At 67.3% G+C, this 57,671-nt stretch carries 47 protein-coding genes (2 of these 47 only partly in view); 17 read left to right on the forward strand and 30 right to left on the reverse strand.

The features are described 5' to 3' along the window. A protein-coding gene (locus H7A85_RS03115; RefSeq protein WP_182084401.1) for a tripartite tricarboxylate transporter substrate binding protein crosses the window boundary here: on the forward strand, positions 1-77 show its final stretch. It extends 937 nt beyond the left edge of the window; only the last 77 of its 1,014 coding nucleotides appear in the window; the start codon falls outside the window, past its left edge; the stop codon is at positions 75-77. A gap of 21 nt (positions 78-98) precedes the next feature. Here H7A85_RS03115 and H7A85_RS03120 read toward each other — a convergent pair whose 3' ends face one another. Continuing rightward, positions 99-1,301, reverse strand: coding sequence for a LysR family transcriptional regulator (locus tag H7A85_RS03120; RefSeq protein WP_182084402.1), 1,203 nt, complete (start codon positions 1,299-1,301; stop codon positions 99-101). Then, positions 1,298-2,200 carry an NAD(P)-dependent oxidoreductase gene (locus H7A85_RS03125; RefSeq protein WP_182084403.1) on the reverse strand — a complete coding sequence of 301 codons (903 nt, stop codon included), beginning with the start codon at positions 2,198-2,200 and terminating at the stop codon, positions 1,298-1,300. Before H7A85_RS03125 ends, H7A85_RS03120 begins: the two co-directional genes overlap by 4 nt. A gap of 167 nt (positions 2,201-2,367) precedes the next feature. On the opposite strand from H7A85_RS03125, the gene H7A85_RS03130 reads away from it, so the two are divergent. The 6 genes from H7A85_RS03130 (at position 2,368) to H7A85_RS03155 (ending at position 9,275) form a co-directional block, all read left to right on the forward strand. Then, positions 2,368-3,102, forward strand: a complete 735-nt coding sequence (locus H7A85_RS03130) for a PIG-L deacetylase family protein (RefSeq protein ID WP_182084404.1) — start codon at positions 2,368-2,370, stop codon at positions 3,100-3,102. A gap of 43 nt (positions 3,103-3,145) precedes the next feature. After that, complete coding sequence (locus tag H7A85_RS03135) at positions 3,146-4,108, forward strand: VOC family protein (protein ID WP_182084405.1); 963 nt, start codon at positions 3,146-3,148, stop codon at positions 4,106-4,108. 1 nt (position 4,109) lies between these two features. After that, a complete protein-coding gene (locus tag H7A85_RS03140; protein WP_182084406.1) occupies positions 4,110-4,781 on the forward strand; it encodes a 4-carboxy-4-hydroxy-2-oxoadipate aldolase/oxaloacetate decarboxylase in 672 nt (223 codons plus the stop codon). 419 nt (positions 4,782-5,200) lie between these two features. Further along, the gene (locus H7A85_RS03145) at positions 5,201-6,550 is read left to right on the forward strand and encodes an MFS transporter (RefSeq protein ID WP_182084407.1); all 1,350 of its coding nucleotides are present in this window, start codon (positions 5,201-5,203) and stop codon (positions 6,548-6,550) included. Between the two features lie 731 nt (positions 6,551-7,281). After that, positions 7,282-8,034: a response regulator transcription factor gene (locus H7A85_RS03150; protein WP_182084408.1), complete on the forward strand. Its 753-nt coding sequence runs from the start codon at positions 7,282-7,284 to the stop codon at positions 8,032-8,034. Continuing rightward, positions 8,031-9,275 carry an ATP-binding protein gene (locus tag H7A85_RS03155; RefSeq protein WP_182084409.1) on the forward strand — a complete coding sequence of 415 codons (1,245 nt, stop codon included), beginning with the start codon at positions 8,031-8,033 and terminating at the stop codon, positions 9,273-9,275. The genes H7A85_RS03150 and H7A85_RS03155 overlap by 4 nt, the downstream gene beginning before the upstream one ends. Positions 9,276-9,279: 4 nt before the next feature. Here H7A85_RS03155 and H7A85_RS03160 read toward each other — a convergent pair whose 3' ends face one another. Further along, positions 9,280-9,438 carry a hypothetical protein gene (locus H7A85_RS03160; RefSeq protein WP_182084410.1) on the reverse strand — a complete coding sequence of 53 codons (159 nt, stop codon included), beginning with the start codon at positions 9,436-9,438 and terminating at the stop codon, positions 9,280-9,282. Positions 9,439-9,900: 462 nt separating this feature from the next. After that, positions 9,901-10,146 carry a hypothetical protein gene (locus H7A85_RS03165; RefSeq protein ID WP_182084411.1) on the reverse strand — a complete coding sequence of 82 codons (246 nt, stop codon included), beginning with the start codon at positions 10,144-10,146 and terminating at the stop codon, positions 9,901-9,903. A 921-nt stretch (positions 10,147-11,067) separates the two neighbouring features. Between H7A85_RS03165 and H7A85_RS03170 the strand changes: the two genes are divergently transcribed. Next, on the forward strand, positions 11,068-11,454 hold the full coding sequence (locus H7A85_RS03170) for a DUF2188 domain-containing protein (RefSeq protein ID WP_182084412.1): 387 nt from the start codon (positions 11,068-11,070) through the stop codon (positions 11,452-11,454). Then, positions 11,439-12,146 (forward strand): hypothetical protein, encoded by a 708-nt coding sequence (locus tag H7A85_RS03175; protein ID WP_244630896.1) that lies wholly within the window; start codon positions 11,439-11,441, stop codon positions 12,144-12,146. Before H7A85_RS03170 ends, H7A85_RS03175 begins: the two co-directional genes overlap by 16 nt. 803 nt (positions 12,147-12,949) lie before the next feature. On the opposite strand, the gene H7A85_RS21055 is transcribed toward H7A85_RS03175, so the two are convergent. After that, a complete protein-coding gene (locus H7A85_RS21055; RefSeq protein ID WP_348519693.1) occupies positions 12,950-13,210 on the reverse strand; it encodes a hypothetical protein in 261 nt (86 codons plus the stop codon). Positions 13,211-13,409: 199 nt separating this feature from the next. Next, entirely contained in the window at positions 13,410-15,419 is a 2,010-nt protein-coding gene (gene dcm / locus H7A85_RS03185) for a DNA (cytosine-5-)-methyltransferase (protein WP_182084414.1), read from the reverse strand. A 244-nt stretch (positions 15,420-15,663) separates the two neighbouring features. On the opposite strand from dcm, the gene H7A85_RS03190 reads away from it, so the two are divergent. Continuing rightward, entirely contained in the window at positions 15,664-21,387 is a 5,724-nt protein-coding gene (locus tag H7A85_RS03190; RefSeq protein ID WP_182084415.1) for a DUF3320 domain-containing protein, read from the forward strand. A gap of 3 nt (positions 21,388-21,390) precedes the next feature. Then, positions 21,391-23,151, forward strand: a complete 1,761-nt coding sequence (locus tag H7A85_RS03195; protein ID WP_182084416.1) for an ATP-binding protein — start codon at positions 21,391-21,393, stop codon at positions 23,149-23,151. A 211-nt stretch (positions 23,152-23,362) separates the two neighbouring features. On the opposite strand, the gene H7A85_RS03200 is transcribed toward H7A85_RS03195, so the two are convergent. From H7A85_RS03200 to H7A85_RS03275, 16 genes are all read right to left on the reverse strand, one after another. Next, entirely contained in the window at positions 23,363-24,400 is a 1,038-nt protein-coding gene (locus H7A85_RS03200; RefSeq protein WP_182084417.1) for a Gfo/Idh/MocA family oxidoreductase, read from the reverse strand. Next, a complete protein-coding gene (locus tag H7A85_RS03205; protein WP_182084418.1) occupies positions 24,397-25,593 on the reverse strand; it encodes a Gfo/Idh/MocA family oxidoreductase in 1,197 nt (398 codons plus the stop codon). Before H7A85_RS03205 ends, H7A85_RS03200 begins: the two co-directional genes overlap by 4 nt. Further along, on the reverse strand, positions 25,590-26,510 hold the full coding sequence (gene iolE, locus H7A85_RS03210) for a myo-inosose-2 dehydratase (RefSeq protein ID WP_182084419.1): 921 nt from the start codon (positions 26,508-26,510) through the stop codon (positions 25,590-25,592). Before iolE (H7A85_RS03210) ends, H7A85_RS03205 begins: the two co-directional genes overlap by 4 nt. Continuing rightward, positions 26,507-27,520, reverse strand: a complete 1,014-nt coding sequence (gene iolG / locus H7A85_RS03215) for an inositol 2-dehydrogenase (protein WP_210270211.1) — start codon at positions 27,518-27,520, stop codon at positions 26,507-26,509. Before iolG ends, iolE (H7A85_RS03210) begins: the two co-directional genes overlap by 4 nt. A gap of 25 nt (positions 27,521-27,545) precedes the next feature. Then, positions 27,546-28,352: a 5-deoxy-glucuronate isomerase gene (gene iolB / locus H7A85_RS03220; RefSeq protein ID WP_182084420.1), complete on the reverse strand. Its 807-nt coding sequence runs from the start codon at positions 28,350-28,352 to the stop codon at positions 27,546-27,548. Between the two features lie 23 nt (positions 28,353-28,375). Further along, the gene (gene iolE, locus H7A85_RS03225; protein WP_182084421.1) at positions 28,376-29,281 is read right to left on the reverse strand and encodes a myo-inosose-2 dehydratase; all 906 of its coding nucleotides are present in this window, start codon (positions 29,279-29,281) and stop codon (positions 28,376-28,378) included. 73 nt (positions 29,282-29,354) lie between these two features. Continuing rightward, entirely contained in the window at positions 29,355-31,190 is a 1,836-nt protein-coding gene (gene iolD, locus H7A85_RS03230; protein WP_182084422.1) for a 3D-(3,5/4)-trihydroxycyclohexane-1,2-dione acylhydrolase (decyclizing), read from the reverse strand. Then, positions 31,187-33,100 (reverse strand): 5-dehydro-2-deoxygluconokinase, encoded by a 1,914-nt coding sequence (gene iolC, locus H7A85_RS03235; protein WP_182084423.1) that lies wholly within the window; start codon positions 33,098-33,100, stop codon positions 31,187-31,189. The genes iolD and iolC overlap by 4 nt, the downstream gene beginning before the upstream one ends. A 92-nt stretch (positions 33,101-33,192) precedes the next feature. Beyond that, complete coding sequence (locus H7A85_RS03240) at positions 33,193-33,981, reverse strand: TIM barrel protein (RefSeq protein WP_182084424.1); 789 nt, start codon at positions 33,979-33,981, stop codon at positions 33,193-33,195. A gap of 24 nt (positions 33,982-34,005) precedes the next feature. Continuing rightward, positions 34,006-35,016 (reverse strand): Gfo/Idh/MocA family oxidoreductase, encoded by a 1,011-nt coding sequence (locus H7A85_RS03245; protein ID WP_182084425.1) that lies wholly within the window; start codon positions 35,014-35,016, stop codon positions 34,006-34,008. 5 nt (positions 35,017-35,021) lie between these two features. After that, positions 35,022-35,927, reverse strand: coding sequence for a sugar phosphate isomerase/epimerase (locus H7A85_RS03250; protein WP_182084426.1), 906 nt, complete (start codon positions 35,925-35,927; stop codon positions 35,022-35,024). Between the two features lie 117 nt (positions 35,928-36,044). Next, entirely contained in the window at positions 36,045-37,082 is a 1,038-nt protein-coding gene (locus H7A85_RS03255; RefSeq protein ID WP_182084427.1) for an ABC transporter permease, read from the reverse strand. 40 nt (positions 37,083-37,122) lie between these two features. Beyond that, positions 37,123-38,664 carry a sugar ABC transporter ATP-binding protein gene (locus H7A85_RS03260; RefSeq protein ID WP_182084503.1) on the reverse strand — a complete coding sequence of 514 codons (1,542 nt, stop codon included), beginning with the start codon at positions 38,662-38,664 and terminating at the stop codon, positions 37,123-37,125. Positions 38,665-38,830: 166 nt separating this feature from the next. Continuing rightward, entirely contained in the window at positions 38,831-39,694 is an 864-nt protein-coding gene (locus H7A85_RS03265; RefSeq protein WP_182084504.1) for a sugar ABC transporter substrate-binding protein, read from the reverse strand. A 310-nt stretch (positions 39,695-40,004) separates the two neighbouring features. After that, the gene (locus H7A85_RS03270; protein ID WP_182084428.1) at positions 40,005-41,036 is read right to left on the reverse strand and encodes a LacI family DNA-binding transcriptional regulator; all 1,032 of its coding nucleotides are present in this window, start codon (positions 41,034-41,036) and stop codon (positions 40,005-40,007) included. Positions 41,037-41,197: 161 nt separating this feature from the next. Continuing rightward, a complete protein-coding gene (locus H7A85_RS03275; RefSeq protein WP_182084429.1) occupies positions 41,198-41,755 on the reverse strand; it encodes a hypothetical protein in 558 nt (185 codons plus the stop codon). A gap of 309 nt (positions 41,756-42,064) precedes the next feature. Here H7A85_RS03275 and H7A85_RS03280 point away from each other — a divergent pair, with 309 nt between their 5' ends. Both H7A85_RS03280 and H7A85_RS03285 read left to right on the forward strand, forming a co-directional pair. Continuing rightward, the gene (locus H7A85_RS03280) at positions 42,065-46,177 is read left to right on the forward strand and encodes a hypothetical protein (protein WP_182084430.1); all 4,113 of its coding nucleotides are present in this window, start codon (positions 42,065-42,067) and stop codon (positions 46,175-46,177) included. Between the two features lie 243 nt (positions 46,178-46,420). Beyond that, positions 46,421-46,882 carry a hypothetical protein gene (locus tag H7A85_RS03285; RefSeq protein ID WP_182084431.1) on the forward strand — a complete coding sequence of 154 codons (462 nt, stop codon included), beginning with the start codon at positions 46,421-46,423 and terminating at the stop codon, positions 46,880-46,882. Here the strand turns inward: H7A85_RS03285 and H7A85_RS03290 are convergent. Next, on the reverse strand, positions 46,798-47,160 hold the full coding sequence (locus H7A85_RS03290; RefSeq protein ID WP_182084432.1) for a hypothetical protein: 363 nt from the start codon (positions 47,158-47,160) through the stop codon (positions 46,798-46,800). The genes H7A85_RS03285 and H7A85_RS03290 overlap by 85 nt on opposite strands. Before the next feature lie 246 nt (positions 47,161-47,406). Between H7A85_RS03290 and H7A85_RS03295 the strand changes: the two genes are divergently transcribed. Beyond that, a complete protein-coding gene (locus H7A85_RS03295) occupies positions 47,407-47,883 on the forward strand; it encodes a hypothetical protein (RefSeq protein ID WP_182084433.1) in 477 nt (158 codons plus the stop codon). Between the two features lie 414 nt (positions 47,884-48,297). On the opposite strand, the gene H7A85_RS03300 is transcribed toward H7A85_RS03295, so the two are convergent. From H7A85_RS03300 to H7A85_RS03325, 6 genes are all read right to left on the reverse strand, one after another. Continuing rightward, positions 48,298-50,250, reverse strand: coding sequence for an AAA family ATPase (locus H7A85_RS03300; protein WP_182084434.1), 1,953 nt, complete (start codon positions 50,248-50,250; stop codon positions 48,298-48,300). Continuing rightward, positions 50,243-50,578 (reverse strand): hypothetical protein, encoded by a 336-nt coding sequence (locus H7A85_RS03305; protein ID WP_182084435.1) that lies wholly within the window; start codon positions 50,576-50,578, stop codon positions 50,243-50,245. Before H7A85_RS03305 ends, H7A85_RS03300 begins: the two co-directional genes overlap by 8 nt. A gap of 58 nt (positions 50,579-50,636) precedes the next feature. Further along, entirely contained in the window at positions 50,637-51,239 is a 603-nt protein-coding gene (locus tag H7A85_RS03310) for a hypothetical protein (RefSeq protein WP_182084436.1), read from the reverse strand. Between the two features lie 291 nt (positions 51,240-51,530). Continuing rightward, positions 51,531-51,923 carry a hypothetical protein gene (locus H7A85_RS03315; protein WP_182084437.1) on the reverse strand — a complete coding sequence of 131 codons (393 nt, stop codon included), beginning with the start codon at positions 51,921-51,923 and terminating at the stop codon, positions 51,531-51,533. A 104-nt stretch (positions 51,924-52,027) separates the two neighbouring features. Beyond that, entirely contained in the window at positions 52,028-52,615 is a 588-nt protein-coding gene (locus tag H7A85_RS03320) for a TnsA endonuclease N-terminal domain-containing protein (RefSeq protein WP_182084438.1), read from the reverse strand. Positions 52,616-53,137: 522 nt separating this feature from the next. Continuing rightward, positions 53,138-53,509, reverse strand: coding sequence for a hypothetical protein (locus H7A85_RS03325; protein ID WP_182084439.1), 372 nt, complete (start codon positions 53,507-53,509; stop codon positions 53,138-53,140). Positions 53,510-53,976: 467 nt separating this feature from the next. Between H7A85_RS03325 and H7A85_RS03330 the strand changes: the two genes are divergently transcribed. Next, positions 53,977-54,231 (forward strand): helix-turn-helix transcriptional regulator, encoded by a 255-nt coding sequence (locus H7A85_RS03330; RefSeq protein ID WP_182084505.1) that lies wholly within the window; start codon positions 53,977-53,979, stop codon positions 54,229-54,231. 274 nt (positions 54,232-54,505) lie between these two features. Here the strand turns inward: H7A85_RS03330 and H7A85_RS03335 are convergent, their stop codons facing one another. Next, a complete protein-coding gene (locus tag H7A85_RS03335; protein WP_182084440.1) occupies positions 54,506-55,003 on the reverse strand; it encodes a hypothetical protein in 498 nt (165 codons plus the stop codon). Positions 55,004-55,168: 165 nt separating this feature from the next. On the opposite strand from H7A85_RS03335, the gene H7A85_RS03340 reads away from it, so the two are divergent. Together H7A85_RS03340 and H7A85_RS03345 are read left to right on the forward strand one after the other, a co-directional pair. Continuing rightward, positions 55,169-56,260, forward strand: a complete 1,092-nt coding sequence (locus tag H7A85_RS03340) for a hypothetical protein (protein ID WP_182084441.1) — start codon at positions 55,169-55,171, stop codon at positions 56,258-56,260. After that, on the forward strand, positions 56,257-57,671 hold the 5' portion of the coding sequence (locus H7A85_RS03345; protein ID WP_182084442.1) for a DDE-type integrase/transposase/recombinase. It continues 673 nt past the right edge of the window; the window shows 1,415 of its 2,088 coding nt (coding positions 1-1,415); its start codon is at positions 56,257-56,259; its stop codon lies beyond the right edge, outside the window. Before H7A85_RS03340 ends, H7A85_RS03345 begins: the two co-directional genes overlap by 4 nt.

The following is a 57,671-nucleotide window of genomic DNA, read 5'->3' on the forward strand; positions in this document are numbered from 1 at the left end:
ACTTCCGTGGCTTCATCGGTCAGGAGATCGTCCGCTGGGGCGACCTGATCAAGAAGGCCAGGATCCAGCCCGAGTAGCGCGATCTCGGCCGGGACACTTCAACGGTTCCCGGCCGCACTCTCCAACAGGCCGACGAACTCCCGCTGGGCGTTCGTCGGCATCCAGCTCGCGCGCAGCGTCAGTCCGATGCGGCGAGAGGTGTGGGAGAGATCGACCGCCAGCGGCGTCAGGAGCCCGCGGCTGATCTCGGCCTCCACCTGGAGCCTGGAAATGCACCCGACATGGTCGCTGATCTCCAGAAGCTCGCGCATGAGGATCATGGAGCCGGATTCGACGATGCTGGCGGGTGGGGCAATGCCCCGGAACAGGGCGTCGAAGTGGGCCCGGATCGGTGTGCCGGGCTGCGCCACCACGCAAGGGTATGCGGCCACGTCGGCCACCTCGACCCTGTTCCGGTCGGCAAGCGGATGGTGGCGTCGCGTCACCAGCGCGAGCGTGTCGGAGAACAGGTGGCGCTGCTCGACGTCGGCGATCGGGAGGGGGTCGCGCAGCGCGCCGACGAGGAAATCGATCTCGCCCCGGCGCAGACCCGCCAGGAGATCGTCGTACGGTCCCTCGACGACGTGGACGGGCAGGTTGGGCCGCATCTCCCGAAAGCGGGCAATGGCCTTCGGCAGGAGGTAGGAGCGGGAAAGCGGCATGCCCCCGATCACGATCCGTCCGGCCTCGCCGGACTGCGCGTCGGCAAGATCCGCCTCGGCCTGGTCGAGCTCGACGAAGGCGAGGCGGGCGGCCTGCGCAAGGGCCTGTGCCGTCCGTGTCGCGACCATGCCGTAGGAGGTCCGCTCCAGGAGTGGCCGGGCCGCCTCGTGCTCGAGCTGGGAGACGGCTCGATGGACCGTCGGCTGGGCGAGGCCGAGACGCCGCGCGGCGAGGGTGAAGTTCTCCGCTTCTCGCACCGCGATCAGTGCCTGGAGCTGCGCGGTCGTCGCCGTGATCAGGAGCCTCGGCGACAACGCGGACAGGACCGGGTCGAGATGCTCGAAGGCACGCCTCACCCGAAGGGCGAGGATGTCGCCGAGCGGCGTCGCGAACAGGCCTTGCGGCGTGCGCCCGAAGAGAGGGGCGCCAGCGGTCCGTTCGAGTTTGGCGATCGCCTGCGTGACGGCAGGCTGCGTGACATGGCAGCTCTCGGCTGCCCGGGTGACCGAGTGGGTGTCGACGACCGCCAGGAAGACGCGCAGGTGACGAAGGCTGTGCCCCGCTATCAGGGTCGGCTCCCCCGCCTCTCCGCCGGTCACCGGACCAAGCGCTCGATCACGCGGTCGGCCCGTTCGGCAAGCTCGTCGGAGCCCGGGGCCACCTTCAGCGTCGCCACCTCGTCCTGCCACTCGGCCGCCGCTTTCGTCATCCGGTCGGGTAGCCCGAGGTCGCGCAGCGTGGCGGCGACCTCCCGCATCTCCGCGGCACGGCGGGTCCCGTGGACCATCATGCGCTCGAAATTGTAGGCGGAGCGCGCCCGCCAGTCGAAACCGGGGTCGGAGGCCTGGAGCGAGGCAAGGACGGCGTCCTCCACGCCCGCTCGCCGGGCCGCAAGAACGCATTCGGCGGTAAGGGCCTCGAAGCCCTTGATCATCACGGAGCGAAGCATCTTCGTCGCCGAGGCCGCGCCGACCTCCGTTCCCGCCACATTGCCCTTCATGCCGAGACCCGAGAGGGCGCGAGCCGCCGCCTCGGCCCCCGCGCCCGACAGGAGGAGCGGCACCTTGTGGCGGGCCGGATGCACCGGGGACATCACCGCAACGTCGACGTAGGTTCCGCCCGCCCGCTCGATCAGCGCGGCGTTGCCCTGCTTTGTGGAGGGCGCGCATGAGTTGCAGTCGAGGAAGAGCGTGCCCGGCTCGATGTGGCGGGCAGCCTCCTCGGCGGCGTCCCGGGCGCGGTCGGCGGTCACAAGGCTGAACACGACGGACCGCCCGCGGGTCGCGGCGTCGGGGGCTGCCGCGCATTCTACGGCCAGGTCCTCGCAAGGACCTGTGATGCTGCTCCGCAGGGCGGGATCGAGCACCTTCTCGTCGAAGGCGGCGACCGAGATGCCGGCGGGCACGTCCGCCGCCGAGCGCCAGCCCGAGACGAAGGCGCGTGCCGCCTCGCCGAAGCCAATGAAGCCGATGTCAGGCACGTTCGTGATCGTGTCCATGCGTTCCTCCGTCGGGCTGTCGCGCCGTTCCATGACGGCAAAAACTGGCAGAGGTCGATTGGCCTGAACAGGCGTTATAGCTTTAACTTATGGGTGGCCCATCAATCCCAATTAGCGTTGCGGCGCGATCGGCGCGACACCTCCCGGCAACGCAGGAGGAGGGATTCATGACCGATCGGAAAACGGCGCTCGTCGTCAGCGCCCACGCGGCGGACTTCGTGTGGCGATGCGGCGGGGCCATCGCGCTCCATGCCGACAAGGGTTACGAGGTCACCGTCGTCTGCCTGTCCTTCGGTGAGCGGGGCGAGTCCGCCAAGCTCTGGAAGCAGCCGGACATGACGCTCGACCGCGTCAAGGCGGCGCGCCGGGCGGAATCGGAGAAGGCCGCGAAGGCGCTGGGCGTCCACGACCTCGTCTGCTTCGACCTCGGCGACTACCCGCTCCGCCTCAATGACGGGGACAAGGATCGCTTGGTCGACGTGATCCGCGACGTGCAGCCGTCCTTCATGCTGTGCCACTCCCAGTACGACCCCTACAACACCGACCACAGTTATGCGACGCAGGTCGCCCTCGAGTGCCGGATGATCGCGCAGGCCTGGGGCCACAAGCCCGGACAGAAGGTGCTCGGCGCCCCGCAGCTCTATCTCTTCGAGCCGCACCAGACCGAGCAGATGGGCTGGAAGCCGGACACGTTCCTCGACATCACCCCCGTCTGGGACAAGAAGCGGGCCGCCATCGAGTGCATGGAGGGGCAGGAGCACCTCTGGGAGTTCTACACCCGTGTCGCCCAGAACCGGGCCAACCACTTCCAGCGCAACTCCGGCGGCCAGTCCGGCGGGCGGGCGTCGAAGTACGCGGAAGGCTTCCAGTCGGTCTTCCCGCGCACCGTCGACGAGCTCTGAGGGCCAGGGCCGCGGGAGGCGGCCGCAAGGGAGGAACGACAGCATGGACGAGCAAAGCTTCGACATCGCGCACCTCGCGCACGTGGAACTCTACACGGACCGCTTCGAGGAGAGCCTCGACTTCTTCGTCAACGTCTACGGGCTGACGCTGTCGGGGCAGGACGGGGAGTCGGCATACCTTCGAGCCTGGGACGACTACGAGTTCCACTCGCTGAAGCTCACCCGGCACCACACGACGGGCATCGGGCACATCGCCTACCGCGCGTCGTCACAGGCTGCGCTCGAGCGCCGTGTGGCGGCGATCGAGGCCAGCGGCTTCGACGTGATCGGATGGGTCGACGGCGATCCCGGGCACGGCCGCGCCTTCCGCTTCAAGGACCCGTTCGACCACGTGTTCGAGATCTACTGGGACACGGTTCGCTACGCGGCTCCCGATCACGAGCGTCCGAAGCTGAAGAACGTCGCGCAGCGCTACCACGCGCGCGGCGCCCATCCCCGGCGGATCGACCATCTCAACCTCCTCGCCGAGGACGTGACGGAGTTCCGCCGCTTCATGGAAACGTGCCTCGGCTCGCGCGTCACCGAGATGATCCGGCTCGACAACGGGCGGCTCGGCGGCGCCTGGTTCACGATCAACAACAAGACCTACGACCTTGCCTGCACCGAGGAGCGGGGCGGCGGCCACGGGCGGCTTCACCACGTCACCTACGCCACCGACACACGCGAGGACATCCTCCGGGCGGCCGACATCTTCCTCGAGAACGGCATCCACATCGAGACCGGGCCGCACAAGCACGCGATCCAGGGGACCTTCTTCCTCTACGTCTGGGAGCCTGCGGGAAACCGCGTCGAGCTCGCCAACTCCGGTGCCCGGCTGATCCTCGCCCCCGACTGGGAGCCTGTCGTCTGGACCGAGACGGAACGGAAGAAGGGGCAGGCCTGGGGCCTCAAGACCATCGAGACCTTCCACACCCACGGCACCCCGCCGACCAAGAAAGGACACTGAGATGGGCATCGTCGTCCAGAACGTCATCCGCGCCGAGCAGGCCGTGATCGACGGCCTCGCGAAGGCGGGCGTCGCCACCGTGCACGAGGCGCAGGGGCGTCGCGGCATGCTGGCGAGCCACATGCGGCCGATCTACACCGGCGCGCAGGTCGCGGGGTCGGCCGTCACCATCTCTGCCCCTCCGGGCGACAACTGGATGCTGCATGTCGCGATCGAGCAGGTGAAGCCGGGCGACATCCTCGTGCTCGCCCCGACGAGCCCTTGCGACAACGGCTACTTCGGCGACCTCCTCGCCACGTCCGCCGTGGCGCGCGGTTGCCGCGGCCTCGTCATCGACGCCGGGGTCCGCGACGTGCGCGACCTGACCGCCATGGGCTTCCCCGTCTGGTCGAAGGCGGTGTCGGCGCAGGGGACGGTGAAGGCGACGGTCGGCTCGGTGAACGTGCCGGTCGTCTGCGCGGGCGCGGCGATCGAGGCGGGGGACGTCATCGTCGCGGACGACGACGGCGTCTGCGTCGTCAAGCGCGCCGAGGCATCCGAGGTGCTCGCGGCCGCCGAGAAGCGGCTCGCCGCCGAGAAGGCCAAGCGCACCCGGCTCGCCGCCGGCGAACTCGGTCTCGACATCTACGGCATGCGGCCGGAACTGGAGGCCAAGGGCCTGCGCTACGTCTGACGCGGACGGGGTGGAACACGCCTTTCCCGATACGGCTCGGCAGTCCAATTCTGGACTGGCGTCCAGATCATGTGGCGCCACGCGCGGAGCTACCGGACAGCAGCGATCGAAGCTGCTTTCGACGTGGCCGGCGAGCTCGACATCCGAGGTGTCGCGGTCGCCGGATCCGCTTCGAGCACCGCTGTGGCACGCGTCTGGACCTGTCGGCGGCCAGTCGATGTCGCGCCCGGCGCTTCCATAGCAAGAACTTATCACGCGCACGTGATTTTGGAATGGGATGACGCGCTGAGCCGCCTAGGGTGCCACCCGGGACCAGGGAGGAAAAACGCCCGGGGAGGGTGGTCTCCCAAGGCGGCGGACGACGGAGAACTCTTCCGATGTCCGCCCGGACGCAACCATGGCTCCCGGGAGGAAACGACATGCAGGCCACCGACGCGATCGAGATCCGGTCGTTCATCGACGAACGCAAGATGTCCCGCCAGCAGTGGTTGCTGGCCATCCTCTGCTTCGCGATCGTTCTCTGCGACGGCATGGACGTCGCGGTGATGGGCTTCCTCGCCCCCGCGATCATCGAGGGCTGGGGGATCTCGCGGCCCGAATTCGGCTTCGTCATGGGTGCGGCGCCGATCGGCCTCGCGGTCGGCGCAATCGTGGCGGGCTCCTCGTCCGACTGGTTCGGGCGCCGCAAGGTTCTTCTCGCCTCGGTCCTTGCCTTCGGCGTCCTGACTTTCCTGACCTCCTACGCCCAGACCACGACCCAGATGGCGCTCCTACGCTTCCTGACGGGGCTCGGCCTCGGCGCCGCGATGCCGAACACGACGACGCTCCTGTCGGAATACGTGCCGCAGCGCTCGCGCTCGTTCCTGCTCGCCACGATGTTCACGGGCTTCAACTTCGGCTCGGCCATCATCGGCTTCGTCGCCGCCTACATGCTCCCGCGCTACGGCTGGCAATCGGTGCTCCACTTCGGCGCCGTCATCCCGCTCGCGCTCTGCGCCGTCCTGTTCTTCCTCCTGCCGGAATCGGCGCGCTTCATGGTTGTGCGCGGCCACTCCGTCGACCGCATACGCAGGGTCCTGTCCCGCGTCAGCGGCGCCGACCTTTCGGGCGTGCGCGCCTTCACCCTCCACGAGGAGCCGGTTGCGGCCAAGCAGCCCGTAGCCGTCCTGTTCTCGCCCGCCTTCCGGGTCCGCACGTTCTCGCTCTGGGTCTGCTACTTCATGGGACTCCTGGTCATCTACCTGTCTACGAGCTGGCTTCCGACCATGATGAAGGACGCCAACATGTCGATCGACAGGGCGGCCAACGTCACTGCGATGTTCCAGCTCGGCGGCACTGTCGGCGCCATCGTGGTGGGCTTGGCCATGGACCGCTTCGGCGCTGCCCGCTCCATCGCCACCGCCTACCTCCTGGGTGGGATCTCCCTCATCCTGCTTGGCGTCGGCGGCATCGAGTCCCTCTGGCTTGCGGCGGTCGTCGCGGTCGTCGGCTTCTGCATGAGCGGCGGACAGACGGGCCTCAACGCCTTCGCGCCTGGCTGCTACCCGACCTTCGCCCGCGCGACCGGCGTGAGCTGGATGCTCGGCGTCGGCCGCCTCGGCAGCATCCTCGGATCCTCGATCGGCGGCGTGCTCCTCAGCTTCGGCTGGGACTTCCGGACGATCTTCTGCGTGCTCGCCGTCCCCGCCGTGATCAGCGCGGTCGCCATCTTGGTCGGCAACATGCAGCGCGCGAGAGACGGATCGGTGACGGAACTACATCGCGTCTAGTCGCCGCTGACCTCGACGTTGGTCTGCATGGGGTCTCGTTTTCGAAGGGGCCCCTTCTTGTGTCGGCGGTCGGCGGCCCGGTCGACTCCGGGGCAGGGCGGGCTGCTCCGCCACGCCGGCTATTCAAGTGTCCATGGGAGACGAAATACAAGGACCCCGCCGCCTCCAAGGTAAGTCGAGCGGGATGGCAATGCGTCCCGCCGCGACGTCCCGTTCGATGAATCCGCTCGATCGCCAGGCTCAAATCGTCAGGCGTAGCGTTGTAGGCTGCTACGTCAGCCCTCGTGCAGACGGGGCGCCGCTCCGCCGCAGTCGCGACTGCTTCGATGCCTTCGGTGAGGATCGATTCCGGTTCCCGCCCGTCTACGAAGACGTGGATCAACCGCTTTTGGTCTGCGCTTCCAGAACCAGCCTCCCAGACGCTGCGGGAACCGCATCGACCAATCGTCGACCAACACCTGCCGGAGCGTTTCGGCGCTACCCTGCGGTCGACCTCGAACAGCATGGTACGACCGGGATTTCGGCACATCCCAGGTCGATGGCAGGCGCGCAGGTCCCCAACGTCCGCCTGCCCGATGACCATCAACACCAACGAGCGATGTCCGGCTGGGGAGTTGCCACGGCAGGCAGTGGTTAAGCGGACTTGGAAAACCTGCCAGCGCATTTGCTATGCAGACACATGAGGCGGCTCCTCGTCCATCTCGCGACACGATCAGACGGCAGACGATGGTATGCGCATACTCGTTGTTGACGATGACGCGGACATCCGCGAGCTCCTTGGGCGCTATCTCGAGGGGCAAGGTTTCGACGTCATGCTGGCTTCCGGTGCACGCGAATGCGAGCGGGCCGCAGCGGGCGGGGGCATCGATCTCGTGGTGCTCGACGTGATGATGCCCGACGGGTCTGGTCTCGACGTATGCCGCCGGTTGCGCAACGAGAGGCCATCCCTGCCAGTGATCCTGCTGACGGCCCTGAAGGAGGACGTCGACCGGATCATCGGCCTGGAACTCGGGGCCGACGACTATCTCGGCAAGCCCTTCAACCCCCGCGAACTGGTCGCTCGGATCAGAGCGGTGCTGCGCCGGCAGGGCAGGCAGGACGTACAGGACGCGCCTGTCGTCGAGGCGTCGCCCGTCGATCGGGAGCCTACCGAAACATCGTATCGTTTCGAAGGCTACGTCGCCGACCCCGTTTCGCGCTCGGTTCACGATCCGGAGGGGCGGGAGGTGCCGCTCACGGGAAGCGAGTTCGACCTCCTGTGCATCTTCCTCGACCGACCCGGACGCCTCCTGTCGCGCGATGCCTTGGCGGAGCATCTCTACGGTCGAGCGCCCAACGATCCCCTGGATCGCACGGTGGACGTCGCGATGAGTCGCTTGCGTCGCAAGTTCGGCGACAACGGCGTCTTCAAGCTGTTCAAGACCGTGCGCAATGGTGGCTACCAGCTTACCGCGCGCGTCGTCCGGGACACCCGCACCCCATGATGTCGCTGCGCACCCGCCTGATCGGCCTTCTCGTCGTCGCGATCGTCGCAGTTGTGGTTCTGGCTGCCGGAGCGACCCTCCTTGTCATGGACGGACCCGACGACGGCGCGCGGGCCAGAAGCGCCGCCGAGCATGTCCGAGCCGTCAACTGGCTCGTCGACGGTTCGGTCCAGCGTGCACGGGCGGCCGGCCTCATCGTCGCGGCGCGGCCCTCGGCTGCCGCGATCGACGCCGACTACACCCAAGAATTGATCGACGCCCTCCGAGCAGCGGGAAGCACGCTGACCTTACTTGTTGAGGCGTCGGGCGGGCGGACACGGCAGGTCGCCTTCCCGGTGACGGAAACCGAATGGGCCCGCCTGAGCCTGCCGAGCGCGCCGCCCTCGCCGCTGTTGCCCCTCCTGAGCTACGGCCTGCTCGTGATACTCGGAGCGACGGCGATCGCCGTCCCGATCGCCGCGCGCATCCTGCGTCCCGTGAGGTTGATGGAGCGGATCATCGCCAGCGTGCGCGCCGACGGCACGCTGGCGCCCATCGACGATCGTGGGACGCCAGAGGAGCGTTCCATCGCCCGCTCGTTCAACGCCCTATCTGCACGCGTATCCGCCGCCTATGAAGGGCGGATACGCGTCATTGCGGCAGCCGGGCACGACCTGCGCACGCCGATGACGCGGCTTCGGCTGCGTGCCGAGTTCCTTCCCGAAAGCGACCGGATAGCTTGGCTGCGCGACCTTGCCGAACTCGACGCTATCGCAGACAGCGCCATCCGCCTCGTACGTGAGGAGACGGACCCCTCCGCCTTCGAGCGGGTGGCGTTGCGCGAGATGATCGAGACGATCGTCGGCGAGCTGGAAGACATCGGCCTTCCAGCCGTGACCGTCGACCCGATCGATTTCTTCGTCGAGGCGCAACCGCTCGCCCTCAAGCGGGCGTTGCGCAATGTCGTGGAGAACGCCGCCCGGCACGGCGGCGGTGCACGGGTTGCGGTGGAGGCGGAAGAGGGCATGGTTGCGATCGTGGTCGAGGACGACGGTCCCGGAATCCCCGCCCGTCTCATGGACCGCGTCTTCGAGCCCTTCTTCAGCGTCGACCAGGCACGGCAGAAGAAGACGGGCGGCGCTGGACTCGGGCTTGCGATCGCCAAGGAGATCGTTGAACGGCAGGGCGGGCGGATAGCACTGTCCAACCGGACTGCCGGCGGCCTGCGCCAGGAGGTTCGGCTACCAGCCTCCACCGCGTGAGGACCTACCAGCCGACGACGTTGCCGGCCGTACCGACGATGCGTCGGGCCATGGACAGGCCGCCGCGTGTAGCGATCGAAACGAAGCCCGCCTGCGAAGGGGCGCTGTCGTCGTCTTCGATCTCGGACGGGCCGTTGACGATCGGCGCCGTGACCTCCATCACGGGATCGGCCATCCGTTGCACAGGTGCGGGAGGCACCGCAGCCCGCGGCTTGTTGAACGCAAGCAAGGGATCGCGGGACTCGCAGCCGGGCTGGCATCGGTCGAAGAGCATGACGTCGCTGAGACCATTGCTTTTCCCTTTGGACGCGAGCCGCTCGGGTGGGAGGACGGGAACTGGCGCTTCGCGTTGCCGCCAGACGGGAAAGCGACCGGCCTTCACGTCGGCATCCGTCCGATCCAATGCGAAGGACCGCGAGGAAGGTGGTTCGGTGGTTGCGATGGGGCGACTCAAAGCCTCCTGGGTGCCGGACGGGCCGGAAGGGCCAACTTCGGCGATCACTCGCTGCGAGGGGAGGAACTCCGGGCCGAAGCGTACGGCGACCTGAATCCCTGCCATGACTGTGCTGGAGACGATGGCCTGGACGAGAAGGCGGCGAAGGAAACTGCGCATGACGGTCATGGCTCATTCTGCCTTGGACGCAACGTCGAGAAGGCCCCGCTCGTCACGTGCCGCGCATGTGTCGATGGTTTGCTCCGGCGCAGGCATCCGGAGCAACGTGTCGGCCTGGACTGACGAGGAAGCGGATTGATCCGCCGACCATCTCAGTTCTGGTGTGTAGTAGAGCGCAAGCGCGATCCCGGTGCAGGCGACGAAGCGGAAGGCGACTTCGCGCTTCGACGTCGGCGTGCAGGTTTTGGTCTGGTCCATGTCCCATGGGTCCCCGTTGATCGGGGCAAGGGGTAGGCGCTGCCTGCGGCCGAAGGGCGTCACCGACGTGACGAAACGTTACGTTTGGTATCCGATGCGTCCTGGCCACATGTCGTCCGCCGCCGATGAGCCGTCGTGCTGCCTTTGACCGTGAGTTCACGAAAGCCGCGCGTTCCGCCGTGCCAGCGGCAGACGCGATCGTGGGCTGCTGCCATGTCGGTTCAACGTTATCAGACAGGTGCTGGTGCGAGTCGATGGCGGCCTGCGGCGTTGGGCACTCGTCTTGCGTCTGGTGTGACAAGACGGCTTCGACCCGCTCGTCTCTATGCGCTCGGCAGAAAACCGTCGTAGACAATTTCGCTCATCACATCGGAAGCGCTTCGTCGCCAACTGCAGTCTGACGGAAAGACCTGCAAAGGGCAGGTCCGCAACGCGTCGATGACAGTGACTGTGAACCCGGTGTCAGCGACGATGGCGGGAAGGACACGCCGCCGATGCTCCCTGCATCGATGCAGTGACAATAAGGGCGCTGTCCTTGATCTCCTGACGGTCGACAGCCGACCCAGTTGGAACGACGGCCGAGAGCGAAAAGCGGCACGACGTCGCGACGATCCCCCAGGGAGCCAGCAATAGCTCAGCCCAACTGCTTCAGTTGCGAGCCAAGCCAAGGACTCGCCGCAAGACACCCGCCAAGGGGGCACAATTGCAGGCATGTTTACGACCGCGGGACTTCCGTCATCCTTCACGGCAGGCTGGGATCGGCACTCTGGGCACGCAGGCGCCGGGGGCGGATCCGACTAAGTCGATCACGTTGGAATCGGGGTCATTCATATCGCTGTCCTATGACAACTAAGGGGCGAACTGGTACTGTTCGTTGGATTGACTGACTGGCTGTAGGCCGGTGATCGCGAGTTCGTTCTGATGGCGAAGACTCCGAAGGGGAAGACGGCTGGATCCTATCGCACCGTGGGCCAGACCTACGACGGCGTTCGTGTCGTCGCACCGAAGACGAAGTCGAAGACCTTCACGGAGGCGGAAGTCCGCCGTGCCATCCGAAAGGCGTTGAACGAAGTCGGCTCCAGTCCTCGGCCGAAGCCGCTGGGACAGACCGACGCCGTGCGCGTGGAGCCGACCGATGACGGTCGCTACAAAGTGAAGCGCAAGAACGCCAAGCGCGCCAGCGCCATCGTCGACACGCAGAAGGAAGGGATCGAAAGGGCCCGGGAACTGGAGCCGGGACAGGCGCCTATCGTCAAGCGGGTCCGTCGCTCGCCCGGGCAGAAGAAGGGCACATGGCGAAAGACGTGAAGCGCGCAGTCCGGCGCCAGCGACGGGAGAAGCCAGTGGGTCTGAACGACCTCGACGTCTTCATCAACTGTCCCTTCGACGACACGTACAAGCCGATCTTCAACGCCATCGTCTACACGGTCGTGCGGTCCGGTTACCGTGCACGCTGCGCGCTTGAGACCGACGACGCGGCGGAGAATCGTCTCTTCAAGATCATCAAGATCGTTCGGGAGTGCCGCTTCGCGGTCCACGACATCTCGCGCACGGCAGCCGATGGCAACCCTCCGTTGCCTCGCTTCAACATGCCCCTCGAACTGGGTCTGTGGCTCGGGGCACGGCACCTCGGTGGCGCCGAACAGCAGGAGAAGCGCTGCATCGTCTTCGACGTTGAACAGTATCGCTTCCAAAGGTTCATTTCAGACATAGCGGGACAAGACATCCATGCGCATGGGTCGCGTATCGCGACCCTGATCTCCGAGCTGTCCGCTTGGTTGCGCCACCTTCCCGGTGGCGAACACCCGGGCGGCGGGGAAGCGATCATGCGCGAGTACGAGCAGTTCGAGGCTCTTCTGCCCGGCATGTGCGACGACATGAACATGACCGTCGGCGAGCTGAAATTTACCGACTTCAACCAGATCGTCTCCGAATACGTCATCTCCCTGAAACAGCCTCCAGAGCCGATCGCGGGCGATCCAGCCGCTGCACATGCTTGACGCCCTCATCGCGGCGGGGAGCGATTGCAGAATGGCAACGCACAGTACGACATCGCTCTCGGGAAGCAATCGACTACTGTTCCTGGACGACTACCGACCGCCGCGTCGACTTCCGAACGCCGTCCCCTACTGGATAACGTCAGCTCGCTCGGATCCGAACCAAGCTTGAACTGAAGAAGGCACGGGGCGACCGTCCCCACGCTCGGTCCTTCGGTCATCGAGTGTCAAACGACCTGCGAACCGGGGTCGGCCACGTTTCCGTTAACGACTAGGGCGCTTCGATGAGACGGGGTTCACGGTAGGGTTGACGGCGCTCGGGTCGACGAAGCCTCCGCGACATGAAGAGGACAAGGAGATCGCCTACGTTTCGCCGGGTCCGAAATTCGGAAGGTCGTCTCGATGCAAACCTCACACCCTGTCTTCGGTGACCTCGTCACCGCCAACAGGCTCGTCCGTGGCGGCCGCTGGGTGTTCCGCGGGACGATCGTGACGCTCGACGACGTTTTCGCGGACCTCGATGCGGGAATGAGCGTGGAAGAGGTCTGGGAGAAACATGGAGCCCTTGAGTGGGCCGATTTGGAAGCGGTCGCAGCACACGCGCCCCGGCGCCATGTCTCCGCAACCGCTGTTAAGGTGGAGGGTCGACGTCGGTCGGCGTCAGGCCGGACATGACATGGACGAAGCCGCTCCTCATGGCCTTGGCGTAGGCGAGGTCGTACCCGACGCCGTCGCTGAACTCGGCCTCGCGCCCCGAATGGCAGGCGATCCCCTTCTGCCGCGGGCAGGGTCGCGCGCCGGCGGGTCTATCCGGACGAAGCCCAGCACGTGCTCACGGCACTAGTCGGTGGAGTGCGACAAGAGGTTCTGGAACTCGGATCCGCCAGCTGGTGGTTCGCCGATGGGAAGCCGATGGCAGTGCCGCGGAGCCGAGGCTTCCTCGAGCGACTCCGGTCCTCGCAGCTCTTCCAGCGCGATTCCTGCATCTTGTAGATATCCTCCGGCTTAAAGCGGTGGCGGGCAGCCGTACACATGGTCTCGCCGACCGCGAAGAGCCCGACCGCCATGACCACGACGTCGATGCCGTCGAGGAGTTCGGGGATGCGAGCGCGCCTCCGGCGAGGCGACCGCAAGAACCTCGCGCTCGACAACTTCGGCGGACGACGGGAATTGACTGCCAGAGGGCAGGGTGAACAGACGGCTTGAAGGCTGGCAGACGTCCCTGGCGTCGGCCGCCGACAGGCGCACGAGGTTCTCGACGAGACGTCAACCTGTGGGGGGTGCGGAGTCCGCTCGGCGTGCGTTGGGTCCAGCCGAAACTGCGTGGGGCAGATCCGATGCTGCACGGAGAGACTCGAGATCCAGGTGGATCCGCTTGGGTGCGCTTGCCAGCTGGATGGCCGCGTCGCGTCGCGTCGCTACTTCCTGCGACCGGCCGGTCGCCGCCACGTGGTTCCGGCGCATGGCCTCGTGGACGTGTTGCCGGATCGGGTCGAACGTCTCGCTTGTCAGCGCGGACGCGATCGCGCATCCGAGGTGCATGGCAACGGGTGCGGGGAACGCATTGGCGATCTGCCGGAAGATGTCCTTCTTCTCGCCGTGCCACGGCCAGTCGACGGGGAAGGCCTGGAGCCGCGCCAGCATCGCATTCGTGGCCTCGACGGGACCCTCATGGTCGGCCGCGGGCGGGTCGTCGCCGATCCTCGTTTGTACGAACCCCATCTGGCCCCAGACGAGCGCGGACTTGCGCTGCCCGAAGTCGATGCCCTGCTTCTTGTCGCTGCCTCCCGTGATCGTCGGAGTCGCCCGGTCCATGCCCACCATGAACTCCTCGGTCGGCGTCCATCCCGCGGCAGTGAACTGGGTCAAGAGGGCGTCGGTCGCAGTCCGGGGCGTCACCTCGTGATTGAAGATCGGCGTCGGCCAGGAGAAGCGCGCCATCGCCTTCGGCTCCTTGAACGCCACGAGGACAGCCCGCCGGCGCTTCTGGGCGACACCGAAATGGGAGGCGTCGACCTTCCCCCATTCAGCGGTGTATCCAAGCTCCTCCAGACGGGCGAGGATGCGGAAGCGGTGCATGTCGTTGTCCGGTTCGAAGACGCCCATGACGTTCTCGAGCATGACGGCCCGGGGGCGGAGGCGCTCCACGAGGCGCAGGGCCTCAGGGAACAGGTCGCGGTCGTCGTCCGCGCCCTTCCGCTCGCCGGATTGGGAATATGGCTGGCAGGGTACGCCACCCGCGAGCAGGTCAACCGGACCGAGGTCGCCCGGGTCGTAGCCGACAAGGTCCGCCTCGACGACGTGGTCCGGCCCAAAGGCGGCGCGCAAGGTTGCGCAGGCGTGGGGGTTGCGCTCGACGAGGGCAACATGCCGGAAACCTGCCTTCGACAGACCTGCCGCTTGGCCGCCGCCTCCAGCGCAGATCTCGACCGCAGTCAGGCCGTGGCGGAACGCGGACGAGAGCGACCGCATGGTCGGGGCCGGGGTTGGGATCGGCGACGCTGGGACGGAGGCGCGAGTCGCCTCGGGGACGGGCGCCTCGGCGGACGGCGACATTGCGGCGGCGACCCTGGCGAGGCGCCGTGCGGTTTCGTAAATGCCCCGGGCGTCGGCGGCGGCTAGGTCGGCGACCGCGCGCGCAAGGGCATCCGGCTGGAGCGGCTCCCCGCCTACCGGCCGGAGGGCGAGCGCCTTCACGACCGGTGCGATCGCGCGGGCGCGCACCGCGACTTCGGCCAGCAGCGCCTCGTCCGTCGGATCGAGGTCTGCGGCGAGCCTGGCGATGCGGTCGACTTCCTCCACGAATGCAGCGGACAGGACGCGCATGCTGCGGCGCAGCGACGCCCTCGCCGACGGCGGTGCCGACGTCTGGGTGCCCCCGCGGACGATGGACTTGGCTTCCGCCACCGACAGGGCGCGACCGGACGCGATGGCAGCAAGGGCGCGCTCCCGCCCGGCCTCCGGGGCGCAAGCGACGGTCACGGCGACGCTCGGGCTGACGTTCCGCTTGGTCAGCCAGTCCTTCCGTGATCCGAGGACCAGAAAAGTCTTCCGGTACCCGAGCGCGGTCCTCGGCTCGATCCCGCACTGGGACTTCACCCAGGCGGAGAAGGTGCCGTCGCAAAGGGCGGCCGCCTCCTCGAGTGCTTCGCCGGCCGCGAACACGTCGGCCAGTCCCCGCTTGCCCATCGAACGCAGGCCTCCCCGGATCTGCCGCAGGCGGTCGGCCTTGATGCGGTCAGCGGACGGCACGCGTTCGGTGCTGGGCTTGGTCATGGGGCGAATCCCGTCGTGGCTCTCGTCGCCATCCTGCGTCGCGGGACGTCAAGGTTCCGGGAACCGGATCGTTAGGATTGCAGCGATCGTCGTGTCGTAAAGCCTCGGCACCCGCCAGCTCTCCGAACGATGCTCGCGCCTCACCGACAGGTCGCCACAAACGCGTGCAGTCGCCTCGCGTCCAGATTGCGCCCGCGAATCCGATGCGGTCTAGTCGGGGCCTTCCCTTGCGCAAGGCGATTCGATGTCCGAAGCCGAGACTGCCTCAATCTACCAAAGCAGCCTGCCGATCGAGGAGAAGCTGGAGCGGGCGCGCACCGAGCTCCTCGACCTCTCCGCCCGCAACCGACTTCTGAACGTCCCACGCATGTCGAAGGCGGCGAAGACAATCGATGTTGTCGACGAGCGGTCCGCCGAGGTCTACCGACTGCTGGCCAAGGACGCGAAGGCGTTCACCTTCGTGGCGGGCCGGCCCGACCGCGGCGCGTCCGGCGAGGGGAGCGAAACGGAGGAGGAGGATTTTGCCGCCGTCGACCTCGCCCTGCCGGAGGACGTCGACGACGCGCTCGACGAGCAGGGCCGCGCCAAGCGCCACCTCGACACCAAGCTCCAGACGCGGATGACGCCCAAGGGCCTCCAGAAGCGGCTCCTCGACCTCTACCACGACGCCCGGACGCTGGAGGAGGAGCAGGGCGTGAACGTCCTCTTCCTTGCGCTCGGCATGCTCCGCTGGGTCGACCCGAACAACAAGGAGAACGTTCGGCACGCCCCGCTCGTCCTCGTGCCCGTGCGCCTCGAGCGCGGCGCGGCCGGCGAACGCTTCCGCCTGCGGGTGCGGCCCGAGGATCAGACGTCGAACCTGTCGCTCGAGGCGTACCTTGACCGCGTCCACAAGCTCCGCCTTCCGTCCTTCGAGGGCGGCGACGAGTTCGATCCCGACGCCTACTTCCGCGAGGTCGCCGAGGCCGTCTCCACGAAGGACGACTGGTCGGTCCTGCCCGACGACATCGTCCTTGGCTTCTTCTCGTTCTCCAAGTTCCTCATGTACCGGGACCTCGACCCCGAGAACTGGCCCGTCGACGGGCGCATCACCGACCAGTCCACGATCCGGTCGCTCCTGTCAGACGGATTCGACACGGGCGAGCCTTTGCTGTCGGAGGACGAGCGGATCGACCGCCATATCGACCCGGCCGACATGCTCCACATCGTCGACAGCGACGGGTCGCAGACGCTCGCCGTCCACGACGTCCGTCGCGGACGCGACCTCGTCATCCAGGGGCCGCCCGGGACGGGCAAGTCGCAGACCATCGCCAACGTCATCGCATCGGCCGTCGCGGACGGGAAGACCGTCCTCTTCGTCGCCGAGAAGATGGCGGCGCTAGAGGTCGTGAAGCGCCGCCTCGACAACGCCGGGGTCGGCGACGCCTGCCTCGAGCTCCACAGCAACAAGGCCAACAAGCGGGGCCTCCTCGAGGAGCTGCGCCGGACGTGGGAGCTCGGCTCCCCGCGCGGCGAGTTCCCGTCGAGCCTCGCGGGCAAGCTGCGCGAGGCGCGCAACGTCCTGAACCTCCACGCCGAACGCATGCACGTGCCGCACTCCGCGTCCGGCCTGACGCCCTACCAGGTGTTCGGCGCGTTGACCAAGCTCAGACAGGAAGGGCAGCGCCCGGTCGACCTGACGCTCGATGGCGCGACGCGCTGGTCGCCCGACGACCTGTCGGCGCGGCGGCGGCTCCTCGTCGAGTTGACCCAGCGCGTCGACGAGATCGGGCTGCCCGTCCGTCACCCCTGGCACGGCGTCGGGCTTGACCTCGTCCTGCCGACGACCCTCGAACGGCTGCTCCCTCGCATCGAGGCGCTCCAGTCGGCCGTCGCCGGGCTGGAGGCCGAGTACGCGGAACTGGCGGGAACGCTTAAGCTGGAGCCGAAGCCCGACACGTTCGCTGGGGCCGCCACCTTGCGCGAGCGCGCGGACATCCTGGCCCGTGCGCCCGAACTGTCGCCCGAGGCGCTCGGGGCCGCAGCCTGGGACGACCGGCGCGTGGCGATCGCCGACCTCGTGACGGCGGGTGCGGACTTCCGGCGGCAGGGTGAATCTCTGGGCGACGCCGTCCACCCTTCGGCGCTCGGCATCTCCATTGAAGGACTGGAGGCCCAGCTCGCCTGGCTGCCGCGCGACTTCCCCGCGGCGGCGTTCGACCGGGCCGCAGAGCTCGCGGACCTGCTTCCGCGCCTGCGTGCCGAGGCCGACCGGCTGGCCTCGGAACTCGGCGTCCCGGGCCCGGTCGACACGCTCGCCGCCGTCTCTCGCCTCGTCACGACGGGCGAGCGCGTCGCGGCCGCGCCCGACGCAAGCCCCGAGGCCTTCGCAGCCACCGTCTGGGACCAGGGCGTCGAGCAAGCGGGCGACCTCGCGGAGGCTGTCGAGACGCTCGAGCGCTCGCGCGCGGCCATGGGCGACCGCGTCCTCGACGTCGCGTGGACGACCGAGGTGTCGGCCGCTCGCCAGGCGCTGGCGACGAACACTGGGTTCCTAAAGTCTTTCAACGGCGACTACCGCAAGGCGAAGGCGCTGGTGCGCTCGATCCTGCGCAACCCGGACATGCCGACGCAGGAAGTCGTCGACCTTCTCGACACGCTGATGAAGGGGCAGGCCGCTGCCAAGCGGGTGCGCGACGACGACGCCTTCGGACGCTCGGCCTTTGGCGCTGACTGGCGCGGCGACCGCTCGGCGTCCGCGCCGCTCCTCGCCCTCGTCGCATGGATGCGCACGTTGCGCGGCCTCGGCGCCGAGCCGCGCCTGATCGCCGGGCGGCTCGCCGAACGGCAGGTCGTCGGCGAGCACGCCGCGCTGGTCCTTCGCCACGTCGACGCCGCCAAGCCGCTGCTCGAGGCGCTCTGGACGGATCTCGGCACGACGGCCGGCCCCGCGTTCGAGAACGCCGTGTCCGTCGACCGCGCGCCGCTCGACCTCGTCGAGGCCCGGGTCCGCAATCTCGCCTGGGCCGACGGCCTCTGCCGCGAGATCATGCGCACCGTCCCCGACGCTGTGTCCGAACGGCTCGGTCTCGTCGCACGGGGTGCGGCGTGGCAGGCGGCCGCACGGTCGCTCGACGAGCGCGTAGACCTCGGTGGGGAGGCGTTCGGTCCCGCATGGCGCGGCAAGGATTCGGACTGGGACGCGCTGGCGGCGGCCGTGAAATGGATCGGGACGCACGGCGACCTCCGGCATCTCGCCGCGCGCCTCCCCAACCGAGCCGCGGTCGCCGAGCGGGCCGGCCGGGCCGTCGCCGCATCCGATTCGGCGCAGGGCACGCTGGCGGAGGTCGCCTCCTTCCTCATGGCCGACGCCCGGAGCCTGTTTGGCGTCGACGGCTACGGCGACGTCGCGCTCGCGCGTTGCCGCGAACGGATGGAAACCTGGCTCGCCAACACCGAGCAGCTCTCGAAGTGGGTCTCCTACCGCGACCGGGCGGACCGCGCGCGAACGGACGGCATGTCCGTGTTCGTCGACCACCTCGAGGACGGTCGCCTGTCGACGCCGGAGACGCTTCCCTCGTTTGAGATCGCCTACCACGAGGCGATCCTCGACGAGCTGATCCGGGCCAACCCCGAACTCGGCCGCTTCGACGGCAACCTCCACGGCCGGCAGGTGCGCGAGTTCGCCAACCTCGACCGCGAGCGCATCAAGGCGGCGAGCCTCGAGGTCGTGCGCGCCCACCATCGCCGCATCCCGCCGCGCGACGGTGGTGTCGGCCCGGTCGGTATCCTGCGCGGCGAGATGGCGAAGCGCAGCCGCCACATGCCGATCCGCCAGCTCATGCAAAGGGCGGGGCCCGCCGTCCAGGCGCTGAAGCCCGTCATGATGATGAGCCCTCTCTCGGTCGCCCAGTTCCTGACGCCGGGCAAGCTCGCGTTCGACCTCCTCGTCATGGACGAAGCCTCGCAGATCCAACCCGTCGACGCGCTGGGCGCCATCGCCCGTGCCCAGCAGGTCGTCGTGGTCGGCGACGAGCGCCAGCTCCCGCCGACCAAGTTCTTCTCGAAGATGACCGGCGGCGGCGACGAGGACGACGACGAGGACGGCGCGCGCGTCGGGGACATCGAGAGCATCCTCGGCCTGTTCACCGCCCGCGGCCTGCCCCAGCGCATGCTCCGCTGGCACTACCGCAGCCGCCACCAGTCGCTGATCGCGGTTTCTAACACGCAGTTCTATCAGAACAAGCTCTTCATCGTGCCGAGCCCCTACACGGCCGAGGCCGGGATGGGGCTGCGCTTCCACCACGTGCCCGACGGTGTCTTCGACTCCGGCGGCACGTCCGTGAACGCGGTCGAGGCGAGGGTCGTCGCCGAGGCTGTTATCCGGCATGCCAAGACGAACCCCGAGCAGTCGCTCGGCGTCGCGACCTTCTCGGTGTCCCAGCGGCGCGCGATCCAGGACGAGGTGGAGCTTCTCCGCCGCCTGAACCCCGACACCGAGGAGTTCTTCCACGCCCATTCGTCGGAGCCGTTTTTCGTCAAGAACCTCGAGAACGTGCAGGGCGACGAGCGCGACGTGATCATGATCTCGGTCGGCTACGCCAAGAACGCGCAAGGGTACATGGCCATGCGGTTCGGGCCCCTCGGGGCGCAGGGCGGCGAGCGGCGCCTGAACGTCCTCATCTCCCGCGCCAAGCGGCGCTGCGAGGTCTACGCCTCGATCACCGACGAGGACATCGACCTCGAGCGTGGCAAGGGCGCGGGCATCCTCGCCTTCAAGCTGTTCCTCCACTATGCCCGGACGGGTCGGCTCTCGATCGCGCAGGCGACCGGCCGCGACATGGACAGTGTCTTCGAGGAGCAGGTTGCGACCGCGCTCGAGGCGAAGGGCTATCAGGTCCATCCGCAGGTCGGCATCGCCGGGTTCTTCATCGACCTCGCCGTGTCCGACCCCGAGCGGCCGGGACGCTACCTCATCGGCATCGAGTGCGACGGGGCGTCGTACCACTCGTCGCGGTCGGCCCGGGACCGCGACCGCCTGCGGCAGGCGGTGCTCGAGGACCACGGCTGGATCATCCACCGCATCTGGAGCACCGACTGGTTCCAACGGCCGGAGGAGCAGCTCGAGCGGACGGTCGCCGCGATCGAGGCGGCGAAGGCGGAACTGGACGAGCGGATGGAGCGCGGCCTTGCCGCCCACCGCGCGGTGCCGATCGAGATCGTCACCGTCGACCGCGGCGAGGTGACCGAGGTCGGGCTCGGCGACGCCGTCCCCGAGGACCGCACGGCCGCGACGGCCTATGTCGAGGCGACGCTGACCCGTCCGGGACCGTACGAGCTGCACGAAACACCCGTCGGGCGCATGGCCGACCTCGTGACGCAGGTCGTGCAGGTCGAGTCCCCGGTCCACGTCGACGAGGTCGTTGCTCGCGTCCGCGAGGCGTTCGGGCTTCAACGCGCGGGCGCGCGGATCCAAGCCGCCGTCGAGCAGGGCGTCGAGCGTGCCGTCGCCCATCGCGGGATCGTGCGGGACGGGGACTTCCTGTCGCTCGCCGACGTGAGCGTAACGGTCCGTGACCGCCGCAACGCCTCGTCCGGCGGCCTCCGCAAGGTCGAGATGCTTCCCCCCTCGGAACTCGAGGCCGGGGTTCTCGCGATCGTGGTCGAGAACCTCGGCGCGACGGACGACGAGGTCGTCCGCATGCTGTCGCGGATGGTCGGACTTCGTTCGAGCAACTCGCAGCTCAAGACGACCATTGTCGCGGTAATCTCCGACCTGATCGGGAGGAGCCTTCTCGAGAGGAAGGACGGGATGCTCGTAGCGGGCTTGTCGCCCGGCCCGGCCTCGGACGCTGCGTCGGAAAGGAAGGGCGCCGAGGGATCGACGGAAGCCCGCTCCGGACTGGTCGCGGGCCCTGGGACGTGGGACGTCCCGAATGCCGGCGACGTCCCGTCCGGTGCCGCCGCACATGAAACCGCGGAGACCTGAGCCTTGAGCGGTGCCAAGGCAAGGTTCCAGGTCGACACGCGCCTCGCCCGCCTGCTGGGCGAGGGCTACAGATCGAGCGAGCTTGCGCTGCGCGAGCTCGTCGACAACGCCTGGGACGCAGACGCGCCCAACGTCTGGGTTACGCTGCCGGAACCCCTGAGCGGGGATCCGGTCATCGTGCGGGACGACGGCGTCGGCATGACGGCGGCGGCCCTGCGCAACGAGTACCTGAAGATCGCCGGCGACCGACGCGTCAGGGCGGGAACGCTGACGCCCCGACGCAAGCGCAAGGTAAAGGGCCGGAAGGGCATCGGCAAGTTCGCCGGGCTCCTGCTCGCCCGCGAGATGCGGATCGACACCGTGGCTGACGGCGTGCGGAGCAGCGTCGTCATCGACAAGCGAATCCTTCTCGAGACCGAGCGGGATCTCGAGACCGTCGACCTGCCGCTCGAGGAAACCTCGGCTGAGCCGGGCGAGATCGGAACCACGGTCACCCTGTCATCGCTCGAGCCCCGGTTCAACTTCCCGGTCGCGGACAAGCTGCGGGAGATCCTCGTGCGCGAGTACGCGCGGCAGGAGGATTTCTCCGTCACCGTCAACGGGAAGGTACTGACGACCGAGGACATACCGGGGACCAGCTCCCGTACGATGGGGGAACTGCCGTCGACCGGGGCGGTCGATCTCCGCTTCACGGTGTCGGACGGCAAGGGCAAGCACGGGCGTCCCGGCATCGTCGTCCGTGTCGACGGGAAGAGCGTCGGCGAGCCGTCCATGTTCGGTCTCGACGAGGACGAGGAGATCCCGGTCAAGCTGGCGCGTCGCGTTTTCGGCGAGATCGAGATCAACGGCAACGACGACTTCGTCGCCGCGGACTGGGGCGGGCTTATCGAGAGCAGCAAGGCCTACGCGGAGATTGCCGAGTTCGTCCGTCGGGTGGTCAAGGCGGCGCTGAAGGACGCGTACGCCATAGAAATGAACCTCCAAGAGGCGCGCCTTTCGAAGCGGATCAAGGAGCGCATCGCCCACCTGCCCGAGTTCAGGAGGAAGTACGCGCACGAGGCGATCCAACGCATTCTCCGGCGCTTCTACGAGGAGGGTACCGACCGCATCGAGGCCATCGTCGACGTCGCCCTCGACGCCCTCGAGCACGACGCCTACTGGGACGTCCTCCAGCGGATCAACGCCGCGAGCGAGGGCGAGGTGGGCGAATTCGCGGACTCGCTGGCCGAGTTCGGGATCCTGGAACTCTCGGCCATTGGCCGGCAGGCGTCCGTGCGCCTGCGCTTCCTCGACGGATTGGAGGAGTTGGCCTTGCGCAAGGAGACGCTTGAGGCCGACGTCCACAAGGCGATCGAGACGAACCTGTGGGTCCTGGGACGCGGCTTCTCCACCATGTCGTCGAACCGGACCTTGCGGGACATCGTGCGGCGCTTCGGCAGCGGATTGCCCGAAGCGTCGCGGGAGACCAAGAGGCCCGACCTTCTCCTGTCCCAGGCCTTGGATGGCACCAGAACCCTCATCGAGTTCAAGCGGCCTTCCCACTTCATCGACCGCGCCGACGTCGCACAGGCGGAGGCGTATCGTGACGATCTCAGCCGACTGCTTCCGTCGGGGGGTATCCGGATCCTGATGCTCGGCAAAGGGCTGTTTGCGACGCTCGATGCGACCAAGGTCGCCCCCGACGTCCAGATCCAGTCCTACCTCGGCTTGATCTCGGCGGCCCGCGACGAACTGGAATGGATCATCAGGGATGTCCGTGACTGACGCGGTCCAGCGTCGCTTGTGACCGTCAACGTCAGGTAACTTGCTTGAGGCGGCATTGGGCGGCTGGTTGCCGTACCTCAGCCGCGGTCCAAACGGCGCGGCCGCCGAGCGGCGATCGGGCTACTCGTTGTCTCGTACGAGACCATGAAGTCTCAGCAAAACCGACGACACGTGCAGGACGCCGCGAAAGCGTTCGTGCACGAACGTCCGGTCACGTGTGCGAGGAGAATTGGATCCCAGTCGCATCCCTGATCATGTCCATCGTTGCCATGGTGGCCAACGTGGCGTTCAGCGACCGGTAGCCCGTCTCGATCCGCCCCCCGTCGATGCAACGCGCGACTTCCGCTGCCTCGTAGCAAAGTCCGTCGATATGCCGACCGGGAGGTTCGTCATGCAGCAGGCGACGCCGTCCGTCAGCGGAGATCAACTCGAAAGGCCCCGGCAGGTTGAACTCGGTTCCGAACCGCAAGGTGGCTTCGGTCCCGACGACCGCGGCGTTCGTCGGCGTCAGGCCGTAAAGGGTGGTGGCCATGGTGGCGAGCGCGCCTGCCCTCGAGGCCAAAACGACCGCAAGCTGGCCGTGGACCCCGGAAGGATCGTCCTGCGCCATTCCGACGACGCGTTCCGGCACCCCCATCAGCTTGGCGATGAACGAGGCCGGGTAGGTGCCAAGGTCGAGGAGCGGACCGCCGGCGAGGGCGGGATCGAAAATGCGGTGGTCGCGCGTGAAGTGCTCGCCGTACTCGGTGTGCACCGACTTGATCTCGCCGAGGACGTCCGCATCCAGGAGCTGCTGGATGATGTCGAACTTCGGAAGGAAGTAGGTCCACAGCGCCTCGGCGAAGAAGACACGCTTCTGGCGGGCCAAGCCAACCAAACGCTCGGCCTCCTCGAGCGACAGGCCGATGGGCTTCTCCACCAGCACGTTGCAGCCGGCCTCGAGGGCCAGCGTCGCATGGTCGAGATGCATGTTGTGGGGCGTGGCGACATAGACGACGTCAAGCGAGCGGTCGGCGACGAGGGCCTCGTAGCTCGCGTGGGCGGTCGGCACGTCCCACGCGGACGCGAAAGCCTTCGCGGTCGGCGCGGCGCGCGATCCGACGGCGGCGATCTCCTGGTTCGTGTGCGCGCGGACCGACTCGATGAAGCGCTCGGCGATCCATCCCGTCCCGAGAATCCCCCAGCGAAGGCGCGGCGCTGTCCGCGGGTCGGGAACCCGGGAGACGGGGAGTACGGTGGGAAAGGTCATGCCGTGGGACCCCGCTCGCCGGGGCCGGATACGCTCTCCCAGGACTGGGACACCAAGGAACGCTCCATGGCGTCGAGGATCCGCGCGTTCTCGAGGCCGAACTCGAAGTCCGGGAAGCAGTTGCCCTGGCCGGCGATGCCCTGGACGAGGTCGTGCGCCTCGATGACCTTCACATCGAAGTAGCCGAGGCCCCCGCCGCCGAAGTCGAAGCCAAAGAAGCCCTTGAACTGCGGCACCTGGCTTCCGGCCAGCACGGTCTTGAAGCCGCGGTCCGATTTCGGGTCAGTGAAACGCGAGACCTTGAGCTCGTTGAACCGCTCGCCGTCCATCAGGATCGTGCCCTCGGTGCCCGACACCTCCCAGTAGATGCCGAACACCTTTCCGGCCGACACGCGCGAGGCTTCGATCGTCCCGCCGGCGCCGCTCGCAAAGCGGATCAGCGCCTGGATCTGGTCCTCGTTCTCGACCGTGCGACGCTCGGCCTCGGCGCCGGCCTTGGCGCCGTAGCCCATACCGCCCGAGGCGACGGGCCGGGTCGGGAAGAAGGTCTGGGCCTGCGCGATCGTGCTCTCGACGTCGCCCATGAGATACTGCGCGACGGACACGACGTGACTGCCGAGGTCGCCGAGGGCCCCGGATCCCGCTTCCCGGCGGGTGCAGCGCCAGGAGAAGGGCAGGTCGGGATCGTTGAAGAAGCCTTGGTCGAACCAGCCCCGAAAGCGGATCGGCGTCCCGATCTCGCCGCGCTCGATCATCGCCTTGGCGAGCATGGCGGCCGGCGTCTTGACGTTGTTGAAGGCGACCATGGTCTTCACGCCCGCCGCCTTCGCGGCCGCCGCCATCTCCTCGGCCTCGGCCAGGGTCACGGCCAGCGGCTTCTCGCAGAAGACGTGCTTGCCGGCGTCTATCGCCGCCAATGCCATCTCCCGGTGGAGGAGGTTGGGCGAAGTGATGTCCACGACGTCCACCTCGGGGTCCGCGACGAGCGTTCGCCAGTCGCCGGTATGGTTTGCGAACCCGAGCCGCTCGGCCGCCACCGCCGCCAGTTCGTCCGTCGCGTCGGCGATCCGGTGGAGGCGGGGCCTAGCCGGCAGGTCGGGATAGAGCATCGCGGTCCGATGGAAGGCATCGGCATGGGCTTGGCCCATGAAGCCGGAGCCGATCAGCCCGATGTTTAGGAACGGCTTGCTCATGAGCGTCCTTTCGATGCGGCAAAGGTCTGAAGAACATGCGTGAAGGCGCGCTCGACGGCCGGGCGCGGCGGAGCGAGAGCGGGATCCTGCTCGGCCTCCACCACCAGCCAGCCGCTATAGCCCGACCGCGTGACGAAATCGGCGAGCGGCGCGAAATCGACCTCGCCGTCTCCGGGCACGGTGAACATGCCCGCGCGCACGCCGTCGTTGAAGCTCGCGTCCCGCGCCCGGACGTCGGCGAGCCGATCGGACCGCACGTCCTTCAGATGGATGTGGACGATGCGATCGCCGTAGCCGTCGATCAGGTCGGCATAGCCGAAGCCGCCGGCCGTCGCATGGCCGGTGTCGAGCAGGAGGCCGACATCGCGCGCCGTCGCGTCGAAGAGCCGCCGCGTCTCGTCGAAGGTCTCGGCCACCATCATCAGGTGATGGTGATAGGCAAGCCGAAGGCCGTAGTCGCCATGGAGGCGGCGCGCGAACTCGCCGAGGCGCTGCCCGTAGGCAGCCACATTCGCCGCGGGCATGACGAGCCGCTGCGACATGGACGCATCGAGCGAGGCCATCATGGCGGTCTCGCCGTAGACCATCACCGAGCAGCCCATCGAGGCCAAGAGTTCGGCATGGGCTGCGACCGCGTCGACCTCGGCGTCGACGTCGCCCTCGGCCAATCGACCCGAATGCCATCCGGACACGAGATCGAGGCCGTGCCGTTCGAGAAGCGGCACGAGGACGGTCCGCTGCCGCGGGAACTTCCGGCCGAGCTCGATCCCCCGGTAGCCCACGGCGGCCGCGTCCGCGAGGCAAGTCTCGAGCGGGATGTCGGCGCCGAGATCCTCCAAGACGTCGTTGGCCCAACTCAACGGGTTGACGCCGAGCCGTACGCCGTCAGGCAGCACGGACAGGTCCCACAGGCTCATTGCGGCCTCCAGTCCGGCGCGAACTCGATCGGCAGTCCGGTTCGATGCGACTCGATCGCGGCTTCCACCAACCGCTGCGCTTCCAGGCCGTCGGTAAGGTCGGCCAGGGGGCGCGAGCCGGTCTCGACCATCTCGGCGAAGGCGTTCATCTCGTCGCGGTAGGCCTGCGCGAAGCGCTCGATGAAGTAGTTCATTGGCGCCGCTGCCCATGCGCCTTCCGGCCGCGCAGTACGCATGGTGGTCTGGGGCCGGTTCTCGACCCAGAGCACCTCTTCGGAACAGAGCGCCTCCAACCGCTGGTCATAGCCCATCGGGCCGCGACGGCAGTTGGTCACCTGCGCCAGGCGCCCCGACCGCGTCTTCAGCACGATCATAAGCGTGTCGATGTCGCCAGCCGCACCGATCTCCTTCGAGATGAGACAGGAGCCGACGGCATAGACGGAGGCGATCTCCTCGTCGAGCAGGAAACGCGCCATGTCCATGTCGTGGATTGCCGTGTCGCGGAACATGCCGCCGGAAGTGCGGACATAGGAGGCCGGCGGGGGCGCGGGATCGCGCGACTGCATCATCAAGTGCTCGAGGCGCCCGGCGGCCCCGCTGGCGATGCGGTCCCTCACCGCCCGGAACGAAGCGTCGTAGCGGCGCTGGAAGCCGAGCATGCAGGGAATGCCCGCATTGCGCACACGCTCGGCGAGAGCCTCGGTCTTCGCGAAGTCCAGGCTGATCGGCTTCTCGCAGAACACCGCCTTGCCGGCGTCCGCCGCGCGGGCGACGAGGTCGGCATGGGTGTCGGTCGAACTGGCGACCACGACCCCGTCGATGCGATCGTCGGCGAAGGCGGCGTCGGCGTCTACGACGCGCGCGCCGATCTCGGTCGCGAGCGTGTCGCGGCCCGGCGATGCGACGGGATCGACGAGGTAAGCCACCTCGACGGAAGGGTGGGCCGCCGCATTGCGGGCATGGACCTGCCCGATGCGACCGGCACCGAAGATGGCGAGACGAATGGGCATGTGGTCAGTCCTTCACTTGGAAAGGTCAGGCGTCGCGCTTCATGATCCACTCGACCGCCGGATCGGGCACGAAGCGCCACTTGCGCAAGGGGCCCGCCATGACGTTGAGGTAGTACATCTCGAAGCCGTAGGGCGCGCCGCAGGGATGGTGGCCGCGCGGCACCAGCACGACGTCGCCGTCGGAGACCGCCATCGTCTCGTCGAGCCGCCCGTCGTCGGTGTAGACGCGCTGGACGCCGAACCCGTCCCTCGGGTTGAGGCGGTGGTAGTAGGTCTCCTCAAGGTAGGTGATGCGCGGGAAGTCGTCCTCGTCGTGGCGGTGCGAAGGGTAGCTCGACCAATGGCCGGCGGGCGTGAACACCTCGGTGACGAGGAGACTGTCGCAGAAATCCTCGTTCTCCATCGCGATGTTGTTGATGTGGCGCGTGTTGGTGCCCTTGCCGCGCTCCGTCAGCGTGATGCCGTCAGGCCCGATGCGCCGCGCCTCATAGCCACTCTTCCCTGGTGCCGAGCAGACCGCGATCGTGCAGTCGGTCTCGGCGACCGCTTCCCAGTCCTCTCCGTTCGGAACGTAGAGGCAGTGCGGCGGCGTCTTCTCGAAGACGTCCATCCGCTCGCCGAGGGTGCCCCATTCGCGGCCCGCTGCCGTAATGGAGGCCTTGCCCTCGACCATGACTAGGATGACCTCGCTGGCGCCGGTCGGCTCGGCGGCCCGCTCGCCCGCCCGCAAGCGATAGAGCGAGAAGCCGACATAGCGCCAGCCCGCCGATTGCGGGGTGATCTCGTGCACCTTGCCGTGGGTGCCGAAGGGCTTGCGGAGCAGTGGCGACATGACCTGACCTCTCCTTCGCGCGCCTAAGCCGCAGCCTTGTCCAGTCCGACCTTGCGCGCCAGATGCTTCAAGGCTTGGTAGCCCATGCTCTGGTACTGGAACGGCTTGCGCACGAGGCTGTCCTGCTCGGCCTCGATCACCAGCCAACCCTCGTAGCCATGCTTCGCCGCGATCGCGAGCACCGGCTCGAAGGCGACGCAACCCTCCGGATCGCCGGGCACCGTGAAGGCGCCGCGCCGGACGCCCTCGAGGAAGCTGAGGCCCTGTTCGCGCACCTCGGCCATGATGGCGGGGCGGACGTTCTTGGCATGGATGTGCGTCACGCGGTCCATGTAGCGCTCGGCGATCTCGGCCGGATCGGCGCCGCCGAACGTGCAGTGCCCGGTGTCGAGGAGCAGACGCGTATTAGGGCCGGCCATCGCCATGAAGCGGTGGATGTCGTCGGCCGACTCGATGATCGTGCCCATGTGGTGGTGGTAGCCCATCTTCACCCCTTGGGCCGCAGCGTGGGCCGACAGGGCCTCGTAGCCCGTCGAGAAACGCTCCCACTCGGCGTCGGTCATGATCGGCCGGTCGTTTACCGCCGTGTCGTCGCGACCGTGGACGGTGTTGGAGCATTCGCAGGCGTTGATGTGGTCGCCGCCGGCGCCCCGCACCATGTCGATATAGCCCTGGAGCGCGGCCTTCTCGGTCTCGATGTCGTTCACGAGGAGGTTGGTCGAGTGCCAGCCGGCGGCGAAGCGGAGGCCGTAGGCGGCGAGCGCCGCCTTCAGCGCCGTGCCCTCGTCCGGCATCTTGTGCCCCTTCTCGATCCCGTCGAAGCCGATCTGACGGCAGTCGGACAGGCAGTCGTCGAGGGTGAGATGCGCGCCGATGGTATGGTCGTCGTCGTTCGACCAGGCGATCGGGTTGGTGCCGTAGAGGATCATGTCGGATTCTTCCCTTCGGCCGGAGCGCCGGACCGAGTGCGATGACGTGATGGGACGGGACGCAGGCGGCGGGTCAGTTGAAGGTTCTCTGGAGGGCCGCGCTGGCGTCGTAGCGGCGGCGCGCTTCCTCCAGCCGCTCGGGACCGCCGGTCTGGGGCACGGCGACGTCCCACCAGTGGCCGCCCGCCCCGGTGCCCGGCACCGCGTCGGTGTCGATCAGGACGACGGTCGGCACGTCCCGGCCGCGCGCGGCTGCGATCTCGGCCTCGAGAGCCGCGAGATCGGCCACCTTGACGGCATGCGCCCCCATCGAGCGGGCATGCGAGACGAAGTTGATCTCCGGCTGCGTCTCGACGTTGGAGTCCTTGTACATGTTGTTGAACTCGGCCCCGCCGCACTCGATCTGCAGGCGGTTAATGCAGCCGTAGCCGCGGTTGTCGGTGAGGACGACCGTGAAGGGGATCCTGCGCATCACGGCGGTCGCCAGCTCGGAGTTGGCCATCATGTAGGAGCCGTCGCCGACGAAGCAGACGACTTCCTTCTGCGGGCAGGCGATCTTGATGCCCATGGCGCCGGCGAGCTCGTAGCCCATGCAGGAGAAGCCGTATTCCATGTGGTAGCCGCCCCGGGCCGACTGCCACAGGACCTGGAGCGCTCCCGGCATCGTGCCGGCCGCGCACATGACGACGGTGTTCTCGCCTGCCGTGCGCTGGACGGCGCCGATCACCTGCGCGTCGGTCGGCAGCTGGTTGCCGCCGCCCAACGGCGCGTCGGTGACACGCTTGACCTCCGAGAGCCAAGCCTCCTTGGCGGCGGGATCGTGGGCGTCGAAGCGCAGGTCGCCAAGCGCGTCCGACAGCTTCTCCAGCGCCACCCGGGCGTCCGAAACGAGCGGCACGGCCAAGTGTTTGCTCGCGTCGTAGGGGTGGAGATTGACCGACACGAGCCGGCGACCCGCGTTCTGGAACAGGGACCAAGAGCCGGTGGTGAAATCCTGGAACCGCGTTCCGACGCCGATCACCAGGTCGGCCGCACGGCAGATCTCGTTGGCGCAATCGGAGCCGGTCACACCCGGCGAGCCGAAGTTCAGGGAATGGTCGGCGGCAAGGCCCCCCTTGCCGGACTGGGTCTCCACGAAGGGGATGTTGTGCCGCTCGACGAAATTCGCCAGCGCATCCTCGGCCTGCGAGTAGAGGACGCCGCCGCCCGAGACGATCACCGGGCGTGACGCCTGCGCGATCAGGGCAGCCACGTCCGCGACCTCGCGCATGTCCGGCTCCGGCCTCCGGATGCGCCAGGTGCGCGGTTCGAAGAAGTCGGCGGGGTAGTCGAACATCTCCGCCTGCACGTCCTGGCAGAAGGCGAGCACGACGGGCCCGGCGTTCTGCGGGTCGGTCATCACGCTGATCGCGCGCGGAAGCGCGGTCAGCAGGTGTTCGGGACGCGTGATGCGGTCGTAGTAGCGGCTGACGGGGCGGAAGCAGTCGTTGGCCGAAACCGTCCCGTCGTCGAAATCCTCGACCTGCTGCAGAACGGGATCGGGGCGGCGGTTGGCGAAGACGTCGCCGGGGATCAGGAGGATGGGCAGCCTGTTCACATGCGCGAGCGCCGCCGCCGTCACCATGTTGAGCGCGCCGGGACCGATCGACGAAGTGACGGCCATCGCGCGTCGGCGCTGCTTGGCCTTCGCGTAGGCGATAGCCGCGTGAGCCATGGTCTGCTCGTTCTGGCCACGCCAGGTCGGCAGCGCGTCGCCGATGCCGTGGAGCGCCTCGCCGATGCCCGCCACGTTTCCGTGGCCGAAGATCGCCCAGACGCCCTCGATGAAGCGTTCGCCGTCCTCGGTCATCTGCACCGAAAGCCAGCGCATCATGGCCTGCGCGGCGGTGAGCCGGATGGTCTCGGTCATGCTTGTCTCCCATGCTGCGCGGCCTGTCGCGCCTCGTCCCAGATGCCGCACAGGCGCTCGAAGCGGCGGGTCATCTCGGCGACCGCCTCCTCGTCCCCGACCTCGCCCTTCATCCAGGCGCGCGCCGAGTCGCCGAAGATCGTACGGCCTACAGCGAAGCCCTTCACGAGGTCGTAGGAGGCGGCCACGCGGAAGGACGCGGCGAGCTCCGCCTCCGGGGCGTCGAGGCCGAGGACCACGATGCCGCGCGTGTTCGCGTCGCCCGCCTCGATGGCGGCGATGACGTTCTCCCACGCCGCAGGCGTCTTCATCGGTTCTAGCTTCCACCAGTCGGGGTGAACGCCGATCTCGTAGAAGCGGCGGATGAGGGTGGCGTTCGTCTCGTCGTCGACGGGGCCGACCTTGGACGGAATGATCTCCAGGAGGAACTCGAGGCCGTTGCGGCGCGAGGCCTCGAACAGGCGCTTGACCGTCGCCTCCTGGCCGTCGCGCAACTCCGCCGTGTCGGTCGGATGGCAGAAGCAGAGGACCTTCACGACGTTGTCGCGTGCCCATTCCTCCAGCCCGCCGCAGTCGAGGCCGAGCTCGGGCTCCAGCGTCAGCGGGCGCGAGCCCGGCCACTCGCAAGGGCGGCCGATCCAGAGACCGGAGCCGGAGGCCGCATGGAGCGCCTTCCGGCCGATGCGGTTGTCGCAAAGGATGCCGTAGCCCTCCCGTCCGTCGCGCACGCGCAGCGCGGCCTGGAGGCAGAGCTCCTTGAAGGCTCCGCCCTTGGCGAGCGTGAAGCCCTCCATCTGCTCGAGCTGCATGCGATGGTCGAAGGCGAACACGTGCATCGACGACCAGTCGCCCTTGCGGTTCGTCGACCAGTGGAGCTGCTCGAGCTCAGCGTCGTTGCGCAGGTCCGGGCGGACCACGCCGCGCTTCAGGAAGAACTCGAGTTCCGCCAAGCTCGGGTAGGCGGGGGTGCAGCCGTGGCGCGACACGGCGAACGCGCCACAGGCGTTGGCGTACTCGAGCGCTTTCGGCCAGGTCTCGCCGTCGAGCCAGCCCTTCAGGAGACCGGCGAAGAAGCCGTCGCCGGCGCCGAGAACGTTGAAAACCTCGATCGGGAAGCCGGGGCCGGCCTGCCCCTCGTCGAGGCTCGACGAGATCTCGCCCTCGATGGCGACCGCGCCCTTGGCGCCGCGTTTGCAGACAAGCGTGGCGTTCGAGACCTTGCGCACGGCGCGCAGCGCCTCCAGCGTGTCGGTCGAGCCGCCGGCGATATGGAACTCCTCTTCCGTTCCGACGATCAGATCGAAGAGGTGGAGCGTCGACTGGAGCTTCTCTGTGACCTTCGCGCTTTCCACGAAGCGGCTCTCGCCCTCGCCGTGGCTCGCGACGCCCCAGAGGTTGGGGCGGTAGTCGATGTCGAGGGCGGTCTGCGCGCCGCCCGCCTTGGCAAGGCGCAGCGCCTTCATCACGGCGGCTTCCGTCCGGGGGTTCGACAGGTGCGTCCCCGTCACCACCAGTGAGCGGGCCTCGCCGAGGAAGGCCTCGTCGATGTCGTCCTCGGTGAGACCCATGTCCGCGCAGTTCTCGCGGTAGAAGATGAGCGGGAACGAATCCTCGTCACGGATGCCGAGGAGGACAAGGGCGGTAAGGCGCTCCTTGTCGGTCTTCACGCCACGCACGTCGACGCCCTCGCGGGACAGCTGCTCGCGGATGAAGCGGCCCATGTGCTCGTCGCCGACCGCGGTGATCACGGCGCTCTTCAGGCCGAGGCGTGCCGCGCCGCATGCGATGTTGGTCGGGCTGCCGCCAATGTACTTGCGGAAGGACCCCATGTCCTCCAGCCGGCCGCCGACCTGCGCCCCGTAGAGGTCGACGCTAGAGCGGCCGATCGTGATGACGTCAAGGTTTCGCATGGCGGAGGCTCCGTTCTTTCGTTTTCAGGCATCCCGAACCAGCTCGGGCCGGGATGACGAGGCGCGACGGGGCGCCTCGCCGTCAGCCGTCTTCAGCTGGCGTTGGCGCGCACGAACGAGATGCTGTCACGCAGTGCCGCCTCGGGGTCGGCCAGCTCGTGGACCTCCTTCGAGAACGGCTCGAAGGCGAAGGGGCCGCGATAGCCGGCCTTCACGAGGCTTTGGATCTGCGAGACGTTCTCAAGCCTGTCGCCGCCGTCCACCAGCACACGGTGGGCGTCCAGCATGTCGGCGACGGCCACGTCCGGCGCCGTCACGCCCGAGATGTGGACGAGATCCGTCCACTCCGGGAAGAACTCCGTTTCGCCCGCGAGATGGTGGTGGAACGTGTCGTGGAGCAGGCGGTAGACGCCTTTCCCTTCAGCGGCCTCTATCGCGGCGATCGCCTCGCGTTTGGTGCGAAGCGACGAAATCGGGAAGCCGAGAGGCTCCACGAGACCGGTCAGCGACCGCTCGCGGAGGATCGGCGCCATGGCCCGCAGGGCGGCGACGAGGTTGTCGAACGGCACCGTGGTTCCGTCGTTGAGCGGGCACATGACGAGCGCCTTGGCGCCGCAGGCCGCGGCGTAGTCCGCCATCGCCTCGGCCCGCGCCGGCAGGTCGCCCGACCAGACGTTGAACGGGTAGAGCGCGTTGATCGACAGGATCTCGACGCCCGCCCCTTCGGCCGCGGCCCGCACGTCGGCGGCCGGCACGGTGTTCACGACGTCCGGAATGTCGTTGCGGATCTCGATCTTGTCGACGCCGAGGCGGCCGACCATCGCGATGAAGTCGACGAGCGGCAGCTTGGGCGCGCAGATGTGGTTGATGGCGAAGTCCATGATGCGGCCTTTCGGAACTCGGGATCAGGCGTAGAGCGAGGGGCGCTGCGGTAGGGAGATCGGCACGATCCTGCCCTCCGCCTCCTGCGCTTCCACGCAGGCGTCCGACGTGATGGCGGCGACATAGCCGTCCCAGGACGAGGGGCCCGACGCCGTGCCCTTTGCGGCGGCCTCGATGAAGTCCTGCAGCTCGACGTCGTAGCTGGCGACGAAGCGGTCCTTCCAGTCGGTCAGGATCGGCGTGGCGAGCTTGGCGTCCAGGCGACGGGTGACCGCCATCGGCTCGGGCAGCCGGGCAAGCCCTTCCTCGCCGACGATCTCGCACTGGATGTCGTAGCCATAGCGGCAGTTGACGAAGATCTCGACGTCGATGCGCACGCCCTTGGCCGTTTCCAGGAGGACGATCTGCGGATCGGCGAGCTTGGCGTGCGAGTGCTTCGACGCCTTGGGATAGACGACCTGGGCCGAGACGTAGTCGTCGTCCAGAAGCCAGCGCAGGACGTCGATCTCGTGGATCATCGTGTCGTGGATGGCCATCGGCGTGACGTAGCTTTCGGGCACCGACGGGTTGCGGTGCGCGGCGTGGACCATCAGCGGCGTGCCGATTTCCTCGTCCACCACGCGCTTGAGCATCCGGTAGCCCGCGTCGTAGCGGCGCATGAAGCCGACCTGGACGAGGCGCCTGCCGTCCGCGACCTCGGCATCCACGATGCGCTTGGCCCCCTCGGCGGTGGTCGCGAGCGGCTTCTCGCAGAAGCAGGGCTTGCCGGCCGCGATCGCGGCCAGCACATAGGCCTCGTGCGTCGAGCCCGTGGAGCAGACGAGCACGGCGTCGACCTCGGAACTGGCGATCAGCTCTTCGCCGGTCGCGAAGACGGTGGCGCCCGGCGCGAAGTCCGCCTTCGCCTTCTCCGCCGCCTCGGGCGAGTAGTCCGAGAGGGCGACGATCTCGGCTCCCGCGAGAACCTGGGCGATGCGCCGCGTGTGGTCCCGCCCGATCATGCCGGTGCCGATGACCCCGATCCTGACAGTCATGGATTTCAGTCCTTCTTGAAGTACGTATCGAGGTTGCGCTGGATTTCGGTGCACATGAACCGCCCGGACTGGTCGGCCTTATCCTCCCAGGCGAAGACGCAGGAGGTCATGATCCCGTCGAAGCCGATCTCGGCGAGCGTCCCGAAGAAGTCGTCCCAGGGTACCTCGCCCTGGCCGATGTTCAGGTGCTGGTGGACGCGCGCGTTGGTGCCGGGCGGGTTCAGGATGTAGCGAAGGCCGGACGAGGCACGGTGGTTGAAGGTGTCGCCGACGTGGACGTGGGCGAGGACGTCGGCGCTTTCCTTCAGCATCGCCTTGGTGTCGTCGCCGAAGTAGAAGGTGTGCGGCGCGCAGTAGAGGAACTTGACCCGCTTCGAGTTGACCGTGCGGATGATGTCGAGCGCCGGCTGGAGCGTCTCGCACCAGTCCTCGGGATGGGGCTCGACGTGGAGGTTGATGCTCTCGCGCTCGAAGATCGGCACGAGTTCCTCCATGGACCGCCACCAGGCGTCCTCGCAGGCCTCGATCATCGAGCCCGTGTGGCAGCAGTAGCAGGAACCCTTGTCCGGGTGCGGCCCGCGGCCGAACTCGGAGTTCATCGTGTCGACCTCGAGCTCGACGCAGATCTCGATGGCCCGCTTCCAGTGCTTCACCGCCGCCTGGCGCTCGGTCTCGTCGTTGGAGGCCCAGCGATACATCGGCAGGAGCGACGCGATGCCGACGTCGGCGGACTTCAGCGCAGCCTTCAGCGAGCGGACCCGCTCGGGAAAGACGCGGGGCGCCTTGAACCACTCGAGAAAGTCGGCGCGCGGGCTGAGCTCGATCCAGTCGAAGCCGAGCTCCTTCACCTTGTGGGGAAGCTCCTCGAGGCTCAGGTGGCGGTGCATGAACGGGTCGATGGCGATCTTCATGGACGGGGACCTCTTGGGCGAACGGAAGGGGCACCGGCGCGAGGGCGCCATGCGTCTCAAGGCTGGAAGGCGGATGGGGCTGTCGGCGGGGCGGGGGGCGCGGCGCGCGCCCGCCCGTTACCTGCGCTTCTTGTTGTTGCGGTAGACGTCGACCACGACGGCCGCCACGATGATGATGCCCTTCACGATTTCCTGGTAGAAGGCGTCGATCCGCAGGAAGGTGAAGCCGGACGTCATGGTGCCGAGGATGATCGTGCCGATCACCGTGCCGGTGATGCGCCCGACGCCGCCGGCAAGGCTCACGCCGCCGATCACCGCCGCCGCGATGGCGTCGAGCTCGTAGCCGACGCCCATGCCAGCCTGAGCGGTCTGGGCCCGGGCGGCGGTGACGATCGCCGCCAGACCCGACAGGAGACCCGCGATGGCGTAGACCTTCACGAGATGGCGCTCGACGTTGATGCCGGACACGCGGGCTGCCTGGACGTTGGCCCCGATCGCGTAGGTGAACTTGCCGTAGCGGGTGTAGCGCAGCGCGATGTGGAAGATCACAGCGACGGCAAGGAACACGATCACCGGCCAGGCCTTCGTGCCGATGAAGGCGAACTGCTCGGACAGGCCGGAGACCGGCTGGCCGTTGGTGTACCACTTCGCCACGCCGCGGGCCGACACGAACATGCCGAGCGTCGCGATGAAGGGCGGGATCTTCGTGTACGCGATCAGGAGGCCGTTGATGGTTCCGGCTGCGAGGCCGACGCCGAGGCCGATGGCGATCGGCACGATCGCCGGCAGGTCGGTCAGCGACGGGTAGAGCGCGCGGGACCAGGCTGCCGACTGGGCGAAGCTGGCCGCGATCATTGCCGTCATGCCGACGACCGATCCCGACGACAGGTCGATGCCCCCGGTGATAATGACCTGCGTCACGCCGATCGCGATGATGCCGACGACCGACACCTGAAGGATCATGATGGTGAGGCGCTGCGGGTTCGCCAAGAAGCTCTGGCCGATGACGATCCAGCCCAGCGCCTCGATCAGGAGGGCGATGCCGACCAGCACCAGGAGGATGCTGACCTCCGGCGGGTAGCGCCGGTGCTTGCCCCTTTTGGTGGCAAGCGGGTGTGTCGCCTCCGCGGACGAATTCGGAGAGATGCTCCCCATGTGTCATTTCCTCCCAGAAACGGTTTCGTCGGGACGAGGCTCAGAGGGCCGCAAGTTCCATCACCCTGACCTGGGTGGCTTCCGCGCGGTCGAGGAAGCCGGTGGCGCGTCCGGCGTGCATGACCATGATGCGATCGCTCATGCCGAGCACTTCCGGCAGTTCCGACGAGATCATGACCACGGCGACCCCTGACCGGGCGAGTTGGACCACCAGGCGGTGGATCTCGGCCTTTGCGCCGACGTCGATTCCCTTGGTCGGCTCGTCGAGGATGAGGATCCGCGGCTCGGTGAGCAGCCAGCGGCCGATGAGGACCTTCTGCTGGTTGCCGCCGGACAGGTTGACGATCTTCTCCGACAGGTTCGGCGTCTTGACGCGCAGCTTGGCGCTCATCTCCTCGCAGCGGCGCTCGAGTTCGCGTTGCTGCACGAAGCCGGCCTTCGAGAACCGTTCCTGGAGCACCGCGATCTGCATGTTCTCGAGGATGTCGAGGATCAGCAGGCAGCCGGTGTCCTTGCGGTCCTCCGTCAGGAACGCCATGCCGAGCTTGATCGCCTTGTTCGGCGTATCGACCTTCACCTCTTGGCCCTCGACGCTGATCGTCCCGGACGTCGCGGGCGTCACGCCGAAGATGGCTTCCGCCACGTTGGAGCGGCCCGAGCCGACGAGGCCCGCGATCCCCAGGATCTCGCCCGCACGCACGTCGAAGGAGATGCCGGAGAACACGCCGTTCAGCGCGAGGTCGCGCACGGACAGCAGCACCTCGCCGATCGGGACCTCCTCCTTGGGGAACATCTGGGTGATCTCGCGACCGACCATCATGCGGATGATGTCGTCGCGCGTCACCGAGGAGGCCGGGTGCGTGCCGATGTACTTGCCGTCTCGGAACACCGAGAACTCGTCGGCGATCTCGAACAGCTCGTTCATCTTGTGGGTGATGTAGACGATGCCGATGCCCTGTGCCCGCAGGCTGCGAATGATGTTGAAGAGATGCTCCACCTCGCGGTCCGTCAGGGCCGAGGTCGGCTCGTCCATGATGAGGACGTCGGATTCGTAGGAAACAGCCTTCGCTATCTCGACCATCTGGCGGCTGGCGACCGACAGGTCGCGCACCTCAGTCTCCGGGTCGATGTCGATGTTGAGCCGCTGGAGCAGTTCGGCCGTCATCGAGCGCATCTTGCCGTGGTCGACGAAACCGAGCCTCGTTTTCGGCTCGCGGCGGATCCAGATGTTCTCCGCCACCGTCATGAAGGGCATCAGGTTCAGTTCCTGATGGATCATGGCGATGCCGTTCTCGAGCGCGTCGAGGGGCGACTTGAGGCGAATTTCCTGATTCTTCAGCCGGAACCGCCCGGCGTCCGGCGTGTAGATGCCCGCGAGGATCTTCATGAGAGTGGACTTGCCAGCGCCGTTCTCGCCCATCAGTGCGTGCACGGTCCCGCGCTTGAGGCGGAACTGCACGTCGTCGAGGGCGACGACGCCCGGGAACTCCTTGCGAACGTTCTCGACCTCGAGAAGGTAGTCGGCGCCCGGGACCGCTCCGCTCTTGCGCACGGCGGCCATCGTCGAGGGACTCAGCATGATGCGTTCCTCCTCGCAAAAGCGTTGATGGGGTGGTCGGCCGATCCGGCCGGGACATGTCCGGTAGCGGTGCGCCGTCCGTCGCGCCGGGTTGACCGACGCGGTCTGGGACGCCCCATGTGCCGACGCATCGCCTTGTCCGAGCAATGCGTCGGGCGTGTTCGGAGGATCAGTTCTTGGTCTGGAATTCTGCCAGGTTGGCAGGGGTGACGAGCTGGAAGGGCACGTAGTTCTTCCGCTCGACCGTCTCGCCCTTGGCGAGCTTGAGGGCGACGTCGAGGGCACCCTTCCCCTGGCCGGCCGCGTCCTGGAACACGGTCACGTCGAGATCTCCCGCTTCCATGGCCGCCAGTGCGTCCTGCGTCGCGTCGATGCCGCTGACGATCACCGACTTCATGTCGGCGCCCGACGCCTTGAGCGCCTGGATCGCGCCGATGGCCATCTCGTCGTTGTTGGCGACCACGGCGTCGAACTGCGTACCCGAGGAGATCCAGTTGGTCATGAGATCGGCGCCTTGCTGGCGATCCCAGTTGGCGGTCTGGCGCTCGACGATCTTCATGAAGGCGCATTCGGGCGTCGCGACCACGTCGTCGATGTCCTGGGTGCGCTGCCGGGCGGCCTGGTTGGAGAGCTCGCCCATCATGATGACGATGTTCGCCTCCTGCTTGCCCGCCTCCTTCAACAGGCGGCAGACTTCCTGGGTCTGCAGCGTGCCCGACTCGCGCTCGTCGGAGGCGACGAAGGCTTGGGCTTCAGGCAGCGAGTCCACGTTCACGGGCTGGCGGTTGACGTAGACGAGCGGGATCTTGGCGTCGGCGGCGAGCTTGGACATCGCCTCGGTCGCGTCCGTGTCGACCGGATTGACGATGATGGCGTCGACGCCCGAGGCGATGAAGTTCTGGATCTGGCTCTGCTGCTTCTGGACGTCGTTCTGGGCGTCCTCGGCTTGCAGCGAGACTCCCGACAACGTGCTCGCGTAGTCCTGCATGCCGTTGCGCAGGACTGTCAGGAAATTGTCGTCGAACTTCGCCATGCTCACGCCGACCGTCTGGGCGGAGGCGGAAGTGACGAGCGCTGCCGTGAGGCCAGCGGCGACTAGGAAATGCTTCACTTTGACTTCCTCCCAATGTGTCCGCACTTTCGGCAGACAGCTCCTTGCAGAACCAGATCGAAACCGCTGCGCTCCTGGTCTACGCGCCTCCCGCGTCGGACTGGTGCGCCCTCCTCGTGTTCCGATTTCCTCCTGCCGCAGGTTTATGGACTGGCTAACCTCCGATCAACGCGCAAATCGCAAGGAAACCCTCATCCCTGATAGAATCATTGTCTCGAAATGATGGGATCTATCATCCAAGGGATTCCGGCGTGTAGATCGTAGCCGTGAAGAATCTCTGCCCAGGAGTTGCCGAGATCCCGCGCTCCATGATCCCGACGGTGTAGGAAAGGAGTTCGCTCACCATCTGTTGGACGGGGGTCGCCAAGACGATGGAAACGCTTCGGTTCTGAAGGCCCGCATATGAGTCCGGCGTCAGCTCGTTGACGAGCAAGGCACACCGATCCGCCGCTCCCGAGCGCTCGAAGGCGGCGATCGCACCTTCCATGCCCCCGCCCGCGACGTAGAGCCCGACAAGATCGTCGTGACGAGCCAGGAGGTCGCCCGTTGCCTCCTCGGTCAGCTTCCGCGTCTCAAGGTTGATCTGTCCGTCGAGCATCTGAAACTGGGGGGCGTATTCACGGAAGTAGCTGCGCATGCCCATCTCACGCAACTCGTGCCCGTGGTAGCGGTAGGCGCCGACGAAGATGCCCACCTTTCCCGGACGTTTGGCGATGTTCGCGATCAGCCAACCCGCCGTCCGTCCGACCCGTAAGTTGTTGAGCCCGAAATAGCTCTCGCGAACGCCTTGCGCGAAGTCCGACAGCAGCGAGAAGGTCGGAATGCCCGCCTGCCTGAGGTCCTGAACTGCCGCGGTCACCTCGGGATGGTCGACGCCGGTCGCCGCCACGGCGTCGAAATGGCCCTTGCAGCCCCGGAGGAGCGACGCGAGTTCGTCGGGGCTGGTGGATGTGGCGAACTTCACCACGAGACGGACGTTGCGCTCGGTGATGGTGCTCGCCCGTGCCTCGAACTCGCGTTTGAGCTCCTGGTAGAAGGGGTGACGCTCCTTTTGCAAAAGGATGGCCATGCGCATGCCCGGTCGCTCGGCGAGAAGGCGCTGCCGGATCATGTTCGTGCCGTGGTAGCCGACCGCGATCGCAGCTTCCTGAACTTTCCTGGCGGTCTCCTCGCGCACTCGCGCCCGCCCGCTGAGCACCCGGTCGACGGTGGCGACGCTGAGTTCCGCTGCACGGGCGACATCGGCGATCGTCGAGCGTTTCATGGTCCGCACTCGCTTGAAACCTGTCCGTTCGGGTCACCGGGTATGCGCCTCCGAAGGGCGGCAACCGGGGGCGGCGGGAGGTACGGCGCTCGCCCGTCACCCACTCGCGATTTCCTTAACCGTGTAGGCGCTTCTAACGCGCCCGTGAAGAAGGGGCATGCTTACATCACGCCAACAGGAATGGCCTCTTCCGTACCGTTGCCTCGTGAGCAACGCTGTTCCCCGGGGAAGAAGACGCGGCATGCGAGCGGAAACTGCCGTCCCCGTCGCGCCCGTCGCCCGCTTGCCGATCCACGCCACCTCCGTGGCGATCCCATCGGACTGGACACGCACGAGACAGGCGAACGATTCGACGGCGGCCGACCTGGTTGCCGCATGTTCGCGACGGAGGTGAGAATCTGCTTGGCGTCCTTCTCCGAAAGGCTGCGGCCGGACAGGATGGCGGCCAGCGCGCGCTCGCGCGCCTCAGGCTGGGCGCAGGCCACCATGATGGTGACGTCGGCGGAGACGCCGTGCTCGAGCAGCGCTCCCCGTCGCTCGGTGAGGATGCGAAAAGTTTTCCGACATCCGAGCGCCGAGCGCGGCTCGGGACCGTACTCCGTCCGAACACATGACGAGTGGTCGCTACGCAACAGCACGCGGCGCTCCTCGAGCGCGGCGCCGGCCTTGAATGTCCCCGGCAAGCCCAGCTTCCCGATCGAGTGGATGCGGTCCTTCAAAACGCGGAGCCTGGCGCCCCTAATCCGTGTCTCTTAGGGCGTCTCTTGTTTCGGTAGTCCAGCGTCGTGCCCCCGGTCGTTCGATCAGTCGATGTGGGAAGCTACGATGCAGGTCCTAAGTGCCCGGATGCAGTGAACTCAGGTTTTGAGGCATCGGCGTCCGCCCGGGCGGCAGTTGCTCACGTACTAGGGCAGAAGTTGGTGGACGTGGCCGTCGACGTACCATCTGAGGACGCTGGCAGTGACGCTCCGCAGTCCCTCGGGTACGTAGGGGGTTGCCGTAACTCGACCTTCGTGAGTCTTGACGCGATGACGACCGATCTTGACCTAGCAAGGATCCATGCCGAAAACGGGGACCGCAGGGAGGGTTTCGAAGAGTTCTCAGCCCAAATCTTCCACCGACATGCGGTGCCAACGGGTTCCCGCTACGAACGGTATTCCGGAGTAGGGGGCGACGGCGGCGTGGAGGCGATCTGGCGGCTTCCGACTGGCAAGGTCATAGGCCTCCAGTCGAAGTTCTTCCTTCCTCTGAAAAGCGGTCACCTGGCCCAGTTGGAAAAGTCGCTCGACACCGCGCTCGACAACCATCCGGACCTCGAGACCTACGTCGTCACCCTGCCGTTCGATCCGACGCCTACGATCAAGGCCAGGAAAGGGGAGGGGCAGTCCGAAAAACTCGAGACGTGGCGGAAGTCCCTCATAGCCAGAGCCAGCGCGCGCGGCGTGAAGGTCGAAATCGAGTGGTGGTTCGCGAGTGAACTGAAGTCTCGCCTTCTCGGCATGGACAACCCTCAAGGTCGGATCCTCTACTGGTTCGGAACCGCTCACCTGAGCAAGGCGGCTCTTTCCGCCGCCGCGCGCGTATCAGAGGGGGTTGCCGGTCCGCGGTATTCGCCGAAACTCAAGTTGGGCACCGACGCCGGAGACACCTTGAAGGCGTTCGGTCTCGATCGCGACTGGACGGCGACCACGGCAGGTTGGACGGCAAGGTTGCAGTCGACGGTCGGCGTCTGGACGGACAGGCCCCCTCGTTCGCATCCGGCTCCCGCCGCCCTGATCCGGGCAGCCATGGAAGAGGCTGCGACCAGGTTTGCGGCAGTGGAGGACTTGAGCTTCGCGGAACCCGACCGCGTCGCGTTGCTGGCACTTGCCGAGCGGACGCTTCCCGTTGCCCGATCCTTGGAGGCAGCACTCAAGGAGGAGTTCGACAGGACACATGGGCCGGGGAACGATACGGCCGGCTGGCGACAGTTTCAGGCCGCATACCAGGTGCGTTTCCCCGCTGCCGACCTCGACCACGCACGAGAGGCGTGTGCGCTGCTCGACGACATCGTCGCCTTTGCGGAAAGCTCGATGGCGAGGGCGGCCGGCGCAAACATTCTGTTGATGCGGGGTCCAGCTGGCATCGGCAAGACGCACACGACCATCGACGCGGTGAAGGAGTGGGCGTCGGCTGGACGCGCCGCGCTGGCGTTACTCGGCCAGGAGATCGGGCTGGGCCAGGAACCTTGGGCCGTGATCGCAGATCGACTGGGTATCGGGGCCGCGACGACCAAGGCCGAGGTCATCGGCGCGTTGTCGGCATGTGCCGAAGGGACCGGCTCACCCTTCGTGATCATGATCGACGCGGTCAACGAGACGCCCGAACGGAAACGCTGGCAACACTGGCTGCCCCAACTCAAGGTCGATCTCGCGGAAACGCCCATAAAGCTGCTTCTCACGTGCCGGGACATCTTCGTCGACGAAGCCCTTGGGGCAGCCGGCCTTGACCTCGTTTCCTTCACCCATGCGGGCTTCGCGGGACGGGAGTACGGCGCGGCCTATGCGTTCGCGGCCTTCTACAAGGTCGGCCCCCCGGCCGAAGTGGTTGCCCAACCGGAGTTCGGCAATCCGCTTTTCCTGCATCTTGTCTGTCGCGCCGCGGTCAGCATGAACTGGGAGAGGGTTCCCGGGGGACGGGTCGGCTTGACCAAGCTGATCACGGCGATCCTGGAGGGCGCCAACGGCAGGGCAGCCGCATTGCTCGACTACGACGCACGCTTCGAGAACCCCGTACACGACGGCGCCTTGGCGCTCGCTCACGTCATGGGTCAGGAAAGCACTCGCGTCCTCCCGATCGCACGGGCCCAAGAGATACTGAAGGGCGTTTGGCCCTCGGCCGCGGCGTCGCGTTCGCTCTTGCGCGCGATGGAGGAGGCCGACCTCGTCGCGCTCTCGCTCGAACGTGGCGAACACGTGCTTCGGTTCGCGTTTGAGCGACTGGGCGACGTCCTGATCGCGCAAGCAAGCATCGATGGCCAGGACCGGGCGACCGTCGAGGCACGATTCCTCTCCGGGGATCTGAGCCCGCTCTTTGCGACGTCCGGCAAGCTCGCCGAGCATGCGGGCCTCGTCCAGGCATACTCGATAGTTCTCCCGGAGACCTTCGGCGTAGAGATTGCCGATCTTTTCGTTGCGTCGCCGGTCGATCGCGAGCTGACGTCCCTGGCGCTCGGAGTCCTGGCATGGCGAGACATCGACAGCTTCGGCGACACGACCTGGGTTTTGCGTCTCGGCTCGTTTGCCGATCTGGTCGAGACACTCGAACTCGTCCTGGCCGTCGCTGCCGTCCCGGACCACCCGTTGAACGCCGACTGGCTCGACGCGCAGTTGCGGGAATACCTGCCGATCGTCCGCGATGCGCTATGGACTTTGACCTTGAAGAAGGCTCGGGACCGCGGCGGGCCCGGCCACCAACTGGTCCGCATCGCACGGACGCAGGACCTCGAGGACATGTCGCAGGAATCGGCCGCGCTTCTGGGCGTCTTCCTGGCATGGTCCACGGCAAGCGCGGACCTCCTCATCCGGGACGAGGCCTCGCATGCGCTGACGCGGCTGATGTCGGCGCAGGCCGTCGCCGCCCCGCTCCTTGATCGCTTCCTCGGCTACGACGACGATTTCATACGCGAACGATTGCTGAACAGCGTCTACGGGGTCGGACTTCTACGGAATGACGCGGCTTACTGGGGGGTGGTCGCCGACATCGTGTTCGACCGCCTCTTCTCGTTGAGCAGGCCGCCCGAGAACGTGACGCTTCGGGATTTGGGAAGGCTCATTGTCAAGGAGGGCCTCGCGGCCGGCACGATGTCGAGAGCGTTCGCTCCGGGCGTCGTCGACCCTCCCTACGCAAGCCCCTGGCCGCTGCGGCTGAAATTCTCCGATTGGAACGCGCTGATGGCGGCGCATCCCGATCTTCCTTTGAACCTTCAGCTTGGGGCGCGCCAGGCACCCGACTTCGCCCGCTACCGGGTCCAACGTGGCGCTGAGGCGTTCGACCTTGCCGCTGTCGGGCTGACCGTTGCGAACTTGAACCAATGGATCGTCGAGCAGATTCTCGCGATTGGCTACGACGGATCGCTCAAGCAAGCCTTGGGCTACGATGGGGAGCTCGTTCGGCAGCACGGACAGGAGCGCGGCGTGCCGAACAGGCACCGGCGTGTCAGCAAGAAGTACGAGTGGATCTTCCTGGCGCGCCTCCTTGGGTGGCTGCACGACAATGTCCCCCGAACGACCTCTTCATGGGACGCGCCCTCCGCCCCGACCGACCTCCAAGCCGTCGAACTCAGGACGCTTGACCCAACCGACCTGCCGCAGGACGGCAGCGCTCCCATGTCGCACGAGGTGGTCGGCGGGTTCTTCGACTATGGTTCTCCGGGGAGCGGGGCATCAGATCCGAAGGGGTGGGTCGCGGGCCTTTCCGACAGCGACGACGTCGGGTTGATCGGGGAAGACTGGGTGCTGCTGGCCGGACAATCCAGAAAGCGGCACAGCCATCGGAAGACCGACCCGTCGCTGACCGAACGTCGTTTCGTGCGGGCCATGCTGGTTCCGGAACGCAGGATGACGGAGCTGAGAAAGGCGTATTCCCGATCCATTCCGATGCTGGACATCCCCGTCATGCACAAGCTGTACAAGGGGGAGTTTTCGGAGAGCGCAGCCTTCAGGGACCACGGTGGACAATGGCCGCTCGACTCTGGAGAGGCCGGCAGTTCCGCGTCGGTCATAGTCGACCGGTTCGACGGTCCGGAGATTCCGACGAGGCCGCTCTGGGCACCCGCGCCGGGGTTGGTCGCTTCCTGCGGTGCGCGGTGGGACGGCGCCCGCACCTGGATAGACGGCCGCTCCACGCCGATCGCTCATCACATGGGAGACGACGAGGACATCGCTCTCGTCTTCGACAGGTCGCGTCTCGTAGATTACCTGACCGCGACGAAGACCACGCTTGTCTGGATCGTATCGGAGAACCGACAGGCCTCGCTTGCGTCTGGCCTGTTGAGCACGGGCGACAGGCACGGGGCCTGGTCCTGGAAGGGGCGGAGACTGTCCAAGGTCGCGGAAGAGGCGGAGGTTCGTCATCTGGACGAGGAAGATGGCGCGTCATGACCAAGAAGACCGACGCGCGTTTCGGATCCGGGCGTCACATCGGTTATGCAAGCGAAAGATTTGATGGCGGCAGGAAAAGACTCGCCTGCTTGGGCTTTGGACGGCTGGGAACACGGCGTCGACCAGCTCCGCGACGTCGTTGACGGCATCCTCGTGAACCGAGGCGGCGTAGCCTCGGACGGGCTCCATCACCTTCAATGATGATGTATGGGGGGTCAGACGCTCCAATCTGCCGAGCCAGCGATGACCGAACTCCACGGAAAGACGCCCGACGCTTTCGAGGCGCAACCCGCACTGTCCATCGCGGACTTGTTGATGGGCGGAATGGTCCGATGCGACCAAATGGGCATGTATGCCGGTCTCGGTCACATGCTGCGCGTGCATGGTCACAGTTTCAAGCCGCCGCAACCTGGTGACGAAGAGGAGGGCCACCGCTTCGGCACGTTCTGCCACTTGCGATCGCGCTACCTCGAAGCCCGTGACACCGAGCTTCGCTTCGGCAAGGGCGCCTTGTTGAACCTCGACCATCCGGATGTCGCCACCCTGGTGCGGAACCATCAGCTCCTGTCCGATAGGGAGATCGAGGCCGCGAAGACGTTCAGCGAAGCGAACCCAGTGTTCTACGCAAGCTGGCGCGCCGAGGCAGCGACAATGCCCTCCGCGTCCGGGAAGGGGCCGGCGATCTGGGTGCCGCTCGGGTCGTAGAGATACAAGCCCGCGTCCTTCAGGGGCAGGCTGACCTCCATCACCACATACCCGTCCAGCAACCGGGCTTCAGGATCCGCGCCCAGCGCTTCAAGGAAGGGACGCATCCTCTTGGGCAGCGCATCGCTGCGGTAGCCATGCGACTCCCGACGCTTGCGCGCCAATTCGTGCAAGCGCTCGTAGCCCTCCAGGCCGACGTCGGCGAACAACGCGGACCCGAAGTCATCCGTGCCGAAGACGACAGCTTGGCTGCCAAGGATTCGAAGTCCGACCTTCATCTCGATCCTGCCGTTGCGTTCGCGCGGCTGTACCCCGGTCTGCGAGCGGTTTGCAACCCGAGCCCGGGGTGGTCGCGGCGGGAGGCAGCCCCTCTTCCGCTCCATCGAGGCAAGCCGCTTGCGGATTGCCTCGATCTGCGGAACCCTCGTTCGAAGTCGCTTCCCTCACGTTGGACTTCGCCCACCGAGTGGTCGATCCAGCCGAGGTCGGTGATTGACGGAGCGACACGGAAGGAGCGAGCGCTGATGCAGACCACCCCCCGTGAGCTTCTCCATCCACAGGACGCAAGCATCGAGCGGATCGCCGCTTCCGGCGACGTCGGCGCGCTGGCCGCCGCCCTGCAACTCCTAAAGCAGGCAACCCGCGCACAACATGCGGAAAGCATGGCAGTTAGATACGCCGACCGGCTGAGGTACGCCGTATCCGACGACTGGAGCCACTACTTCTCCGATGTTGCGCCGGAGTTCGACACGCGCTGGGTGTTCGACAGGCATGAGTGGCGCGTGGCGGTGCTGCACGTAAAGCGCAGGTCCGATGTCGATTGGTTCCTTGCTCTCCCGGACGAGACCGAAGACGTCACCGAGAGCCTGGTGGACGCGAACGCCGGCGCCCTCGATCACGCTATGGACGAGTTCGGCGTCTACGAGGCGAACGCCCTGCCGAACTGGGTAAGCGAGGCGATCAAGGTCGAGCGTCGCGCGCTCGTCGAGGCTGCCGAGTGAGGACGGGCAGATCTCAGCCCGTCGTCCGGGACGGTTAGCGTCGATGAGCGACCGCTTAAGATGACCGACAAGGCCAAGCACGACTCGATCAACGGCTCGCGCCGTCGGGTCGGCTGAGGCCGCGTAATCGAAAGCCCCCGGATGGCGGCGGTTTCATTCGGCCATTGGCTGCGCGCCTGGGACTCAAGCCTCCACGGGTGGGCGCGAACCCTCCGTTGTGCCGCCCTGTATCCGCGAAAATCTCGATGCGACCTGCTTCACCTTCCGTTGGTCCCTCGGATCGCAGGCCCGCCTTCCGGCTAGCCCGTGCCAGGCCCTGAGAGAGCGGACCGTACGGAGCCAAGTCTGGGAACGACAGTCAAACTGCTTGGCTGCGCGACAGAGAGCGCTCCCTGTTTCGACATATCGTTGCGATCAGGTCAGGGTGACCCTTGCCGTTTCGGAGAGCATGCTCGCAAACCGCTCCACCTCGTCGCGACGGCGCTCGATGATGAGCTTCGCCTCCCTCAGGCAACGCGAGAGGACGAGTTCGATCCGTTCGCCGACAATCGGATCGCCCCCCGCGCGGGATGCCGCCTCCGTCGCCGTGGCCGTCGGAACGGAGTGCAGCCGTTCACCGAACCCCATCGCGAACTCCGACTGGGCGACTAGTTGCGTCGCGCGCACGAGGTCGGCGTCGGCGGTGCCACCGGATCCCACGCCCCGCGAGCCGAGGATCGTTTCCTCGGCGGCGAGGCCGGCGAGGAGAACCACCACGTTCGCCTCGAAGCTCTCGCGCGTCGCGTCGAACCCCTCGACGATCCGGAACTCCGTCCGGTGCTCGTTGCCGTGACGCATCCGCCGCCGAACTGTCGCTCCTACGGGGACGATGCCCGCCAGGGTGGCGAGTTCCATCCCGACGACGACGTGCCCCGCCTCGTGGAGGCACAGGCGACGGAACGCCTCCGTGGATAGGTGGACGCCCCTTGGAACGGCCGCCCAAAGGTCCGCCTCCGACAACGGCCGCCGTTCCCGCCTGGCGGCGGCGCGAGCCTCGCGAACGAGCTGCGCCAGCGCCGCTCCCGATACCTCGCCCACCTCATCGGCCAGCATCGTGAGGTCGGCCTTGGGCAGTTCGCCGCGCAGGTGATGCTTGAGGATGCCGACCCTTCCGCCGATGTCGGGAAGGCGAATCTCGATGTGGCGCCCGAGACGGCCGGGCCGGAGCACGGCCGGGTCGATGACGGCGGGCTTGTTGGTCGCGCCGATCACGACGACGCCATCGCGTTGGGCCGCGCCGTCCAAACATTCCAACAGCCCGTTGACGACTTGCCTCTGATAGGAAGCGTGGTCGCCGAGCGGCTCGTCCCTCGAGCCGACGGAGTCGAGCTCGTCGACGAACAGGACACAGGGCGCTGTCTTCCCGGCCTCGGCGAAGGCGGCCCGCATGGCCTTCAGCAAGTCTCCCAAATGACCGCGGGACTGCCAAGCGGCGACGGAATGCGAGTGCAGGGGCACCCCGCAGGATCCGGCCAGCGCCTTCGCGAAGAGCGTCTTGCCCGTCCCCGGTGGGCCATGGAGTAGCATGCCGTTCTCGATGTCCGACCACGGCAGCGAGCCCGCGCGGTACTCGACAAGGTCTGCGGCCAGCGCCAGCCCCCACCGCTGGGCCTCGCCCATCCCGGGTAGGTCCTCCAGGCGCTCGGGGACAACATTCTTGCTCGCTCCGATGGACAGGGTCGCAGGCTTCTCGGCGTTCGACACCGCCAGCTTGGCGGGACCGCGTCTGCGACCGTCCTCGGGAGGATGCCTTCTCAGCCGTCCGGCGATCCGCCACATGCGGTCCGCCGTCGTGCCGGGACGGATGGCGAGGTTCAGGTATGAGATCGGCAGTCGCTCGAGCCAGGACACGAGCCTGTCGTCCGGATGGAAGCCCGCGAGGTCCCTGACGACGGCGGCGATGGCCTCGCGGCGACCGGCGACGCGGAGCACGGCGTCGGCCACCGTCGCGACGACGCCCGGCACCTCCGTCCGCCGATGGCACAGCACGACCATCGGGCGCGTCGAAACGCTCACGTCGACGAGCAGGCGCTCGACGTATCCAGTCCGCTGGTTGGACGGGTCGGTCCAGTCCCGCCCGGAGGCGTTGATCTGGACGACGGACTTCCCGGTGCAACCGACGAGGTCGCTAACCGCGTCGCAGAGGACAGGGCCGTCGATGGGCTTGATGCCGTGGATCACGGCGAGGCTCGCCTCTCCGCCGAGGAGCCGATCACAACCACCGTCCCCAAGCGTCTGGTGGAGGAGGGCATCGGCGACCCGCGCCGACGGCGTCAGCCGTCCGGCCAGCGACGTCGGCATGTCGGAGAAGTCGAGACGGTCACGCATGGCCGCCCCCGATCTCGGGAGCGCCCAGGAGCCAGAATCGGTTCTCGGACCGCACGTAGCCGGCGTCGAGCGCGACGACGCGGAGCGGCGAGGTGATGGCGTCGCGCCCGTCGCGGACGACAGGGTGACCGGCGGGTCGGCCGCGCAGGCACGGGACCATGCGCAGCGCCGACGACCAGCCGGTCAGGACAGGCGCACCCGCCAACATGGCGCCGGACGGAGCGCGATGGTCGCGCAGGTAACGGAGATCGCGCAGGAGGGCGGCCGTGCTGTCGATCTCGCGGTCGAGCTCGCTCGTCCCTGAATGCGAGGTTAGGAAGATAGGCATGGTGGTGGCCTTCGCATGGCCGCGTTCGAGCGGCACGGTACTGACGGAAAGGGTGGTGTCAGTCGGGGCGGCGTATCACCCTGCTGCGGGATCCGAGGGGTGTGTCCAGGTCGAGGTCGACGACACGGGCAAGCGCCAGCGACGCGACCGCCGCGATGGGCCGGGTCGTGTTCCTGAAGATCGCGAGGCAATCGCCGAGCGTGACGCTTCCCTCCTCGTCGAGGGCCGCCAGCAGGCGGACGCGGTCGTCGATCGACACCCGCCACCGGGCGTAGGGGAGGATGAGCTTGGCGTTCTCGAGACGGATGGGGTCGATGTCGTCCTGCGTGACGACGCGGACACGCCCCGTGCCGCAGGCCGGCTGCCTATCCCGCGTGTCGCCGCCAGCGTCCGGATGCTCGGACGCCAGAAGGTGCTCCGTTTCCGTCGCCCTATGGACGTCGAAAACGACCCCGGGGCGATCGGAGACGCCCGTCGAGGCCTGACGGCACGACCACCGATCGACGTCCTCGTCCACGTCTAGGAGACGGGCGAGGTCGACGGCCAGCGGGGTGGGCAGGACGGCCTCGCCGACGCACCGGAGCGGCCGATAGGCTGCCGCGGTTCCCGTACGGGAACGCCCAATGGCGGACGCGGCGGGCAGGGAAAAGACCGATGACATGCGCATGCCTCCTGGCGGACGCACCACGGTGCCGTCCGCAAACCTCAAAAAGGTCTTGGGTGGTCAGCGTATGAAGGAGCGGCGGATCGGGACGCAGCCGGAAGCGAGGCTCATGGGCCTCGTCGTCGCCGGGTTAAGGGTGCGCCTCTCGATCATGCCGTCAGCCTAGGATGGTGGCCGGCGGCGAGTCAACACGGCGTGGTCGGTGGCGGACTAGATAACCTCCGGCCTGGCAACCCGTGTTCGACCGACGGCTCGACTTGCCGATGCTGCCCACATACGCCCCTGCGATCAGCCCTCGGGGGAGGGGCCGGTTTCGCCCAACTTCATGACGGCGTCCCGGACCGTCGGCGCCTCGACATCGGGGCAGTCGACCATCACCGTTCTCGCCATCCCGGGCAGCGGCCAGGCGTCCGCATTCCGTCGCGCGTGCTTTCTCTTCCGTGCGCGTTCGTGCGTGGCAACAGCCGCCGGCCGTGCCGTCGAGAGCCGATCGGGCAAAACCTCTAGCCCGAGGATGGTCTTGGTGATGGGGCACACGTCGACGCGCATCGTCGCGCGTTCGACGGCCCGCCCGCTGCGGTCTTCGACCACGAACATTCCGATTTCGGTCCGGTGAAGAGCGCCCCGCCCTTCGGTGCGAGGAAGGTCGAGGCGGACAGAGGTCCTGAGGATGGAATGCATCGTCGTGTCCTTCGGGAGTGGCGCGTGTGGCCGTGTTCGGGAGGTGGCGGACGGTCGGCGGATCCTTCGAGATCGCCGACGCGCCGGGGGCGGGATGCCTCGGCTCAGGCTCCGCGGGGATCCGGTCGCCAGACCAGCAGTCCGGTGACCGGATCTCGGTCGAGCTTGCACCGGAAAGCCATCAGGATGCCCGTCAGCATCGAACGGGCGAAGAAGGTGTCGCCGCCCTGCCAAGGTACCCAGAGGCCGAGCCTGTCGGCGATCCGGAGGACAATGCCCGGCACCGCGCTTGCCGATCCGTCGTCGGGGGAACGGGGCGGAAGTCCCGCCGCCACCGTCGCCTCGGCGGCCGAGGCGACGCGCAGGAGAGGCCAGCCGCACGTCGACTCCCTGATCTCCCGCTCCGTCCAGATCTCGAACGCGGCGCCCCTTGCCGCGCACTCCAGCTCAATCCTCGGACGCCTGCCGGAGAGTTCGGGATCGCGCAGAAGCAGCGCGTGCGGCCGGACGGAACGGTAGACCTTGGACCCGTCGGTCATGACGGCTAGGAGGTCGGGAGTGTACCTGCGGCGGCGTCCGTCCGTGCCGTCCCGCCAGACGAAGGTCTCCGGCTGCGCGCGTATCGAGGCGACGAACGGATCGGCGGCCATCTGGGCGAGGAGATCCGCCCCGAGAAGGCTTTCGAACGGCACGAGACCACCTCCCTTCGGGGTGGGAATGAAGCCGCACCGGGGACGGTCCCTTCGGCGGTCGACGGACGCATGGTTGGTTGTCCTGACGGATGGGCGGGGCATGACCTTATGCATGTGCGTTCCTTTCGCGGTGACAAAGGGGGAATGGTTGATGCGGACGCGCGGGATCGTTGCCCCGTCGGAGGCGGGACGCAGACGCGTTTCGACGTTGGGTAAATCCCTAGAGCGGAGTCGCTGGGGGCGGGTGCCTGCCACTGGCCGGAGGTGGCAGCACCTCGACGCTCAAGGTGTCCCCCCTCGCGACGACCCTGGCCCTGAGCCAATTCCAGATAGTGGGGGCGCAGGTGCACCGTCTGCTCGCCGCGCCTTTACGGCCGCGCGCCGCATGTCGGTCCGCGCGGCCGGGAACCGGGGACGAAGCGGTGGCCTTCGGTTCGCCCTTCTCCATGATGCGTTCTCCTGTTGGAAATGCGGGGACGTTCTGGTCAGGCGGCCTCGGGCCAGCCGCGGGCGATGGCAACCTCAGCGGGCGCGGATATTTCCCGTCCGCCCTCGGACGGGTACGCATCGACGCTCGTTAGTGGGCCACCGCAGGCTGTAGGCCTGCCTGCGGCCGTGCCCGACCCCCTCGACGACAAGTTCCGCAATCCGTGCGGCCAATGCGTGCACACGGGGGCCGGGGCGGCCCGTCTCGAGTGGAGCTTGCTCGGCGTCGTCAAGCTCGGGAAGCGTCAGGGTCGGCACGGGCGCATGCGTCGTCCAGCCCATATACGGATCGGCAGGTGCGTGATCCTGCAACCTCACGTGGAACGCGACACGTCCGGGCAGGTGGAAGCCGGGCATCGGGCTGCGCAACGCGACGACCTCAAAGGCGTCCTCGGCCCATTGGCTCAAGGGGTCTCCGGCCTCGAGAGGGCGGTCGAGCTTAAGGCACAGCTTCCTCAACGTCGGGGCCGCGAAAGGACCGGCGTCGACGCCGCCCCAGGATTCAGGCATGCTGACATGGTAGGGAATCCCCCAGCGGCCCGGCGGAGAGCGGAACGTCCGCAACCCGTAGGCTTCGAGTCCATGGACGGCCAGTCGGTACGCGAGGTCGGCGCCCGGTGAGCCGGGAGGCGAGATGAAGGCTATCAAGGGCATGTTTGCGACGGATCCTACGAGGAACAAGAAGACCGACGACCCACCGCGCGGCGTCTGCCGCACGGCGCATTCTCATGTGGATTGGATGCTGCCCGATGTTGACTAAGTCAGACATCAAGTCCGACTCAGAGTCAACTGTGATTCTACGACAGGTTGTCCCGGAGGAGGGCGACGACGCGTCGGCGGCCATCGACGGGATCGCTTGTCGGGGCGCCAGGGCCATGCTTGGCGTCAGCCAGGCGGAGCTCTGCGAGCGCGCAGGATGCTCGCGAAGCTCCTTGAACGACTTCGAGAACGGCCTGCGCGTGCCACGCGCGGCGGGAGCCCGGCGGATCGCGGAGGCGCTCGTCGCGTTGGGAGCCGTCTTCATTCCGCACGACGGCAGGTTTGCCGTCGCGGTGCGTCCCGACTCCCACCGCGAGCGGACCGCGCGAGCGAGGTCCTTCGCGGGCAGGGACGGCGGAGGGGCGAAATGACCGGCGATGACGCCACGCGGTGGCCGTCCCCCAGTTCGCCGATGCCCCGCATAGCCTGCAAGCCGGACCGGGTGGACGCGGGAGCGTCAAGGATTCGTTAACCATGTCCGCAGGTTGCTTGCGTCCGGCCGTTGACCCGGCGGCCGGCCGATGGTTGCCTTGCGTCGCTGGAAGGCGCACCGCCATTTGCCCGGTGCCAGGAGCGTCCGTTCCCGCATGAGGCGTTGACGACCCCAGCTCCCGACGGTCCCGGCGTCGTGCGTGAGGGGGCGGCTCACCGCCTCACGGCATAGCCCTCGCCCCTTACGTTCTCCAGACCGTCGTCCGCCGCCAGGATCTTGCTGATCTTCTTGGACGCGTTGCGTTCGGGCAGCCCGATCCCGGCTTGGCTGACGGCCTCGAAGATCTTCGCGCGGTTGAGCGGACGGCCCGCCGCGCCGATCGCTTCCCTGGCGACGCGGCGTACGCCCGCGGCGAAGCTCTCGCTGTCCTGTCTCGGCTTGTGGGGACGGTCGGCCCCGGTCACGGGGGCTTTCCCCGCTGCCGGGGCGGGGGGGCGTTCCCTGGCCGGGTCAATGGTCGGATCCTCGGCCTCGGGCGCGGCTGCCCGAGCGTCGCGCCCATTGCCGGAGATGGCGGCAAGGTGGCGTTCCGCGGCGAGGAGCCCGTCGAGTTCGCGTTGCGCCGCATCCAAACGCCGCCGCGCTGCCGCGATCTCGGCACGCACGTCGGCGAGCAACTGCCCGTAGGCTCCCGTCCGGTCGTTCAGCAAGGCGTCCCCCGTGCCCAACGCGGGCCGGGGGATCAGGCCACCGACGGGACCCTGCGTCAATCCCCCGGCCCGCTGCTTCCAAAGGAATCGCACGCCGGGTCCTTGACTGCCGTCGGACCCCTTCCACCTGGGGTCTTGGGAATCCAGACTCCCATGGAGGACATCATGGACGAATTCTTGGGTGAGTTCCTTTCGAGGGAGCTGGCCGCGCTGCCGGAAACGATGCGGAGGCGGCCCGAGGCCGTCGCGCCGCGGGAACCCGACAGGTTCTGGGAGGCCGCCCCCGGCGTTCCCTGCGTGGTCGAATGGGTGAGGCCGGAACTCGCGCGCGAGTTCCCCGGCGTGCCGACGCGGGTGCCGGGGCGCTCGTCCCGGTCCTGGACGCGCGGCTGGCAGACGAGGACGTTCCTCCAGAAGACGGGACGCGTCGCTCGCGGCGCCTCCCGCTGGGAAAGCCGTCACGCTCTGGACGTCGACTTCGACGTCGAAGCCGCCGCGATGTGCGAGCAGCCGATGGCCATCCGGATGCCCGACGGCAGCCGCCACCTGCCGGACGCGTTCGTTTGGATGCGTCGCGGGCCTCATGAGATCCGTGAGGTGAAGCCGGAAAGCGACGCGGTGGAGCAGGAAGGACGCTGGAGCGCCATCGGCGGTAGCGTCGCCGCGCTCGGCTACGGTTACCGCGTCGTCACGGACACCCGGCTCGCGTATCCCCCGCGCGTCGCCAACATCGACGCATTCATGTCCCACCGCCACGCGGAGGTGCCCGGCGACTGGGTGCTGAACGAGATGTGGCGGGCGCTCGCGTCGGGCCCGATGACGGTGGGCGCCTTCCGTGCCCGGTTCCCCGAACTCGCTACAAAGCAGCTTCACGCGCTCGTGCGGCTCGTCTTCATCGGCGTGACGGATCTCGACCGCCCCTTCGACGACGACTCGACGATCGTGCGCCAGCGCCGCGACATACGCAGGGTCGGGGCAGCCTTCCGGAGCGACTGCCGTCCTGCGGGTCCCGAGGGGGAGGGAGGCATGGGCGCCGAACGTTTCGTCGTCGGGCAGCCGCTTCTCGTGAACGGCGTGCCCGTCGTACTCCGGCGCGGGGCGGGCAACGATGCCACGAAGTGGGAAGTGCGGGACCGAAACGGGGACCGTGTCCGGTTGCTCTCGGGCCGCGACCTTTCCGAGGCATGGGAACGGGGCGAGCTCCTCTACGACCGCAACGGCGGAACACCCGTTCGCGGGGGGGAGGAAACACGATGAGGAGAATCCAATTCAAGTCAGGTCAGCGCCTCCTGTTTCACGGCGTGCCAATAACGCTCAAGCGCAGGCTGGACCGAGATCCGGAGGAATGGGAGGTCGAGAACCGCAACAGGCGCGAGATCGAGGTCCGCTCCCGGCGGGTCCTCGACATCGCCCTCCACCAGGGCGAATTGCTCGACGACAGCGAGCTCCCGCCGTCCAAGAAGAAGTACCGGGGGACGCGTGCCATATCGGATCTGTCGCCGCGGATCCAGCGTCAGGTGCGCTACGAGAAGATGGTCATCCGGCTCGTCGCGGAACGCACGGGCGAGGGGTTCAAGACGTCGAAGGACGCCGACACGGGCGAGATGAGGCTGGCCGCCGTCCTAAAGGAGGTGGCGGCCGAGGCGGGGATGATCTGCTTCGGCAAGGAGAAGAAGCTCGGCAAGTCGCAATACTACGAATACTGCAACAAGCACGCCGAAGCGATAGACGCCGACGACTACGCTGGCGGATACAGCAAGCGCGGACGGCGGGACCAGATGGGCCCCGGCGTCAGGACCCTCGTGGTCAGGACGATCGAGGAGACCGTCGAGGAGTTCAAGAACAAGCCGAAGGGGCGGGGGCATCAGTTGCTGACCCGCCGCATACTCGACGACCGGATCGTCACGGCGGTGGAGGAGGAGAGGAGGCACAACCCCGGCGTCACGCTCCGGGTGCCGAGCGATGCGACCGTTTACCGGATCGTGAGGGACGAGATTAACCAGCACGACTGGGACCTCGCCACGAAGGGGCGGACGCTCACCGACGCGGCCTACCGCAGGCCGGGCCGCCTCCCGAAGGTCCTGACGCATCCGCTGCAATGGTGCCACTTCGACGAGACGCCGTGTCCCATCTACCTGTACGACAGGTTTTCAAAGCTTCCCCTTGGACGACCGTACCTTGCTTGGATCGTCGACCTCTTCTCGGGCGGGATCGTCGGCTTTTATCTGGGTTTCACGCCGCCGGGCGACCTCGTCATCGCGCAGACGCTAAAACATGCCTGTCTGCCCAAGGCGTACATGGCCGATCTCTATCCAGGGATCGACACGCCTCTTCTGCTGGCCGGCATTCCAAAACTCATCACCTTCGACAACTCGTTGCAGGCACACGGCAACAGCATCCAGCAGATCTGCGGCGACTTGGACATCTTGTATGATTTTACCAAGCCCCGCGCACCATGGATGAAATCACTCGTGGAGCGGATGTTCAAGATGCTCGAGGAGGAGTTGCTTCGACACCAGCCGGGATATGTCTTCCCCGCGGCGTGGAAGATACCGAAGAAAGATTACGATCCCCAGACGACGGCGATGATGGACTTCAATGACTTCCTTTGCATCCTGCACAAGTGGATCGGAAGGCGCGTTAACGGCCTCTCCCGCCAGAGCAAGCC

The organism is Aureimonas sp. ME7, assembly GCF_903970965.1.
GTDB lineage: Bacteria > Pseudomonadota > Alphaproteobacteria > Rhizobiales > Rhizobiaceae > Aureimonas.

What these genes read in the sequence shown, in the direction of transcription:
- H7A85_RS03125 (WP_182084403.1), bottom strand. Translation starts at nt 2,200, where the DNA reads ATGGACACGATCACGAACGTGCCTGACATCGGCTTCATTGGCTTCGGC.
- H7A85_RS03130 (WP_182084404.1), top strand. Translation starts at nt 2,368, where the DNA reads ATGACCGATCGGAAAACGGCGCTCGTCGTCAGCGCCCACGCGGCGGAC.
- H7A85_RS03135 (WP_182084405.1), top strand. Translation starts at nt 3,146, where the DNA reads ATGGACGAGCAAAGCTTCGACATCGCGCACCTCGCGCACGTGGAACTC.
- H7A85_RS03140 (WP_182084406.1), top strand. Translation starts at nt 4,110, where the DNA reads ATGGGCATCGTCGTCCAGAACGTCATCCGCGCCGAGCAGGCCGTGATC.
- H7A85_RS03145 (WP_182084407.1), top strand. Translation starts at nt 5,201, where the DNA reads ATGCAGGCCACCGACGCGATCGAGATCCGGTCGTTCATCGACGAACGC.
- H7A85_RS03150 (WP_182084408.1), top strand. Translation starts at nt 7,282, where the DNA reads ATGCGCATACTCGTTGTTGACGATGACGCGGACATCCGCGAGCTCCTT.
- H7A85_RS03155 (WP_182084409.1), top strand. Translation starts at nt 8,031, where the DNA reads ATGATGTCGCTGCGCACCCGCCTGATCGGCCTTCTCGTCGTCGCGATC.
- H7A85_RS03165 (WP_182084411.1), bottom strand. Translation starts at nt 10,146, where the DNA reads ATGGACCAGACCAAAACCTGCACGCCGACGTCGAAGCGCGAAGTCGCC.
- H7A85_RS03170 (WP_182084412.1), top strand. Translation starts at nt 11,068, where the DNA reads ATGGCGAAGACTCCGAAGGGGAAGACGGCTGGATCCTATCGCACCGTG.
- H7A85_RS03175 (WP_244630896.1), top strand. Translation starts at nt 11,439, where the DNA reads ATGGCGAAAGACGTGAAGCGCGCAGTCCGGCGCCAGCGACGGGAGAAG.
- H7A85_RS21055 (WP_348519693.1), bottom strand. Translation starts at nt 13,210, where the DNA reads ATGGCGGTCGGGCTCTTCGCGGTCGGCGAGACCATGTGTACGGCTGCC.
- dcm (WP_182084414.1), bottom strand. Translation starts at nt 15,419, where the DNA reads ATGACCAAGCCCAGCACCGAACGCGTGCCGTCCGCTGACCGCATCAAG.
- H7A85_RS03190 (WP_182084415.1), top strand. Translation starts at nt 15,664, where the DNA reads ATGTCCGAAGCCGAGACTGCCTCAATCTACCAAAGCAGCCTGCCGATC.
- H7A85_RS03200 (WP_182084417.1), bottom strand. Translation starts at nt 24,400, where the DNA reads ATGACCTTTCCCACCGTACTCCCCGTCTCCCGGGTTCCCGACCCGCGG.
- H7A85_RS03205 (WP_182084418.1), bottom strand. Translation starts at nt 25,593, where the DNA reads ATGAGCAAGCCGTTCCTAAACATCGGGCTGATCGGCTCCGGCTTCATG.
- iolE (WP_182084419.1), bottom strand. Translation starts at nt 26,510, where the DNA reads ATGAGCCTGTGGGACCTGTCCGTGCTGCCTGACGGCGTACGGCTCGGC.
- iolG (WP_210270211.1), bottom strand. Translation starts at nt 27,520, where the DNA reads ATGCCCATTCGTCTCGCCATCTTCGGTGCCGGTCGCATCGGGCAGGTC.
- iolB (WP_182084420.1), bottom strand. Translation starts at nt 28,352, where the DNA reads ATGTCGCCACTGCTCCGCAAGCCCTTCGGCACCCACGGCAAGGTGCAC.
- iolE (WP_182084421.1), bottom strand. Translation starts at nt 29,281, where the DNA reads ATGATCCTCTACGGCACCAACCCGATCGCCTGGTCGAACGACGACGAC.
- iolD (WP_182084422.1), bottom strand. Translation starts at nt 31,190, where the DNA reads ATGACCGAGACCATCCGGCTCACCGCCGCGCAGGCCATGATGCGCTGG.
- iolC (WP_182084423.1), bottom strand. Translation starts at nt 33,100, where the DNA reads ATGCGAAACCTTGACGTCATCACGATCGGCCGCTCTAGCGTCGACCTC.
- H7A85_RS03240 (WP_182084424.1), bottom strand. Translation starts at nt 33,981, where the DNA reads ATGGACTTCGCCATCAACCACATCTGCGCGCCCAAGCTGCCGCTCGTC.
- H7A85_RS03245 (WP_182084425.1), bottom strand. Translation starts at nt 35,016, where the DNA reads ATGACTGTCAGGATCGGGGTCATCGGCACCGGCATGATCGGGCGGGAC.
- H7A85_RS03250 (WP_182084426.1), bottom strand. Translation starts at nt 35,927, where the DNA reads ATGAAGATCGCCATCGACCCGTTCATGCACCGCCACCTGAGCCTCGAG.
- H7A85_RS03255 (WP_182084427.1), bottom strand. Translation starts at nt 37,082, where the DNA reads ATGGGGAGCATCTCTCCGAATTCGTCCGCGGAGGCGACACACCCGCTT.
- H7A85_RS03265 (WP_182084504.1), bottom strand. Translation starts at nt 39,694, where the DNA reads ATGGCGAAGTTCGACGACAATTTCCTGACAGTCCTGCGCAACGGCATG.
- H7A85_RS03270 (WP_182084428.1), bottom strand. Translation starts at nt 41,036, where the DNA reads ATGAAACGCTCGACGATCGCCGATGTCGCCCGTGCAGCGGAACTCAGC.
- H7A85_RS03280 (WP_182084430.1), top strand. Translation starts at nt 42,065, where the DNA reads ATGACGACCGATCTTGACCTAGCAAGGATCCATGCCGAAAACGGGGAC.
- H7A85_RS03285 (WP_182084431.1), top strand. Translation starts at nt 46,421, where the DNA reads ATGACCGAACTCCACGGAAAGACGCCCGACGCTTTCGAGGCGCAACCC.
- H7A85_RS03290 (WP_182084432.1), bottom strand. Translation starts at nt 47,160, where the DNA reads ATGAAGGTCGGACTTCGAATCCTTGGCAGCCAAGCTGTCGTCTTCGGC.
- H7A85_RS03295 (WP_182084433.1), top strand. Translation starts at nt 47,407, where the DNA reads ATGCAGACCACCCCCCGTGAGCTTCTCCATCCACAGGACGCAAGCATC.
- H7A85_RS03300 (WP_182084434.1), bottom strand. Translation starts at nt 50,250, where the DNA reads ATGCGTGACCGTCTCGACTTCTCCGACATGCCGACGTCGCTGGCCGGA.
- H7A85_RS03305 (WP_182084435.1), bottom strand. Translation starts at nt 50,578, where the DNA reads ATGCCTATCTTCCTAACCTCGCATTCAGGGACGAGCGAGCTCGACCGC.
- H7A85_RS03310 (WP_182084436.1), bottom strand. Translation starts at nt 51,239, where the DNA reads ATGTCATCGGTCTTTTCCCTGCCCGCCGCGTCCGCCATTGGGCGTTCC.
- H7A85_RS03315 (WP_182084437.1), bottom strand. Translation starts at nt 51,923, where the DNA reads ATGCATTCCATCCTCAGGACCTCTGTCCGCCTCGACCTTCCTCGCACC.
- H7A85_RS03330 (WP_182084505.1), top strand. Translation starts at nt 53,977, where the DNA reads ATGCTTGGCGTCAGCCAGGCGGAGCTCTGCGAGCGCGCAGGATGCTCG.
- H7A85_RS03340 (WP_182084441.1), top strand. Translation starts at nt 55,169, where the DNA reads ATGGACGAATTCTTGGGTGAGTTCCTTTCGAGGGAGCTGGCCGCGCTG.